The organism is Streptomyces sp. NPDC005878 (assembly GCF_040629815.1).
Lineage (GTDB): Bacteria > Actinomycetota > Actinomycetes > Streptomycetales > Streptomycetaceae > Streptomyces.
The window spans coordinates 1-55,005 of the sequence record NZ_JBEXWK010000033.1; the positions used below are offsets into that span (position 1 = coordinate 1).

Here is a 55,005-nt window from a genome sequence, read left to right on the forward strand (position 1 = left end):
GTTCCCGTTTCCGGGCCCTCCGGGCGCTTCCTTCGTTTCCGACTCTATCAGACTCTTTCGTGTCCGATTTCCCTGTCGGCGGGATTCGCTTTCCGGTTTTCGCTTTCGCGTTTCCCTTTCGGCGTGGTCACTACTTTAGCTGATTTCCCGGGCGGCTCATAATCGGGCCGCATCGAGCCGATGAATCCGAATTCCGGCATGCCGAAACAGGGACCCGTCGGGGTCAGTCGTAGGTAGTGGATGGCCGCTTCGGGTTGCTGAACAGCAGGACCCGTCTCAAGCGGCTCGGGCTACGTTAGGCGTCCGGTCGGGCCGAGTCAAGTTGCGCGGCGGCGTGGCTGATGCGCCCGGTACGGGCTGACTGTCGGGTCGTCAGCGATCCAGAACCGCCAAGGGTGCGGGGCGCCTTCGCCGCCCACACCGGTGCGGGGTCCGCTGCGTACCAGGTCGGCGGCGGGCGGGGTCCCCGTCAGTACGGAGAGCGGGGCGTCCGGGCCGGTGCAGACGTCGGCGCCGTCCAGGGCGCGGTCGACGTCCAGGGCCGTGGCCAGGCGGGCAGGCCCTTTGGCCAGTTCCCTGTCGTTTTTGGCCGAGATGCGACGTTTACGCGCGAGCTCCGCGCCCACCTGGATCTCTCCTGCCCGCAGCAGGACCCCGCTCGCCCTGCCCTCGGGTCCGCAGACCAGGTTCAGGCAGTGCCACATCCCGTAGGTGAAGTAGACGTACGCGTGACCGGGCGGGCCGAACATCACGCCGTTGCGGGCCGTGCGCCCCCGGAAGGCGTGGGACCCCGGGTCGTTGGCGCCGTCGTACGCCTCCACCTCCGTCAGTCTCAGCTCGACCGGGCCCTCGGTCGTGCGGCGCACCAGGGTGCGGCCGAGGAGGTCGGTGGCGACCTCCAGGACGGGGCGGTCGAAGAAACCGCGAGGCAGTGGCGTACGTTCGGGGGCCGCGATCATGGCGTCCGAGGGTACCCGGTGAAAGCGCGGAACCGGAGGCCGTCGTGGTGCGTTCAAGTGGGTGCAGGATCTATGGAGGGAACAGCATGGGGTTCAAGCGTCTGCTTGCGAGTCTGGGTGCCGGTGGCGCTTCGGTGGAGACCGAGCTGACCGAGGCGAACGTGGTGCCGGGCGGTGTCGTCCAGGGCGAGGTCCGGATCCAGGGCGGGTCGGTGGACCAGCGGATCGAGGGGCTCTCGGTCGGTCTTCAGGCGCGCGTCGAGATCGAGGGCGGTGACCACGAGACCAAGCAGGACATCGAGTTCACCAAGCTGCGGCTCGGCGGCGCGTTCGAGGTGAAGGCGGGCGCGGTGCACGTGGTGCCGTTCGGCCTGGAGATCCCGTGGGAGACGCCGGTCACGACGGTCGCCGGTCAGCCGCTGCGCGGGATGCACATCGGTGTGACGACGGAGCTGGAGATCGCGCGCGCCCTGGACTCGGGCGACCTGGACCCGATCAACGTGCATCCGCTGCCGGCGCAGCAGGCGATCCTCGACGCCTTCATCCAGCTGGGCTTCCGCTTCAAGAGCGCGGACATGGAGCGCGGCCACATCCGGGGCACCCGCCAGCGGCTGCCGTTCTACCAGGAGATCGAGTTCTACGCGCCGTCGGAGTACCGGGGTCTGAACCAGGTGGAGCTGACCTTCGTCGCGGACGACCGCGCGATGGACGTGGTGCTGGAGATGGACAAGAAGCCGGGCCTGTTCAGCGAGGGCAGCGACTCGTACCGCTCGTTCCAGGTGGGGCTCGACGACTACCGGGGGACTGACTGGGCGGCCTATCTCCACCAGTGGCTGGCGGAGGTCGGCGGTCGGCGGAACTGGTTCTAGGCTCGGTTCCGTCACTGGTTACCGATCAGGAGGTGCCCGCGTGAGCGAGCTCAAGAGGCCGCCGCTCCCCCATGACTTCCACCCCGAGGTGCCCTCGTTCACCGTGGTGAGCGAGGACGTCCAGGAGGGTGCGCCGCTGAAGGACGCCCAGGTGTACGCGGAAGGGAACACCTCTCCCCACCTCCGGTGGGAGGGGTTCCCGGCCGGGACCGAGAGCTTCGCGGTGACGTGCTTCGACCCGGACGCCCCGACGGGCAGCGGGTTCTGGCACTGGGTGGTGTTCGACATCCCGAAGTCCGTGACCGAGCTGCCGGCCGGCGCGGGCACGGGTGAGTTCAAGGGTCTGCCGGCCGGGGTGGTCCAGGTCCGCAACGACTACGGGTCGAAGGACTTCGGTGGCGCGGCCCCGCCGGCCGGTGAGTCGCACCGCTATGTCTTCACCGTCTACGCGGTGGATTCCGCGAAGCTGGGACCGGACGCGGAGGCGTCGCCCGCGGTCGTCGGATTCAATCTGCGGTTCCACACCCTGGCACGCGCCCAGCTGATCGGTACGTACACGGGTCCCTCGAACAGCTGATTCCGGGTAGCTGATCGTTCCTTCATTGTTTGCCCTGCTCTGGTCTTGGAGAGATCAGAGCAGGGCATTTTTAATGCCTTGTCCGTCGTGGCCGGCCCGGCCAGAGTTGATCCAAGCCCGCCAGGGGGTGGGCCGGCACTACGCGGAGGTGGGCACAATGCGGGACACGCTGGTACTGAACGCGAGCTTCGAGCCGCTGTCGACGGTCACTCTGAACCGTGCGGTCGTGCTGGTCCTCCAGGACAAGGCCGTCGTCGAGCAGGAGCATCCCGAGCTGAGGATGCGTGCCGCCGCGGTCGAGATACCGGTGCCCCGGGTGATCAGGCTCTGCCGGTACGTACGGGTGCCGTTCCGAAGACAGGCTCCGTGGTCGAGACGGGGGGTGCTGGTCCGGGACCAGCACCGGTGCGCGTACTGCGGCAGGCGCGCGACGACGGTGGACCATGTGGTGCCGCGCGCCCAGGGTGGCCGTGACAGCTGGCTCAACACGGTGGCGTCCTGCGCGGAGGACAACCACCGCAAGGCGGACCGGACGCCGGAGGAGGCGGGGATGCCGTTGCTGCGTGAGCCCTTCGTGCCTTCGCCCGCCGACGCGATGCTGCTCGCGATGGCCGCCGGGGACCGGTCGGCCCTGCCGGAGTGGCTGGCCCGGGGAGCGGCGTAGAGGGAAGGACAGGTCGGCCCGCCGCTTTCGGCCGCGGGCCGGCCCTTGGTGTGTCAGCGCAGTACCAGTTGGACGATCGCCACGACGCCGACCGCGATGATCACCCCTCGGAGCACCGAGGGCCTGAGACGGCGGCCCACCTTGGCGCCGAGCTGGCCGCCTATCGTCGAGCCGACGGCGATGAGCAGGACCGCCGTCCAGTCGAAGTCGGCGACGAAGAGGAAGAAGACCGCGGCGACGCCGTTGACCAGCGCCGCGAGGATGTTCTTGACGGCGTTGACGCGCTGGAGGCTCTCGGGGAGCAGCAGGCCCATGAGGGACAGGTAGAGGACGCCCTGCGCCGCGCCGAAGTAACCCCCGTACACGCTGGCGAGGAAGAGGCCGACGAGCAGCACGGGGCCGCCGTTGGGGTGGGCCTTGGTGCCGGTGGCCTCGCGGTGGCGTGTGACGGCGGCGGCGATGCGCGGCTGGAAGAGGACGAGCAGCAGCGCGAGGCCGACCAGGACGGGGACGATCGCGTCGAACGCGTTGGACGGCAGGGCGAGCAGCAGGACCGCGCCGAGCAGACCGCCGAGCAGGCTGGTGGACGCGAGGCGCAGGATGCGGCGGCTCTGGCCGCGCAGTTCGCGGCGGTAGCCGATGGCTCCGCTGATGGAGCCGGAGACCAGGCCGAGGGTGTTGGACACGTTCGCCGTGATGGGCGGCAGCCCGGTGGCCAGCAGCACGGGGAAGGTGATCAGGGTGCCGGAGCCGACGATCGTGTTGATGGTGCCGGCGCCGATGCCGGCCGCGAGGACCGCTAGTGCTTCCCAGATGGACAACGCCATCTCCTTACACAATCAGTGAGACGCCTCCCCGCCATGGAGGTCGGGGGGCCGCACCGATCATGCACGGATGTTGTACGACACAGTCAACTGTGGTCAGTCGACGGGCGGTTCCTCGCGGCGCTCGGAGCCCGTGTTGAAGCCGGGCATCCCGCCGCCGAGGTTGCCGAACGCGCCGGAGAGGCCCTTGAGCGCGTCGCCGATCTCGCTGGGCACGATCCAGAGCTTGTTGGCGTCTCCCTCGGCGATCTTCGGGAGCATCTGGAGGTACTGGTAGGAGAGGAGCTTCTGGTCGGGGTCGCCCGCGTGGATGGACTCGAAGACCGTACGGATCGCCTGGGCCTCGCCCTCGGCGCGCAGCGCGGCGGCCTTGGCCTCACCCTCGGCGCGCAGGATCGCGGACTGCTTCTCGCCCTCGGCGCGCAGGATCTCGGACTGCCGGACACCTTCGGCCTGGAGGATCGCGGCGCGCTTGTCACGGTCGGCGCGCATCTGCTTCTCCATCGAGTCCTGGATGGAGGTGGGCGGCTCGATCGCCTTGAGCTCGACGCGGTTGACGCGGATGCCCCACTTGCCGGTGGCCTCGTCGAGGACGCCGCGCAGGGCCGCGTTGATCTCCTCGCGGGAGGTGAGGGTGCGCTCCAGGTCCATGCCGCCGATGATGTTGCGCAGCGTGGTGACGGTGAGCTGTTCGATCGCCTGGATGTAGCTGGCGACCTCGTACGTGGCGGCGCGGGCGTCGGTCACCTGGTAGTAGATGACGGTGTCGATGTTGACGACCAGGTTGTCCTGGGTGATCACCGGCTGCGGCGGGAACGGCACGACCTGCTCGCGCAGGTCGATGCGGTTGCGGATCGAGTCGATGAACGGGACGACGATGTTCAGGCCCGCGTTGAGCGTCCTCGTATAACGGCCGAAGCGTTCCACGATGGCGGCGCTGGCCTGCGGGATCACCTGGATGGTCTTGATCAGGGCGATGAAGACCAGCACCACCAGGATGATCAGGACGATGATGATCGCTGACATCGCGTTCCCCGTGCCTTTCTTGCCTCTAGGAAGTGCCCGGCAGCTGTGCGGCTGCCGGCCCGGATGATCCTGGCATGGTTCACATGACGATGGCAGTCGCTCCGTCGATCTCGACCACATCGACCTGCTGCCCGGGTTCGAACGACTGGCCGTCGTCGAGGGTGCGGGCCGACCACACCTCGCCCGCGAGCTTGATCCTGCCGCCGCTGCCGTCGACTCTCTCCAGGACGACGGCCTGACGGCCCTTCAGTGCGTCGATGCCGGTGGCGAGGTGGGGCCGCTCGGCGCTGTGCCGGGCCGCGATGGGCCGCACCACGGCGATCAGGGCGACCGAGACCACGACGAAGACGAGGACCTGCGCGACCGTGCCGAGGCCCAGACCCGCGCCGACGGCCGCGGCGACCGCGCCGACGGCCAGCATGCCGAATTCCGGCATGGCGGTCAGCACCAGGGGAATGCCGAGACCAGCCGCCGCGATCAGCCAACCCACCCATGCGTTCACGAGGTCATGGTAGGTCCGGGCACCCCGTCACGGACAGTGCACCTGTCGATCCGCCGGAGCGCGGCCGGCGTCAGGAGAGCGGCAGGCCGGTGGCGGAGTAGCGGTCGCCGCGGTGCTCGACGACGAGCGGGAGCCCGAAGCAGAGGGAGAGGTTGCGGGAGGTGAGCTCGGTCTCCATGGGGCCGGCGGCGAGCACCTTGCCCTGGCGGATCATGAGGACGTGGGTGAAGCCGGGGGCGATCTCCTCGACATGGTGCGTGACCATGACCATCGAGGGCGCGTACGGGTCGCGGGCGAGGCGGCCGAGGCGGCGGACCAGGTCCTCGCGGCCGCCGAGGTCGAGACCGGCGGCCGGCTCGTCGAGGAGCAGCAGTTCGGGGTCGGTCATCATCGCGCGGGCGATCAGGGTGCGCTTGCGCTCGCCCTCGGAGAGCGTGCCGAACTTGCGGTCCAGGTAGTCGGTCATGCCGAGCCGGTCGAGGAAGGCGCGGGCGCGCTCCTCGTCGACGGCGTCGTACTGCTCCTGCCAGGTGGCGGTCATGCCGTACGCGGCGGTGAGGACCGTCTGGAGCACGGTCTGGCGCTTGGGGAGCTTGTCGGCCATCGCGACGCCTGCCATGCCGATGCGCGGGCGCAGGTCGAAGACGTCGACCTTGCCGAGACGGTCGCCGAGGATCTTCGCCGTGCCGGTGGACGGGAAGAGGTAGCTGGAGGCGATGTTGAGGAGGGTGGTCTTGCCGGCGCCGTTGGGCCCGAGGATCACCCAGCGCTCGCCCTCCTTGACCGACCAGGAGACCTCGTCCACCAGAGCGCGTCCGTCGCGGACCACGGATACGTCCACCAGCTCCAGTACATCGCTCATGAGCGCGTTGTCTCCCCATGCAATCGTCTTGAGGTCCGGGCTGTGCCTGTGGGCAGGGTCCCGGGGAAATCTCCCAGACAAAACCTACGCCACTGAGGGAGTGGACCTGCCGCGAGGGCCAGTACCTAGGCTGGGTCCATGTTCTCGGAACCACGTTCAGGTCGGCTGGCCGCATGGGGAAATGCCCTGTTGGCCGGGAAAGTTTCGCCGGACGACGCCGCTTCGGCGATCGTCGGCGACGACACGGTGCACCGGGTGGCGGGGCTGCCGGGCGAGGCCGCCCCGGTGGGGCTCACGCTGGCGCTCGGCCGGCTGCGGGGGCTCGGGGTGACGGGCTTCCGGGTCGCGCTGCCCGCGCCGGGGCATCCGCTGGGGCTCAGCGGGCCGCCGGAGTTCAATGCGCGGGCGCTGGAGGCGGAGGAGGCGGTGGTCGGGTTCGGGGCGCCGCACGGGCTGGTGCCGCGGGTGAGCGAGGTGGGGCCCGAGGGGGATGTGCGGGTGGAGGTGCTGTGGCAGTGCCTGGCGGTACGGGAGGCTCCCCCGGCCGACGTGCCCTCGCTCGGGGAGGCGGAGCGGGAGCTGGCGGAGGGGTTGCGGGAGGCGACGTCGGTGCTGACCCGGCTCGACGTGGCCGGGTCGGGGCCGGCGGCCCGGGCGGCGATCGACGCGTACCGGGCGCGGGCGGAGGGGCCGGACGAGCCGGTCCTGGCTCCCGGGTATCCGCCGCGGGCGGTACGGGTGCTGGAGCTGGCCCGGCGGGTGGGGGTGCTGGTGGAGGTGGCGCGCGGTGCGGAGGATGTCGGCGGGGCGGTGAGCGCGTCGGAGCTGTGGGCTCGGGCGGAGGCGTTGCGGCCGGTGGAGCGGGTGGCTCGGCGGGCTCGGGTGGCGGCGTACAACGCGTATGTGGAGGGGGTTGCTCGGGGGTAGGCCCTCCGGGGGGCGGTGGGGTGCGGGCGGGGGGTAGGTGGCTCTTCCGGGGCCGCGCCCCCGGGCCCCGCAGCGGGCCTGCGGCCCGCGCACCCCGCTTGGGCTCCGCCCTGGGACCCGCCCCGGCCTGCGGCTGGCCTGCGGCCTGGGGCTCGGCTGGGCTCCGCCCTGGGGTCCGGCTGCGCTGCGGCCTGCGGCTGTCCTTTGGCTCCGCCCGGGCCGTTTGTTTTCGTCTGCGGGTTGTGTGTGGCTGGTCGCGCAGTTCCCCGCGCCCCTGGGTACTCCGGAACCTGCGGCCCGCTTCTGTAGCTGCACCCGGGGTGTTTTTCGTCTGCGGGACGTCTGTGGCTGGTCGCGCAGTTCCCCGCGCCCCTGGGTACTCCGGAACCTGCGGCCTGCTTCTTTAGCCGCGCCCCGGCCCGTTTGTTATTCGTCTGCGGGTTGTGTGTCGCTGATCGCGCAGTTCCCCGCGCCCCTGAGCATCTGGGGGCGCGGGGAGCTGCGCGGGCAAGCCGGCACGGTCCGCAGACAGAGCCCCGGCTTGCACGGCGCTGCCCCCGACTACCCGCACGCGGGACCCTGGCCCACAAGGGGCGCGGGGAACTGCGCGACCAGCCCACCACCTACCCGCAGACAAACCCCCGGCGGCACAGGGGCGCGGGGAACTGCGCGAGCAACCCACCACCCGCCCGCAGACAAACCCCCGGCCGCTCAGGGGCGCGGGGAACTGCGCGGGCAACCCGCCACCGGCCCGCAGACAGACCGCCGACCAAGAGGGGCGCAGGGGATCGCCGCGTGCTCGGAGGGGAATCCCGGGTGCAGAAAGGGGCGCGGGGAAACGGGCGCCGGGTGGCGGCCGTCCCGCGCCCCACTCGGCTCACACGTTCGAGGACTCGTTGCCGAACGCCGGGTTCAGGAGGCCGATCACGTTGACCGAGTTGCCCGTGGCGTTGACCGGGACGTGGACCGGGGCCTGGACCAGGTTGCCGGAGAGCACGCCCGGGGAGTTCTGGGCCTTGCCGTCCGCCAGCGCGCCGCCGTGCGCGGACGCGGCGCCCGCGCCCGCCGCGACGATTCCTCCGGCGATCATGGCAACGGCGGCGGCCTTCTTCAGGTTCTTCACTTCAGGTTCCTCCTGGTCTCGCCGCGGCGGTCCGCCGCAGCACGCCCTGGAGAACGCCCACCGGCCGCCGAGGATGCGCCGTGTGGGTGACATCCACCCGACGGTATGAATCTCTCACCGGACCATGACGATCCGTATTTACTTATGGGCGTCCATCAGCCTGTCGGATCGGTCGGGCGGGTCAGTCGGTCAGGCCGTGGCGGACTGCCCAGAGGGCCGCCTGGGTGCGGTCCGCCAGGTCCAGCTTCATGAGGATGTTGGAGACGTGCGTCTTGACCGTCTTCTCGGAGAGGACCAGCGCCCGGGCGATCTCCCGGTTGGAGCGGCCGTCCGCGATGAGGCCGAGGACCTCCCGCTCGCGCTCGGTGAGCGAGGTGCCCCGGCCCTGGCCGCCACCCGCGTCGTCCTGGGAGAGCAGCGCGCCCGCGACCTCCGGCTGGAGCAGCACATGCCCGGCGTGCACCGAGCGGATCGCGCCGGCCAGCGCCTCCGGGTCGACGTCCTTGTACACATAGCCCGCCGCCCCCGCCCGCAGCGCGGGCACCACCGTGCGCTGCTCGGTGAAGCTGGTGACGATGAGCACCCTCGCCGGGTTGGCCAGCGCCCGCAGCTTGCGCAGCGCCTCGATGCCGCCCATGCCGGGCATCTTCACGTCCATCAGGACGATGTCCGGCTTCAGTTCCTCGGCGCGGGCGACCCCCTCGGCGCCGTCGGCGGCCTCGCCGACGACCTCTATGTCGTCCTGGATCTCCAGGAACGTCCGCAGGCCGCGGCGGACCACCTGGTGGTCGTCGACCAGCAGGACTCTGATGCTGTCAGCCACCTGGCACCTCCATCTCGATCGTGGCGCCCTGGCCGGGCGCCGATTTCACGAAGAGCCGGCCCCCGACGCCGCCGGCCCGGTGCCGCATCGACACCAGGCCCAGGTGCCGTCCGGCGCGGCGGACCGCCCTGGGTTCGAAGCCGCGGCCGTCGTCGGTGATCCGCAGGGCGGCGCCCTGGCCGCGCCGCAGGAGGACGACCGAGACGTGCTCGGCGCCCGAGTGGCGCAGGGCGTTGTGCAGGGCCTCCTGGGCGACGCGCAGCAGCGCCTCCTCCTGGGCGGGCGGCAGGGCCCGGACCCCGCAGTTCTCGAAGGTGACCTCGGCGCTGTGGGCGCGGTCGAGGACCTGGATCTGGGTGCGGAGGGTGTTGACCAGGCCGTCCTCCTCCAGGGCGGCCGGGCGCAGCTCGACGACGGCCGCGCGCAGCTCGTCGGCGGCCTCGGCGGCGAGCGCGGCGACCTGCTGGAGCTCGTCCTTGGCGCGCGCGGGGTCGCGGTCGACCAGGGCGGCCGCGGCCTGGGCGGTGAGCCGGAGCGAGAAGAGCTTCTGGCTGACCGCGTCGTGCAGCTCGTGGGCGAGGCGGGTGCGCTCCTCGGTGATGGTGAGCTCGCGGCTGCGTTCGTAGAGCCGGGCGTTGGTCAGGGCGATCGCCGCGTGCTGGGCGAGGATGCCGAGGAGTTCGGCGTCGTCCTCGGTGAAGCCGCAGCCGCCCTCCGGCTTGGGGCAGCGCTTGTTGGCGAGGAAGAGGGTGCCCAGCGTCTCCTCGCCGTCGCGGATCGGCACGCCCAGGAAGTCGGACATGTCGGGGTGGGCGGCGGGCCAGCCGCCGAAGCGGGGGTCCTTGCGGACGTCGGCGATCCGCTCCGGCTTCTCGTCCCTGAGCATCGCCGCGAGGATGCCGTGCTGGCGCGGCAGGGGGCCGATCGCCTTCCACTGCTCGTCGCTGACGCCGTCGACGACGAACTGGGCGAAGCCGCCGTGGTCGTCGGGGACCCCGAGAGCCGCGTACTCCGCGTCGAGCAGGTCGCGGGCCGAGGCGACGATCGTCTTGAGGACGTCGCGCACCTCCAGATGCCTGCTCATCGCGAGGAGTGCGGTGCTCACGGCGGCGAGGCCGGAGCTCGGTCGGTGGCTCATGGGATCACCGTACCCGCGGGGTGTGACGGTCCGTATCCGCCTGTGGACGGCGTCCGGCCGGGCCCTGGGGACTAGGTCGAAGTGCCTCGGGCGGCTGGGGCGTACGGCTGAGGCGCGGGGGGCGTACGGGGAGTGACGCTGGGGCTGTCGGCGGACCCGGGCCCGTGACGGCCGGCGCGTACCGCCGACGGACGACAGCGGACAGCGGACAGCGGACAGCGGACAGCGAGGGGATGGACGATCATGCCGGTAGCGATCATCACGGGGGCGTCGAAGGGCCTCGGGCGGGCGCTCGCGCGGGCGCTGGCCGCACGCGGCTGGGACCTCGTCCTGGACGCGAGGACCGCGTCCGTACTGAAGGAGACGGCCGGGGAGCTGGCGGGGCCCGGGACGAGAGTGGTGGCGCTCGCCGGGGACGTGCGGGACGCCGGGCACCGGCGGGAGCTGGTGGCGGCCGCCGGTGAGCTGGGCGGGCTCGATCTGCTGGTGCACAACGCGAGCGCGCTGGGCGCCGAGCCGCTGGTGCCGCTGGAGCGGCAGAGCCTGGAGGGTTTCCGGGCGGCCCTGGAGACCAATGTGGTGGCGGCGCTGGGGCTGGTGCAGGAGTCGCTCGGTCCGCTGCGGCGCTCGTCGGCGGGGGCGGTGCTGGTGGTCAGTTCGGACGCGGCGGCCGAGGCGTACGCGACCTGGGGCGGGTACGGGGCGTCCAAGGCGGCGCTCGACCAGCTGGCGGCCGTGCTCGCGGTGGAGGAGCCGGAGTTGCGGGTGTGGGCGGTGGACCCGGGCGACATGCGCACCGATCTGTACCGGGCGGCCGTGCCCGGTGACGAGGAGGGGCGGCCGGAGCCGGAGACGGTGGTGCCGGGCTTCCTGAACCTGATCGAGCGGCGGCCGGCCAGCGGGCGGTACGCGGCTCCCGCGCTGGTGGAGGTGGCCCGGTGAGCCCGGTGAGCCGGCCCGCCCGGGGAACGCGCGGCTCCGCCCGGCGGGCGCGGTGACGGCGGGCCTCGCGATCCGGGTGCCGCCGGAGCTGATGGCGTCGGTGCCCGCCGAGGTGCGCGGCTCGGGGCGGGACGACGTGCGGCTGCTGGTGTCGCGCGGCACCGAGGTCTCCCATCACGCGTTCCGGGAGCTGGCCGGGCAGCTGCGCGCCGGGGACGTCCTGGTCGTGAACACCTCGGCGACGATGGCGTCGGCCGTGGACGGCACGGCGGGCGGTGAGCGGGTGGTGGTGCACTTCTCGACGCTGGGCCCGGACGGGCGCTGGGCGGTCGAGCCGCGCACCCCGGAGCCCTCGGGCAGCACCCGGCGGCGTACCGGTACGCGCGCGTGGACGACGGTGGCGCTGCCGGGCGGGCGGCGCCTGGTCCTGGAGGAGCCGCTGGGCGGGGCCGGGGACCGGCTGTGGTGGGCCCGGGCGGAGGGCGGGGACGTGCCGGGGCTGCTGGCGCGGTACGGGCGGCCGATCCGGTACGCGTACACCGCGGGCGACCAGCCGCTCTCGGCCTACCAGACGGTCTTCGCGGTGGCCTGGCCGGACGGGGTGGGCTCGGCGGAGATGCCGAGCGCGGCGCGGCCCTTCACGGTGGACCTGGTCGCGGAGCTGGTGCGGCGCGGGGTGCAGTTCGCGCCGGTCACCCTGCATACGGGGGTGGCCTCGGCCCAGGCGCACGAGCCGCCGTATCCGGAGCGGTTCGAGGTGCCGGTGTCCACGGCCCGGCTGGTGAACGCCGCGCGCGCGGGAGGCGGCCGCGTCGTGGCGGTGGGGACGACGGCCGTACGGGCGCTGGAGTCGGCCGCCGGGGTGGACGGGATCGTCCGGGCGGCGTCGGGGTGGACGGATCTGGTGGTGACGCCCGCGCGCGGGGTACGCGTGGTGGACGGGCTGCTGACCGGGCTGCACGAGCCGGAGGCCTCGCATCTGCTGATGCTGGAGGCGGTCGCGGGGCGGGCGGCGCTCGGCGTCGCGTACACCGAGGCGCTGAGCGGGCTCTACCTCTGGCACGAGTTCGGCGACGTGCACCTCATCCTTCCGGAGGAGCACCATTACACGCTGAATTGCTCGTGCAACTCACGGTGAAAGTGTTACCGGGCCGATGTGAGCCCGCGCATAGGACGCACATCACTTACGAAGCGGCTTAGTGGAGAGATAAAGGCCCTTTGAGCGGGGTGAGCAGGGGCGGGAGGCGCTTTTTCCCCGCCCCTGATCCACTATGCCGCTTCGTACGTCACACCTTTGCCACATGATTTTGCGGCCGCTAAGAATGGCTCCCGTCGCACAGCGCTGCGGCTCACCGCCGCGGCGCTTTCGTGTGCCGTCCCCGTCGTTCGGAAGAGGTCCCACCACCATGCCCGAGTCCCGCAACCCTGGTCACAGTCGTCTGAACAAGACGCACAAGATCTCGATTGCCGGTGTCGCCGCCCTCGGCGCCGCCGCGCTCGCCCTCTCGGTCCTGCCGGGCAGTGGCGAGTCGGGTACCGCCGTGGCCGCCGAGCCCGTCGCCTTCTCCGTGACCGCCGCCGGTACCAACGCGAAGGCCGTCGAGGCGAGCATCGCCAAGCAGCACGTCACCGCCGTCAAGCAGGCCAAGGTGCAGGCCAAGGCGAAGGCCGAGGCCGACGCGAAGGCCAAGGCCGAGGCCGCGGCGAAGAAGCGCGCGGCCGAGGCGGCCGCGAGCCGCGCCGCCGCCCGCAAGCCGGTGTACGCCAACAACCTGGACGGCTGGATCCGCCAGTCCCTGGACATCATGAAGGCCAAGGGCATCCCGGGTTCGTACAACGGTCTGTACCGCAACATCATGCGTGAGTCGACCGGCAACCCGAACGCCATCAACGGCTGGGACATCAACGCGATCAACGGCGTCCCGTCGAAGGGTCTGCTCCAGGTCATCCAGCCGACCTTCAACGCCTACCACGTGGCCGGCACGTCGTGGAACATCTACGACCCGGTCGCCAACATCACGGCCGCCGCCAACTACGCGGCCGACAAGTACGGCTCGATGGACAACGTCAACGGCGCCTACTGACGGACGCCACCGGCGCCGACGGCACACGAAAGGGCGGCACCCCGCGGGGGTGCCGCCCTTCGGCGTGTCCGGGGTCCGCTACTTGCGCATGACCTCCGGCTCGTGGCGGCGCAGCAGGCGCGCGACCGCGAAGCCGCACAGGACGCCGAGGGCGATCAGCACGGTGATGTTGATGCCCCACTGGCTCGCCGAGTGCTCCCACAGCGGGTCCAGGTCGTTGGGCTTGTTCTGGTCCCACGGCGGCATCAGGTGCCCGAGGTCGAGCGTGGAGCCGGCGCCCGCGATGGCCCAGCGCGAGGGCATCAGCCAGGCGAACTGCTCCAGACCGATGGAGCCGTAGACCTTGAAGAGGATGCCGGTGAAGACGACCTGCACGATCGCGAACATGACCAGCAGCGGCATGGTCTTCTCGGCGGTCTTCACCAGCGAGGAGATGACCAGGCCGAACATCATCGAGGTGAAGCCGAGGGCGATGACCACCAGGCAGATCTCGGCGGCCGGCGGCATGATCAGGCCCTCCTTCGGGAGGTCCCGGGTGGAGAAGCCGATGCCGCAGATGATGACGCCCTGGATCGCGGTGATCACGCCGAGGACGATCACCTTGGACATCAGATAGGCCGAGCGGGAGAGGCCGGTGGCCCGTTCCCGTTCGTAGATGACCCGTTCCTTGATCAGTTCTCGTACGGAGTTGGCCGCGCCCGAGAAGCACATGCCGACCGCGAGGATCAGCATGATCGTGCCGGCGTCGCCGTTGAACTTGCTGGAGCTGTCGGGCGGGGCCAGACCGAACTTCGCCGGGATGACCACGCTGACCGCGCCGAGGACGGCCGGCAGGATCACCATCAGGCCCAGGAAGCCCTTGTCGGAGGCGATGACCGAGGAGTACCGCCGGATCAGCGTCCACAGCTGGGCGCCCCAGCTCTGCGGCTTGGGCGGGCGCATCTGGTTCGGCGCCGGCATCTGGACCGACTGGGCGGCCACGGCGTCGATGTCCGCGGCGTACATCTGGTAGTGCTGCGAGCCCTTCCAGCGGCCCGCCCAGTCGTAGTCCCGGTAGTTCTCGAAGGCGGAGAAGACGTCGGCCCAGGTGCCGTAGCCGAAGAAGTTCAGGGCCTCCTCGGGCGGACCGAAGTACGCCACCGAGCCGCCCGGCGCCATCACCAGGAGCTTGTCGCAGATCGCCAGCTCGGCCACCGAGTGGGTGACGACGAGGACCGTGCGGCCGTCGTCGGCGAGCCCGCGCAGCAGCTGCATGACGTCGCGGTCCATGCCCGGGTCGAGGCCGGAGGTCGGCTCGTCCAGGAAGATCAGCGACGGCTTGGTCAGCAGCTCCAGGGCGACCGAGACGCGCTTGCGCTGGCCGCCGGAGAGGGAGGTGACCTTCTTCTCCTTGTGGATGTCCAGCTTGAGCTCGCGCAGCACCTCGTCGATGCGCTGCTCGCGCTCGGACTCGGTGGTGTCGGCGGGGAAGCGCAGCTTGGCCGCGTACTTCAGCGCCTTCTTGACGGTCAGCTCCTTGTGCAGGATGTCGTCCTGCGGGACCAGACCGATGCGCTGGCGCAGCTCGGCGAACTGCTTGTACAGGTTCCGGTTGTCGTAGAGGACGTCGCCCTGGTTGGCGGGCCGGTAGCCGGTGAGCGCCTTGAGCAGGGTGGACTTGCCGGAGCCGGAGGGGCCGATGACGGCGATCAGGGACTTCTCCGGGACGCCGAAGGAGACGTCCTTGAGGATCTGCTTGCCGCCGTCGACCGTCACCGTGAGGTGGCGGGCCGAGAAGGAGACGTCACCGGTGTCGACGAACTCCTCGAGGCGGTCGCCGACGATCCGGAAGGTGGAGTGGCCGACGCCCACGATGTCGTTCGGGCCGAGCAGCGCGGAGCCGCCCTTGGCGATCGGCTGACCGTTGACGTACGTGCCGTTGTGCGAGCCGAGGTCGCGGATCTCCATGCGCCCGTCGGGCGTCGAGTGGAACTCGGCGTGGTTGCGCGAGACCTGGAGGTCGGAGACGACCAGCTCGTTCTCCAGCGCACGGCCGATGCGCATCACCCGGCCGAGGGAGAACTGGTGGAACGTGGTGGGGCTGCGGTCGCCGTAGGCCGCCTGCGCGCCCGCCGCCTGGCCGGGACCCTGCGGCGGGACCTGGGCGTGCGGGGGCTGGCCGTGCGGCGCCTGGGCGTGCGGCGCCTGCTGCTGCCAGGCCTGCTGGGGCGCCTGCTGCGGGGCCTGCTGGTGCGGGACCGGCTGCTGGGGCTGCTGCGGGGCCCAGCCGGCGCCGCCGTGCTGGGGCTGCTGCGGCGGAGCCTGTTGCGGGGCCTGCTGGGCGGCGGCCGGCGCGCTGTACGCGGCGGCTCCGGCCGGGGCCGCGGCGGCAGCGGCGGCCCCGGCGGTGAGATTCAGCCGCGGGCCGTCCGTCGCGTTGCCCAGGTGCACCGAGGAGCCCGGGCCGATCTCCATCTGATGGATCCGCTGACCCTGCACATAGGTGCCGTTGGTGCTGCCGTGGTCCTCGATGACCCAACTACGGCCGCCCCAGCTGATCGTGGCGTGCCGCCAGGAGACCCTGGCGTCGTCGATCACCATGTCTCCCTGCGGATCACGTCCGAGGGTGTACGACCGGGACGCGTCGAGCGTCCAGGTCCTGCCATTCAATTCCAGTACGAGTTCCGGCACTCCATGCCCCACTTGTTGTCCCCCGAGCAATCCCCCGATACAGGGAGTCTAGGGATGGCGAACATCGTGGGGAACTATTTCAGGCCCGGGCTCGTATCCGAAACCCGCCCCTTGTGAATAACGTGCACAGACCTGTCCCAGTCCGGCAACAGCCGTGTCCGCGTGCGCCGTTGACTCAGGTGAAACGCGCCCGGAAAGTAGTAAGCACCCATGACTGCGTACGGATCATGCGCGAATGGGACAACCCAGACAGGTTGGACGGATCCCCGGGGGGCCTGGTGACCATGGGCGGCAGCGGTGGGAAAAGGGTCCCCGGGGGGCTCGGGGCTCCGGGTGCCGTCGAGGCGCGAGGAGCGTCCCGGGGCGTCCCCTGGGGCGATGTCCTGCTGGCCTCCGTCGCCTCGGTCAGCTGGGCGCTGGTCGGGATGGCCGGGGTCGCGGCCCTCGGGCTGCATCTGCTCGGCGCCGACGCGGCCGGGGCGCTCGGGCCGATGACGGCCGCCGTGGTGGTGCTCGGGGCGGGCGGCTCCGTGACGCCGTCGGGCGACGTCTCGGCGTTCGGCCTGACGGGAGCGCAGGCGACGACGGCCGTCGAGATCACGCCACTGGGAGTCTCGCTGGCGGGCGCGCTGCTCCTCGCCTTCTTCTTCCTGCGCTCGCTGCGGTCGGCCGGCGCGGTGCTGCCCGGGGCGGAGCTCGCGGCGCGGGCGGGCGGGGTCGTGGTGCTGTTCGTCGGAGTGGTGGCGGGGCTCGCCTGGGCGGGCCACGACCTGGTGACCATCGACGGGAGCTCGCTCGGCCTCGGCGCGGGCAAGTCACCGGGCTCCGGCAAGGTGTCGATCCCCGGGCTCGGCGATCTCGGGGACATCGGGGACATCGGGGACATCGGAGGCATCGGGGGGCTGCTGCCGGACCGGCTGGGCCGGCTCGCCGACGCCAAGGCGCAGGTCGGGTTCACCGTGAACAGGACGGACTCCCTGGTGGGCGCGGTGTTCTGGGCGCTCGGGGTGGTGCTGGTCGCCCTGCTCGCCTCGCGGCGCTCACCGCTGCCGCGCGGCTGGGAGTGGCTGCACCGGGCGGTACGGCCCGCCGCGTCGGCGCTGGTCGCGGTGGCCCTGCTGGCGGTGGTGGCGGGGCTCGCGGCGGCGGCGTACGCGATGGCGGGAGACGGCCACCCCGGGCGCGTCGCGGGCGCCGCGCTGCTGGGCGCGCCGAACGGGGTGTGGCTGGCGTTCCCGCTCGGCCTGCTCGTCCCGTGGAACGGGCATGCCACCGGGGCGCTGGCGAAGGTGCTGCCGGACCCGCTGGACAAGCTGCTCGCCTTCAAGGACGACCAGCGCGTGAGCGTGGGGCGGCTGGCCGAACTGGACGGGCGCGTCTGGCTGCTGGCGGTCGCCATGGGGGTGGTGATGGTGTACGCGGGGGTGCTCGCGGCGGCGCGTACCCCGGTGCGGGGGCGGTCGGCGGGGGTGTTCGCGGGGTGGTGCGCGCTGTCCCTGGGCGCGGTGACGGCGGTGGCGCTGCCGCTGATGGTGTGGCTGACGGGGGTGTCGGCGGACGCGTCGCTGTCGGTGCTGGGGTTCGACGCGTTCGGGGCGGGGGTGGAGCTGCACGGCAGCGCGGGGCTCGCGGTGGTGCTGGGGACGGGGTGGGGGGCGCTGGCGGGGGCTTTGGGGGGGCTGGTGGCGTACGGGGTGGGGGCTGCGGGGCGGCGGGTGTCGGGGGTGGCGGGGTGGGGTGGGGTGGGGTCCGGGGGTGGTGGGCCGTCGGCGGAGGAGGTGTATGGGCGGGCGGGGCCTTATGCGCCGTCGCCCGTGTATCGGCAGGGGGAGGGGAATCCTTATTTGCGGGATGAGTGAGGGTGGGGTGGGGTGAGCGTGGGGGTTTGCCCCTCCCCGCCCCTTCCCGATGCTCCGGACTGAGCGTTCTGGAGTGATCGGGTCATGGCGGTATCTACGCTGGTCAAGCAGTCGCAGAACTCTTCCCTCCCTACACAGGGGATGGAGAACAACAACCACGGCATAGGATCAGCGCCCGCCGAGACCCTGCGTGGGGTGCGGTGCGTGCGACTGTCGGTCCGCACGGACGAGACCACCAGCCCCGAGCGTCAGCGTGAAGCCGACGACATCGCGGCGGCAGCCCTCGGCATCAACTTCGGCGAAGGTGACGCGTTGCGCGAAGCGGTCGACCTGGACGTGTCCGCGTCCAAGGTCGGCCCCTTCGACCGCCCGCAGCTCGGCAAGTGGCTGAAGCGGCCGGACACCTTTGACGCCCTTGTCTTCTGGCGGTTCGACCGCGCCATCCGGTCGATGCAAGACATGCACGAGCTTGCGAAGTGGGCCCGCGCGCATCGCAAGATGATCGTTTTCGCCGAGGGCCTGGGCGGGACGGGTCGGCTCGTCTTCGACTTCCGCAACCCCATGGACCCCATGAGCGAACTCATGATGATGATGTTCGCGTTCGCGGCACAGGTCGAAACCCAATCCACCAGCGACCGCGTGACCGGCGCGCAAGCGGCCATGCGCAAGATGCCGCTTCGGTGGCGCGGTGGCGGACAGCCCGCATACGGCTACCTTCCTGCCCCCACGCCCGCAGAACACGGCGGAGTCGGCTGGACCCTCGCACCGGACCCCGAAGCAATCGAGGTCATTGAGCGGATCATTGCCGCACTGCTCGCCGGCCTCGCCCCCCTCGCCATCGCACGCATGCTGAACGCTGACCGCGTGCTGTCCCCGTCCGCGCACTGGGCCGCCTACCGGGCCCGTACGAAGAACGGCGGCGCGGAGCCCGAGGAGAGCGCCACTGCGAAGCGGAAGCCCGCACAGTGGCGGGACAAGACCATCGTCAAGATGCTCACGTCCCCCGCGATTATGGGTTGGAAGATGCACCGCGGAAACCCGGTCCGTGACGATCAGGGCGCCCCGGTCTTGGCTGCCGAAAAGCCGATCCTGACCCGCGAGGAGTTCGACCAGGTGGGTGCGCTCCTCGCCCCCAAGCCCGTCGCCGAGCGCCCGCCCGTCCGCAAGGACTCCGGGGCGCTGCTGCTGCGCGTCATTCACTGCGACGGATGCGGCTCACGCATGTACCTGAACAAGGGCTACTACAAGTGCTCGTCATACAAATACGGGGCCAACTGCGAGGCCGCATCATGCCTGCGGGGCGACTGGGCCGACGAGTACGTAAGCGCCGAGTTCCTGCGCCTGGTCGGCCCGGTGCAGATCACCCGCACCATAGAGATACCCGGCTACGATCCTCAGCCCGAGATTGACGCCACCCTCGCCGAGTTCGAGGAGCACCAGCGCCAGAAGGGGCGTCAGAAGTCCAAGACCGCGCAAGCGGCATGGCAGCGCCACGCAGACAGCCTTGACGCGCGCCTCGCCGAACTGGAGACACGGGAGAAGACCGAGCCCCGGCGCGACGTAATCGGCACGGGACGCACCTACGCCGACGACTGGAACGGCGCGGACAACGTGGCACGGCGCACGATGCTCGTGGAAGCGGGCGCACGGCTCATGGTGAAGCGCGGCACCCGGGGCGGATGGCGGAAGCTCGACCTACGCCGCGTGGACTTCACCATCAACGGTGACCTTGACCCCGCCATCGAGGAGAACGCGACAATGGCCGCCGAGCTTGCCGCCGAGAACAACCCGGAGCACGCTCCCGGCCGAGAAGCCAAGGCGCACCGCAACCTGCAAAGCACACTCACGCCCGCCGCCTAACAGCTTTCTACAGGCCCGAGCACGCCCCGGTTGGCCGCTGGTCCGCCGGGGGTTCGGCATGTCCCCCAGGCGGCCTATAGGCTCGCTGCATCCCGCGCCGGAATGGGTGCGCGGGCTAGGGCTGGTGCTCTTACAGGTTCGGCCTGGGATGCAGTACGACCAGCCCGCCCCTGCCCCGGTAGTCCTCGGACCGCCGGGGCTTTCCCATGCCCGCAGACAGGCGCACAGCGGGCCGCACCGCGCTCCCACGGCTCGTCGGCGAGGGCCACCAGCGGGGCAAGCGTGACGCTGTGACGCTGGAAGGGCTGTTTTCACTTTTTCTATAGAACGTAAAGGAAAAACAGAAACGACCCTCACAGCGTCACAGCGTCACGCGAGGAGCCGCGGGAATCTGTCCCTCCCTACTACTTGTGGAAGCGGGGAGACGGACGGCCCGGCAGCTCGGCAAGAGCGCGGGAATTCGTCCCTCCCTACTACATACAGGAGAGAGCGGGACTACCGCGCACCCACCCCAAGGGGGACACCCGGCGGACTGAGTGCCCGGCTCTCACCAGCGTTGCCCGTGCACCACACACCCCGCGTTACCGGGGTGGTCGCAGGGGTCGTGAGGCAACGCGCGGGGACTGCACCGCCCACTAGTAACCCGCCCACCAGGGCGCGCCGAAAGGGGTCGAAGCGCGTGCAGTCCCCTCGTCGTCCCGCCTTACGGCGAGGACGACACCAGCCCGCCTAGCCCAACGGCACGAGGCGTCGCGCTTAGACCGCGAAGGTTCCCGGTTCGAGTCCGGGGGCGGGCACTCGACAACAACGAGCACCAGGCGGTGAATCATGACCCCATGCATTGAGTGCAGTGAGACGGCAACGCGTCGTGGACGCTGCGACGTTCACGACAGAGCCCACCAGGACCGGCCCCCGATGCGGGCTCGCCGAGCACGGAGCCGACGACGAGCGAAGCGGTTTGATGCTGCGGCACGGCTCCGCCGGCGAGTGCAGGAACGAGGCTCGGCATGGTGTGACTGGTGCTTGGGCGACTTCCCGGCGGACGGGGTGGATGTGGACCATGTGCGCCCGCTGTCTCTCGGTGGCGAGGATGTGGACAGCAACGTTCAGGTGCTGTGTCACGGGTGCCACCAGCTCAAGACCCGTACCGAGTTCAGGGCAGCCAGCGGGTCGTGACCGAACCGTTATCCATGCCGCCCGCGACAGTGTGCACCGTCCCTGATCAGCGAATACGTGCACGGTAAATTGCTTAATCCCATGATTCGCCGCATTGCTAAACTTTGTCAAGTTTTATGGAAGGTTTTTTGGTGCTAGCGTCCCCCTATGACCTTCACTCAAACGCCTATTGCGGTAGGGATATCGGCGGTGTCCGCACTGACCTGCGTGGTGACGCTAGCCGCTATAGCGCACCCTGACTCCGAAATACGTAATCGCGCCTTACAAGTTCTTCGGATCATGTTCTCGCGACAACGGTAACTACTCCTGCCTACCCTGCCCCGGTGTAATAAGCCGGGGCTTTTCTATGCCCACACCGGCTTAGGAGATGCCCCTCATGCCTCGTAAGCCCCGCCCCCCGTGCTCTGTCCCGGGGTGTCCCGAGCTGACCACTGGTGGCCGCCGGGAGCGGCATGAGCGTGAGGCGAACCGTATGAGGGTCACGCCTGGTGGCAGTTCGTACGGGCGTCGTTGGCCACGTATCCGGGCTGCCTATCTGTACGCCAACCCGTGGTGCGTGCTGTGTGGCCGCACAGCTAACGTTGTGGACCATTTCCCTTTGAGTCGACGTGAGTTGCTGGCTCGGGGCGTTGCGAACCCGGATGCGTTCGAGCGTCTACGTCCGCTGTGCACGACATGCCACAGCCGCGAGACAGCGAAGCATCAACCAGGCGGTTGGGCAGCCGAAAAGGCGTTGAAAAAGCCTCCACTTTAACGGGTACCCCAGGCACCCACTCCCCTCTCCGCCCCTTCCGGCGCGGCAGGGAGGCAAAAGACTCTGGCCGCAACTGCCGCCCTTTGCGCGGGTGCCGCCAACCGACTGCGGCACTTTTCTTGTTCACCCATTGAGAAGTAAGGAATTAACGATGTCTTTGACCCTTGCTGAATCCGCAAAGCTCTCCCATGACCAGCTTCAGCGCGGCGTAATCGAAACGTTCGTACAGGAATCCCCCATCCTGGACCGGCTTCCGCTGATCCAGGTGCAGGGCAACGCGTACCGATACAACGAGGAATCAACCCTCCCCGGAGTCTCCTTCCGTGGCGTGAACGAGGCTTACCCGGAGAGTACCGGCACGCTGAATCAGAAGATCGAAACACTTGCCATCCTCGGTGGAGATTCCGATGTGGACAAGTTCATCGCGCAGACCCGTGGCAACATCAATGATCAGCGGGCCATTCAGGAAACGCTCAAGATCAAGGCCGCGTCCGTTCATTTCGCGGACCAGTTCTTCAACGGTGACGTGGAGGTGAATCCCAAGGGATTTGACGGTCTGCGTAAGCGCCTGTTCGGTGGTCAGGTCCTGGACGCGAAGGGCGTGGGTCCGGTCGCCAACGGTCATGACTTTTTTGACGCGATGGACGCTCTTGTAGCCCAGGTGCGCGGCATCGACGGTTCGAACGGCGCGCTCTACATGAATGCCGCACTCCGTGCGAAGGTCGAGTCCGGGTTCCGGCGGCTCGGCGGTGCCCAGCTCCTCTCAGCCGAGATCGCTGGAAAGAACACGGTCACGTGGAAGGGCATCCCGCTGCTCGACGCCGGGCAGAAGCTGGACGGCACGGACGTGCTCCCGCTGACGGCTGGCACGGGCGGTAAGCAGACTGGCGACGTTTACGCCGTACGCTTCGGACGCACCGAGGCCGACGCCGGAGTGAGCGGCCTGACCAACGGCGGCGTGCAGGCCACCGACCTTGGGGAATCTCACGACAAGCCCGTCTACCGCACCCGCATCGACTTCTACTGTGGCCTCGCCCTGTTTGGCGGGAAGGCCGCCGCACGGCTGACCAACGTTCTCGTCGGCTGATCTGCACCCCCAAGCCCCCGTACTCGTCACCCTGTAGAGGTGACGAGTACGGGGGCTTTCTGTGTTCCGGCGGTCCTCTTGCGTTGCTCAGCCACAAGGGCGAGGCTCGTGCACGCTGGTGCAACCCACTCGACAGCGGGAGTGAGCATGGCCCTACGGTTCCTTGGGATCATCCCGAACACCCCTGACACAGACTCCCCGACCATCTGGCTGGACGAAGAGACCGGGGATCTGCTGATCCAGTCTTATAAGGCCACCGAGGAGGAGGTGAAGGCCTGCCAGAAAGTCGGGTCAATCCCCGGTCACAGCACGGATGTTCCGGATCACGAGACGATCGTCCGGCTTCCGAAGGTCATGCGTCAGTTCATTCCCCGTCCCGACAGCGAGTAGCGATGACGAACCCCGTGCTTGAGGGTCTGGCCAAGGCCCAGCATTCCGCTGTGCATCTGGAGATGCGCGACGCCTACCAGCCCAGCGACCCCGAGTTCATCGCGTGGCAGCAGGGCAAGCGCCTTGACCCTGCCGCTGACCGCTCAACGTGGTGGCGTCCGTTCTTGGACGTGGTGGCCGACGTGACGGCCCGCGGCGTGGGCATGCGGCGGGCACGGATCGTCTCTGAGCCGGTGACGGACTACATCCGGTACGAGCACGACGTGACGTTTCCGAACGTCGTAGCAGGTGAACTCGTCCGATGGCTTCCCCGGCGCAGAGCTGCCGATATTCCTCTGCCCGGCACCGATCTGTGGATGTTCGACAACGAGTCAGTGCTGTTCACCTACTTCTCCGGGATCGGGGAGGTAGTTGACCGCGAGTGGTGCACCAAACCGGACGTCGTCGAACTGGTCAGCACAGCATTCGAAGCGGTCTGGGAACGGGCGACTCCGCACGAGGAGTACCGGCCGCACTGACGGTCACGCACCATGGCTGTTTCCCCGTATTCCAGCGCTCAGCAGGCCCGGCAAGCTCTAGCGGATCGTTTGGCAGAGCTGTGCCGGGATGCTGGGCTGACTGGTACCGAGATCGCTGAACGCTGCGGATGGAGTCGTTCCAAGTCATCGCGGATCATGAATGCCCGTACGCCTCCATCCACTGACGACATCCGAGCGTGGTGCCAGGCAACCGACGCGCAGGACCAGGCAGAGGACCTAATTGCTTCCTTGCGGACCGCCGAAGGCATGTGGATCGGCTGGCGACGCATGGAGCGGGCAGGGCTCAAGCATGCCCAGGACGCTCGCTTGCCCCTGTACGAGCGAACACGCTGGTTCCGCTCATACTCGCCCGGACTCGTGCCGGGACTGATCCAGACCCGCGATTACACCGAGGCTGTCCTGCGCTCCGTTCAGAGACGGCGAGTCGAGGTGGACGATGTGACCGAAGCGGTGGCCGCCCGCATGGCTCGCCAGCGGGTGTTGCGCGAGGGAGATCGACGGTTCGCGTTCCTCGTGGAAGAGGCCTCGTTGCACAACGCGCTGTGTGGACCAGTCGTCCTGAAGGATCAGCTTGCCCACCTGCTCACAGTCGGCTCGCTGGCCAACGTCAGCGTGGGAGTCGTACCGAAGCGACCTGATCGTTCGCGAATGCCAGTAGAGGGGTTCTGGATCTTCGACAGGACACAGGTCAACGTCGAATTGGTCTCGGGCTATCTCACACTGACGCAACCCAGCGAGATCGCGGCGTACGCCGACACGTTCGCGGAGTTGGCGGGACTCGCTGTTTACGGCGAGCCAGCCCGGACGCTGATCACGATGGCTATGGAAGCGCTCCATTAATCGCCGTGCAACAACGTGCACGCCGCTGGGTGTTGGGATTCGGTGGTCCCTAGCGTCGTCCCCATCGGACCACGCGAGGGGATGGCGATGCAGCAATGACGGAGCGACGGACCTACCCGGAGCCGGCGGTTGAACTCGCCGGGTTTGTCGAGGACTACCTGTACGGCTGTTCGCCCGTGGCCGGGTGCGGAGTCTGTACGGCACTGGCGGCGGAGCTGGCCACGGCACGCGAAGCCAAGGATCACGGGAAGGCGTACGAGGCTGCGGCGGAGATCAGGAACCACCCTCACCCCGTGAAGAGGAAGCCGTGAGCGCCCCCCTAACGACCCCCGGACGGTGCAAGACAGGCTCGCGCACCCTGAAGGCGGCCACGCTCCTGGAAGACCCGGACGGCCCGTACGCGGACTCTCCCAAGGGCTGGTGGACCGAGTGCGGCGGGGCGCTCGACGTGCGCTCGGGGGTGGTCTACATCCCGCGCAATCCACAGGCCCGCAATCTGCCCCGGCGTGAGTACCCCGAGGACGCCGAGTCGTCGTGAAGCGGGAGAGCAACACAGCCGCCCCGGTCGGCGCGTTCCCGGTGTGCTGGTCGGGGTTACTAGTTGCCCTGGTGCTCGTCCTCGGTGCTGCGGTTGCGCACGTACGTACCCCGGTTCGGCACGGTGTAGACGAGTCCGTTCTCCCGCAGAACTGCAATCGCCGACCGGACCGTATTCCGAGCAACGCCGTACCGGTCCGTGAGCACCTTCTCGGAAGGGATCGGCCGGTCAGCAAGGAGTTCGCCCCTCTTGATCTGGCCCGTCAAGTCGGCAGCGATCTGCCGGTATGGGGGCTCCGGTGCCTGGTGGTCGATTTCAAGCGCTGCCATGCCGCGAAGCGTAGACAATCCACCCAACCTGTACCGGACTGGACCGACCTAGACGGAGCTATACCGGTTGCTCTAACGTCAGACATGAAAACGCCCCGACAGACCGATTAGGCCCGGTCTATCGGGGCTCGCCGAAGCAGCTTTCGAGGAGCTGAACGACGTATGCGCGACTCTATCGCCCGCGCCCTTCTGTGGGTGCTCCGCTTGTTACTGCCCGCCCGAGGGCGTCACAGCGCGGCGCCTGCCTCCAGCCTGGAGCCCCTGCCCGAACCCGCCCGCATCGATCCGTGGGCCGTACCGTGGCGCAGCCCGAGCAAGGAAGAAGTCCAAGCGCTGTTCCAGCGCCAAGCCGAGGACACGTTGGAACTCCGGTTGAAGCGCGAGCGCCGCAGGACCCTCTACTACGCCACCCAGGGAATCGACTTCCCCTATACGTATCCCGGAGCACCGTTCCCCGCGTCAGCGTTCACGGCCGGGGTGTCGGCATGACCCGCGACGCGCTCACACGCGAGACCCCCGCCGTACAGACCCCCGTCACCGTGTGTGGGCACCCCACGTGCGCCCCGGTCACCATCAGGCAGATTCACCGCACCAGCGGCGCGGGGTTAACCCTCTACGCCTGCCCGGACTGCGCCCCGCGCTACATCCCCGGCCCACAGTGGGACGAGCTTCCCGCGATGCGCCAATGACGGGCCGAAAACTGGGGTCTACCGCTAGTGACCTGCGTGATAGGCAAGTGATCGATCTTGTGTACGACCAGGGGAGGGGACCCATCATGGAGCGGAAGAAACGGAACTGGTTCATCGCGGGGGCTGCCGTGCTCGCGTTCGGCGGGCTGCTGTCGCTGTTCCAGGACGACGACGACAAGGCCGAGGCCGACACCAAGCCCACACGGTCCGCATCGGCACCCGCTAAGCCCACGGAGAAGCCCGCGGCGACTCCGGGCGCGGCAGCCAAGCCCGCTGCGGTGCCGTCGCCGGATGCCGTACAGCGCGCGGTTTTGATACGGGCACTGCGGACCATCGAACCCGGGTTGGTAGCCAAGGAAGACCGCGCCATCGACCGGGCCCGGAACGTGTGCTCGGACATCAAGGGTGGCAAGGATGCGGGGACGGTCCAGAAGAACGCCAAGAGCCGCTATGAGGGCGGCACGGTGCCGAGCCTCACGGACGACCAGGCCGCGAACATCGTGACCGCCGTGAAGTCGTCGTTCTGCTCGTAGATCAGTCCCAGACAGGGAACAGCCCCGTTCGGCCAGAGTGCCGGGCGGGGCTTCCTCATGCTCGGTAAGTGATCACGTGGGGCGGGGAGGTATGAGGGACATGACTGTGTACGTGTGCATCCTGAAAAAGGACGGTCAAGAGGTTGCCAGGGAGTACCTCAACTACACCAGCGTGCCCCATGGCCAGGCACTACAGCGCAACCCCAATCCACCGCACGAGATCAAACGGGTCGGGCAGGGGGGTGGTGCGGCTCCGGGATGGGAGCTGTACCGCTACGTGGGAAGGTACGCAACGAAGGTCCCACAATTGATCTTCATGTTCACAAGCACGTAATCATCAGCGAAGCCCCGTCCAAGACTCTCGGGCAGGGCTTCCGCATGCTCTGACCGGCCGATATCCTCAGAACCCCTACTTACGAGCATCGGGGCTTCCCTAAACCCTCCGGGGGTGGGTGGGGGTGAAGGTGCTTTTTTCCGGGGCTGCGCCCCTGGGCCCCGAGGACTGCGTCCCGGGGGCGGGGACTGCGTCCCGGGGGCGGGGACTGCGTCCCGGGGGCGGGGACTGCGTCCCGGGGGCGGGGACTGCGTCCCGGGGGCGGGATTTGTCTGCGGGTGGGCGGTGGCTGGGCGCGCAGTTCCCCGCGCCCCTGAGAGGCGGGCTTCGCCCTGCCATCGGCCCGGCGGGTGGTGCTGTACGTCTCCGCCTCGCCGGATGGGGTGCGGCCGCTGAGTTGGTTGTCGGCTGCGGGGCGGTGGGGGTTGAGCGCGCAGTTCCCCGCGCCCCCAGGGGGCGGGCTCGCCCGGTCCGTCTGGTTACGCGGTGTCGTGTGCAGCAGCCCGCGACCCCCAAGGGGCGCGGGGAACTGCGCCAGCACCCAGCCACGGTCCGCAGACACAAACCCGGCCCCCAGCCCCAAGGGGCGCGGGGAACTGCGCGAGCACCCAGCCACGGTCCGCAGACGTAGATCCGGCCCCCACCCCCAAGGGGCGCGGGGAACTGCGCCAGCACCCAGCCACGGTCCGCAGACACAGACCCGGCCCCCTGCCCCGAGGGGCGCGGGGAACTGCGCGAGCAGCCACCTACCACCCGCAGACGTAGATCCGGCTCCCAGAAGACCTTCTCCTTACCCCTGAGTGACCAGCGCGTTTCGCTCCGCTGTCAGGCGAGGGCCAAGCCGTCCGCTGGGCGGGACGCCGCGTCGGTGGGGGCGTCGGGCCCTATACGGTGGAAGCACCATGAGCGCTTCTCAGCCCCCTCGCCCCGCTGGTCAGAACCCGGACGCCGGACTTCCGGGAGCGGACACCCCGACCCTGCTCGTCAAGATCTTCGGGAAGGACCGGCCGGGCATCACCGCCGGGCTCTTCGACACCCTGGCCGCCTACTCCGTCGACGTCGTCGACATCGAGCAGGTCGTCACCCGTGGCCGTATCGTCCTGTGCGCGCTCGTCACCGAGCCGAGCGTGAGCACGGAGGGCGAGCTGCGGGCCACCGTGCACAGCTGGGCCGAGTCGCTGCGGCTCCAGGCCGAGATCATCTCCGGTACCGGCGACAACCGGCCGCGCGGCAGCGGGCGTTCGCACGTCACCGTGCTCGGGCACCCGCTCACCGCCGAGTCCACGGCGGCCATAGCGGCCCGGATCACCTCCACCGGCGGCAACATCGACCGTATCTTCCGGCTCGCCAAGTACCCCGTCACCGCCGTCGAGTTCGCCGTCTCCGGCACCGAGACCGGGCCCCTGCGCACCGCGCTGGCCACCGAGGCCGCCGCGCTCGGCGTGGACGTCGCCGTCGTCTCGGCGGGGCTGCACCGGCGCGCCCGGCGGCTGGTCGTCATGGACGTGGACTCCACGCTCATCCAGGACGAGGTCATCGAGCTCTTCGCCGCGCACGCCGGCTGCGAGGACCAGGTCGCCGAGGTCACCGCGCAGGCGATGCGGGGCGAGCTCGACTTCGAGCAGTCGCTGCACGCGCGCGTGGCGCTGCTCGCGGGGCTGGACGCGTCCGTCGTGGACAAGGTCCGCGCCGAGGTGCGGCTCACTCCGGGTGCCCGCACCCTGATCCGTACGCTCAAGCGGCTCGGCTACCAAGTCGGCGTCGTCTCCGGCGGGTTCACGCAGGTCACCGATGATCTGCGGGAGCGCCTCGGACTCGACTTCGCCTCCGCCAACACCCTGGAGATTGTCGACGGCAAGCTCACGGGACGCGTCACGGGCGCCGTGGTGGACCGGGCCGGCAAGGCGCGGCTGCTGCGGGAGTTCGCCGAGCAGGCGGGCGTCCCGCTCGACCAGACCGTGGCGATCGGCGACGGCGCCAACGATCTGGACATGCTGAACGCTGCCGGTCTGGGCGTCGCCTTCAACGCCAAGCCGGTGGTCCGCCGGGCCGCCCACACCGCGGTGAACGTGCCGTTCCTGGACGCCGTGCTCTACCTCCTCGGTATCACCCGTGAAGAGGTCGAGGCCGCCGACGGCCTGGTTGACGAGCCCCACTGATCCCGTAGCGGCGGGAAGAAGCCGAGCAGTCGGGAAGGGCCCCGGTGCGGTCGTCCGCCGCCGGGGCCCTTCGCGTACACCTACGTCCGGGTACACCTCACGCGTGCGGCGCCCAGAAGTCCGTCAGCGTGCCCACGCCGTGCTCGACCGTCTTCCACGAGCCGGTGAACTCCACCACCGCGAACGCGGCGGTCGGGAAGCCGCTGCGGTTCATCCGCACCAGGACGTCCCCCTCGGCCTCCCCCGCCAGGGCGTCGGCCAGCGCGTGCATCCCCGGGTTGTGGCCGACCAGGAGGAGGTTGCCGACGTCGTCCGGCGTCTCGTTCAGGAGGGCGAGCAGCTCACCCGGCGACGCCTCGTACAGCCGCTCCTCGTACACGGTCCTGGGGCGGTGCGGCAGCTCCTGCACGGCCAGCTTCCAGGTCTCGCGGGTACGGACCGCGGTGGAGCAGAGAGTCAGGTCGAGGGCGATTCCGGTCTCGGCGAGCCTGCGCCCGGCCACCGGGGCGTCCGTGCGGCCGCGGTCGGCGAGCGGCCGGTCGTGGTCGGACACCTGGGGCCAGTCGGCTTTCGCGTGCCGGAGGAGGACGATCCTGCGGGGTGTGTCGACGCTCATGCCCACCAGCTTCGCACGGATCACGCCCTCGGGCGCAGGGTCCCGGTGCGCTCTCGCGCCAGGGTTGACAAGGGTGTTCAGCGGGACAGCGTGTGCTGGACACGGTCCATGAGGCGGCTGATGGCGGGGTCGCCCGCGGCGGCCTGGGCGTCGTGCGAGCCCGTGATGAGCACGAGCAGGACGACGAAGGCGACGGTGGGCAGGACGACGCCCCACCAGGGGAGCCGGAAGTCGGCGCGGCCGTCGGCCGGCTGGGTGGACCGGGTGTGCGTACGGGCCGACATGGCCGCCTCCGTAAATCCGTAAAGGTGAAGTACGTGGTCTCGCTGACGTACATCGAACCTACGGAAGGAGGCGCCCGGGGCCCATCGGGTGACCCACCCACTTACCCCGGGGCTTTTCCCCCTAGGGGTTAGGGGGGCCAGCACCACCATGGGGGTCGTCGGCGCAGGTCAGGGAGAGGCGATCGTCGCGATGACGGCGATGACCACCGTGATCGCCAGCATCGCGCCGAGCACGACGAGGAGCTTCTTCTGACCGTTCTGGGGGTTCGGGTCGAGGACAGGCATGCGCTCAGTCTCGCATCCCCGCCTCGTCCTCCACCGTCCGGTCCCGACCGGCGAGCGAACCCACCACGATCTGCGGCACCATCAGGCCCGCCATCAGCGCGATCGGCAGGCCCCAGCCGCCGCTGCTGTCGTAGAGGGCGCCGACCAGGGTGGGGCCGGGGATGGAGATGAGGTAGCCGGTGGACTGGGCGAAGGCGGAGAGGCGGACCACGCCGGTGCCGGTCCGGGTGCGCATGCCGATCATGGTGAGGGCGAGCGGGAAGGCGCAGTTGGAGATGCCGAGGAGCAGCGCCCAGGCCCAGGCCCCGGCCGCCGGGGCGAAGTAGAGGCCCGCGTAGCCGGCGAGTCCGCAGGCGCCGAGGACGGCGACGATCGGGCCCTGGGTGCGCATCCGGGTGGCGACGCGCGGGATGACGAACGCGAGCGGTACGCCCATCACCATGGTCACCGCGAGCAGGACGCCCGCGGTGCCGGCGGAGACCCCGGCGTCGCGGAATATCTGCGGCATCCAGCCCATCGTGATGTAGGCGGCGGTGGCCTGGAGGCCGAAGAAGCAGGCGAGCGCCCAGGCGGTACGGCTGCGGGTGATCTTGAAGGCGGGCGCTTCGGCGTCCTCGTGGGCGGCCGGGGAGCCTCCGGAGGGCCGGTCGGCGGAGCGTCCGGAGGGCCGCTGCCCGGAGGGCTTGTCGGAGCCGTCGCGTACGAGCAGCAGCCACGGCAGTACGGCGACGGCGGCGAGCAGCGCCCAGACGCTCAGGCCGGCGCGCCAGCTGCCGCCGAGGCCGTCGGTGACCGGGACGGTGGCGGCGGCCGCCAGGGCGGTGCCGAGCGCCAGGGCCATCGAGTACAGGCCGGTCATGGAGCCGACGCGGTCCGGGAAGTACCGCTTGACGATCACCGGCATCAGGACGTTGCTGACGGCTATGCCCATCAGGGCGAGGGCGCTGGCCGCGAGGAAGCCCGGGGTGCCGCCCGCGAACGGGCGCAGCAGCAGACCGGCGGCGATCGCGGCCATGCCCGCGCAGACGATCACGGCGGGGCCGAAGCGGCGGGCCAGGCGCGGCGCGGTGATGCCGAAGACGGCGAAGCAGAGCGGGGGTACGGAGGTGAGGACACCGGCGACGCTGCCGCTCATGTGCAGTCCGTCGCGCACCTCCTCGAAGAGCGCGCCGAGGCTGGTGATGGCGGGGCGCAGGTTGAGCGCGGCGAGGACGAGGCCGACAAGGACGAGCCGGGTGGTCCAGGCCGGGCCGCCCGTACGGGTGACGGTGGGGGTTTCGAGGGAGGCGGGGGGTGTGGTGCCCGGCGCGGGGCTCAGGGTGCGGGTCTCGTCGTCGGCCATGGCCCCATCATAGAATCATGGGATGATTGGTTGTCCACTCGCGCGTGCGGCCGCGAGATGATGGCCGCACGACGGCCCGCGTACGGGCCGACCACCACGGCCAGGGCCACGGCCCCGAACCCCGAAATCAAGGAGCGGCATGGCGCTGAGCTCTCCCCGGCGGTCCGCCCTCGCCGACCAGGTGATCGCGCAACTGCGCAACCAGATCACCTCGGGCGAGTGGCCGGTGGGGGCGCGCATCCCCACCGAGCCCGAACTGGTCGAGCAGTTGGGGGTGGCGCGCAACACGGTCCGCGAGGCGGTCCGGGCGCTCGCGCACAACGGACTGCTCGACATCCGCCAGGGCTCCGGGACGTATGTGGTCGCCACGAGCGAGCTGGCGGGCGTGATGCACCGGCGCTTCGCGGACGCCGACCCCCGCCATGTGGCCGAACTGCGCTCCACCCTGGAGTCGTCGGCGGCGCGGCTGGCGGCCGAACGGCGTACGCCACGTGATCTGGCCCAGTTGGACGCGCTCCTCGCCCGGCGCGAGGAGGCGTGGGAGTCGGGTGTCGCGGAGGCGTTCGTGGCCGCCGACTCCACGCTGCACCTGGCGATCGTCGCGGCCTCGCACAACGACGTCCTCACCGAGCTCTACGCCGACCTCGGCGACCTCCTGCGCGACTGGCTCCGTGACGACGTGGGCCGCGAGCTGCGCCCGGAGAACCACATGGATCACGCCCGCCTGGTCGAGGCGATCCGGTCGGGCGACGCGGAGACGGCGGCCGCGGAGGCCGCGGGCCACGCCTTCTTCTGCCTGAGCGAACGGCTCTAGGGCAGGGCTGGCTCTAGGGCAGGGCTGGCTCTAGGGCAGGGCTCCGGCACCGCCGAGCCGGGAGGCCCCGGGGGGCGTGTCCGGGGACGGGGACGCCGCGTCCGGGGACGGGGACGGGGAGGCGCCCGGCTTCTCATGGGTGACCCACACCGCCCGCACCTCCTTCCAGCACCGGTCGGTGAGCCGTACGGTCTGGGCCGGGCCCACCTCCACCGGGGCCGCGTCGGCGTCGATGTCCCACCAGCGCGCGCACTCGGTGTGCAGCCGCACCCGGTCGGTGTCGGGGTACGGGTTGTGGCAGTACGCGATCACATGCGAGCCCCGCACCAGGGTGTAGCAGTCGGCCCCGAAGGGCTCGATGGGGGCGGGCGGGGCGGGCTCGTCCGAGGTGGCGGCCCGTACGACCGAAGGGGCCGCGAGGGCGGCGAGGGCCGTGAGCAGCAGCGCCGCGAGGGCGACGGCTCGGCGCTGGGCCGTGCGCAAGGGCCGCAACCGCCCCACCTCCTCCCCACCCGACTGCCCGACATGTCCGCTTCGATCAGTCTGCGGGGAGTCGGCCCGGCACGCACGACGGCCGTCCCCCGTCCGCGCGGGGCGGACGGGGGACGGCCGTGGTGAAGGGGAGGCTCAGGCACCCATCATGTGCACGCCACCATCGACGTGGACGATCTCACCCGTCGGCCCCTCTTGGACGCCCCGCTCGCACTGCTCGGCCCGGGGGCCTCACAGGCTTCGCGGGGCTGCACCGGACTCCGTCCGGTGGACCGGGGGGCCATCGGCGCTCCCGTCGAGAGCGACGCGCCCCGTCCCGGCCCTGACGCCGTCAGGCGTCCTACGCACCCATCATGTGCACGCCACCATCGACGTGGACGATCTCACCCGTGGTCTTCGGGAACCAGTCCGAGAGCAGGGCCACGATGGCGCGGCCGGCCGGCTCGGGGTCGGCCATGTTCCACTCCAGGGGGGAGCGGGTGTTCCACACGTCCGCCAGGTCCGAGAAGCCCGGGATGGACTTCGCGGCCATGGAGCCGATCGGGCCCGCCGAGACCAGATTGCAGCGGATGCCCTCCTTGCCCAGGTCGCGGGCGAGGTAGCGGGAGGTCGCCTCCAGGGCGGCCTTCGCCGGGCCCATCCAGTCGTACTGCGGCCAGGCGAACTGCGCGTCGAAGGTGAGACCGACGACCGCGGCGCCGGAGCTCATCAGCGGGCGGCAGGCCATGGTCAGCGACTTCAGCGAGAACGCCGAGACGTGCATCGCCGTCGAGACCGACTCGAAGGGGGTGTTGAGGAAGTTGCCGCCGAGGGCGTCCTGCGGGGCGAAGCCGATGGAGTGGAGCACGCCGTCCAGGCTGCCGAGCTCGTCCTTGACCAGGCCCGCGAGCCGGTCGAGGTGCTCCTGGTTGGTCACGTCGAGCTCGATGACCTTGGCGGGCTTCGGGAGCTTCTTGGCGATGCGCTCGGTCAGGGTGGGGCGCGGGAAGGCGGTCAGGATGACCTCGGCGCCCTGCTCCTGGGCCAGCTTCGCGGCGTGGAAGGCGATGGAGGACTCCATCAGCACACCCGTGATGAGGATGCGCTTGCCGTCGAGAATTCCGCTCATGTGATCAGTGACCCATGCCCAATCCGCCGTCAACCGGGATGACGGCACCAGTGATGTACGAGGCGTCGTCCGAGGCGAGGAAGCGGACCGCGGCGGCGATCTCCTCGGGCTGCGCGTAGCGGCCCAGCGGCACTCCCGAAAGGATCGAGGTGCGCTGCTCGTCGGTGAGCACCTTGGTCATGTCGGTGTCGACAAAACCGGGTGCGACGACGTTGAACGTGATGTTGCGGGAGCCCAGCTCGCGCGCGAGGGAGCGGGCGAACCCGACGAGTCCGGCCTTGGAGGCCGCGTAGTTGGCCTGGCCGGGCGAGCCCATCAGGCCGACGACGGACGAGATCAGGACGACACGGCCCTTCTTGGCGCGCAGCATGCCGCGGTTGGCGCGCTTGACGACCCGGAAGGTGCCGGTGAGGTTGGTGTCCAGGACCGAGGTGAAGTCCTCCTCGGACATCCGCATCAGCAGCTGGTCCTTGGTGACCCCGGCGTTGGCGACGAGCACCTCGACGGGCCCGTGGGCCTCCTCGATCTGCTTGTAGGCCTGCTCCACCTGCTCGGCGTCGGTGATGTCGCACTTGACGGCGAGGAACCCCTCCTCCTGGAGGGCGTCCGGCTCTCCGGAGCGGTAGGTGATCGCGACCTTGTCGCCCGTGGAGGCGAAAGCGCGGGCGATGGCGAGGCCGATGCCCCGGTTTCCTCCGGTGACGAGAACCGAGCGGCTCAACGGATCACCCTTTCGATAGCGGTTTCGTACTTCCGCAAACTATCGGTACCGGCAGGTGTACGGGGAATCGACCTGTGACAGTGGCGTACGGAAAGCGCTGTGGGGTCCCTACAGAAAGGGATAGGCAGACGGCCCCGAACCGCGACATGATCGGGCGACCGGTCTCATACGACAGGAGACGACTGTGCCCTCAGGGACCCATTCCCTCGACGAAGCCTTCACGGCGCTGCCGCTGCGGGCCCTCGCCGACGCCGCGCTGGCGCGGGCCCGCGCGCTCGGCGCCGACCATGCCGACTTCCGCCTGGAGCGGGTGCGCAGCGCCGCCTGGCGGCTGCGGGACGCCCGGCCCGCCGGGTCGTCCGACACCACGGACCTCGGTTACGCGGTGCGGGTGGTGCACGGCGGCGCCTGGGGCTTCGCCTCCGGGGTCGACCTCACCATGGACGCCGCCGCCAAGGTCGCCTCGCAGGCGGTGGCGATGGCGAAACTGTCCGCGCGGGTGATCGCCGCCGCGGGGTCCGACGAGCGCGTGGAGCTGGCGGACGAGCCGGTGCACTCCGAGAAGACCTGGATCTCGGCGTACGACATCGACCCCTTCTCCGTACCGGACGAGGAGAAGAGCGCGCTGCTCGCCGACTGGAGCGAGCGGCTGCTGCGGGCGGACGGGGTGGCGCACGTGGACGCCTCGCTGCTCACCGTCCACGAGAACAAGTTCTACGCGGACACCGCGGGCACGGTCACCACGCAGCAGCGGGTCCGGCTGCATCCGCAGCTCACCGCCGTCGCGGTGGACGACAAGAGCGGCGAGTTCGACTCGATGCGCACGCTCGCGCCGCCGGCCGGGCGCGGCTGGGAGTACCTGACGGGCACCGGCTGGGACTGGGACTCCGAACTGGAGCAGATCCCGGCGCTGCTCGCCGAGAAGATGCGGGCGCCGAGCGTGGAGGCGGGCAGCTACGACCTGGTGGTGGACCCGTCGAACCTGTGGCTGACCATCCACGAGTCCATCGGCCACGCCACGGAGCTGGACCGGGCGCTGGGCTACGAGGCGGCGTACGCGGGCACCTCCTTCGCCACCTTCGACCAGCTGGGCAAGCTGGCGTACGGCTCCTCGGTGATGAACGTGACCGGTGACCGCACCGCCGAGCACGGGCTCGCGACCGTCGGGTACGACGACGAGGGCGTCCAGGCGCAGTCCTGGGACCTGGTGAAGGACGGCACGCTCGTCGGCTACCAGCTGGACCGCCGCATCGCGAAGCTGACGGGCCTGGGCCGCTCCAACGGCTGCGCCTTCGCGGACTCCCCCGGCCATGTGCCGGTCCAGCGCATGGCCAACGTCTCGCTCCAGCCGGACCCGGGCGGGCTCTCCACGGAGGACCTGATCGGGGGCGTGGAGCGCGGCATCTACGTGGTCGGCGACCGGTCCTGGTCGATCGACATGCAGCGCTACAACTTCCAGTTCACCGGGCAGCGGTTCTTCCGCATCGAGAACGGCAGGCTGGCGGGCCAGCTGCGGGATGTCGCCTACCAGGCGACGACCACGGACTTCTGGGGCTCGATGGAGAAGGTGGGCGGCCCGCAGACGTACGTCCTGGGCGGCGCCTTCAACTGCGGCAAGGCCCAGCCGGGCCAGGTGGCGGCGGTCTCCCACGGCTGCCCGTCGGCCCTGTTCCGCGGCGTCAACATCCTCAATACGACTCAGGAGGCCGGGCGATGACTCTGCGGACGCACCGAAGGGCCTCCGGCTGGGGGTCCGGGGGTTACTCCCCGGGAAGGCACAGTCTCAATACGACTCAGGAGGCCGGGCGATGACTCTTCGGACGCACCGAAGGGCCTCCGGCTGGGGGTCCGGGGGTCACTCCCCGGGAAGGCACAGTCTCAATACGACTCAGGAGGCCGGGCGATGAGTTCCCGTACGACCGTCAAGCCGCACGAGATCGTCGAGCGGGCGCTCGCGCTCTCGAACGCCGACGGGTGCGTCGTCATCGCCGACGAGCACTCCTCCGCCAATCTGCGCTGGGCCGGCAACGCGCTCACCACCAACGGCGTCACCCGCGGGCGCACCCTCACCGTCATCGCGACCGTCGACGGCGCCGAGGGCACGGCCTCGGGCGTGGTGTCGCGGTCCGCGGTGACCGCCGACGACCTGGAGCCGCTGGTGCGGGCGGCGGAGGCGGCGGCGCGCGGCGCCGGGCCCGCCGAGGACGCCCGGCCGCTGGTCGAGGGCGTGCCGGTGGCCGCCGACTTCACCGACGCGCCCGCCGAGACCTCCTCGGCCGTCTTCACGGACTTCGCCCCCGCCCTCGGCGAGGCCTTCGCGCGGGCCCGCTCGGGCGGGCGCGAGCTGTACGGCTTCGCCCACCACGAGATGACCTCCTCGTACCTGGGCACCTCCACGGGCCTGCGGCTGCGCCACGACCAGCCCACCGGCACCCTGGAGCTCAACGCCAAGTCGCCGGACCGGGCGCGTTCCGCCTGGGCCGGGCGCTCCACGCGGGACTTCAAGGACGTCGACCCGGGCGCCCTCGACGAGGAGCTCGCGGTCCGGCTCGGCTGGGCCGAGCGCCGGATCGACCTGCCGGCGGGCCGGTACGAGACGCTGCTGCCCCCCACCGCCGTGGCCGACCTGCTGATCTACCAGCTGTGGTCGTCCAACGCGCGGGACGCCACCGAGGGCCGGACCGTGTTCTCCAAGCCCGGCGGCGGCACCCGGCTCGGCGAGAAGTTGGCCCGGCTGCCGCTGACGCTGCGCAGCGACCCGAACGAGCCGGGCCTGGAGTCCGCCCCGTTCCAGCTGGCGCACTCCTCGGGCGACGACGCCTCCGTCTTCGACAACGGCCTGCCCCTCTCCCCCACGGACTGGATGCGGGACGGACGGCTGGAGCGGCTGATCACCACCCGGCACAGCGCGGCCCTCACCGGGCTGCCCGTCACGCCCACGGTCGGGAACCTGGTCCTGGACGGCGGCGGCGAGCGCTCGCTGGAGGACATGGTCGCCGCCACGGAACGGGGCCTGCTGCTGACCTGCCTCTGGTACATCCGCGAGGTGGACCCGGCGACGCTGCTGCTCACCGGGCTGACCCGGGACGGGGTGTACCTCGTCGAGAACGGCGAGGTGGTCGGGGAGGTCAACAACTTCCGGTTCAACGAGTCCCCGGTGGACCTGCTGTCGCGGGCGACCGAGGCCGGGCGCACCGAGAAGACCCTGCCGAGGGAGTGGAGCGACTGGTTCACCCGGGCCGCGATGCCGCCCCTGCGGGTGCCGGACTTCAACATGAGCTCGGTCAGCCGGGGCGTCTGACCCCCATACACTGGCTGCTGCACATCCGTACACAGACCTAGGAGACGTACGACCGTGACGGACATCGTCGATGAGCTGCAGTGGCGTGGGCTGATCGCCCTCTCCACTGACGAGGACGCACTGCGCAAGGCGTTCGCGGACGGTCCCGTCACGTTCTATTGCGGCTTCGACCCGACCGCCCCCAGCCTGCACCTGGGCAACCTGGTGCAGATCCTGACCATGCGCCGGATCCAGCAGGCGGGCAACCGCCCGCTGGGTCTGGTCGGCGGGGCGACCGGTCTGATCGGTGACCCCAAGCCGAACTCGGAGCGCACGCTGAACGCCCCCGAGGTCGTCGCGGGCTGGGTGGAGCGGCTGCGCGGGCAGATCGAGCGGTTCCTCGACTTCGAGGGCCCGTACGCCGCGACCATGGTCAACAACCTGGACTGGACGTCGGGTCTGTCGGCCATCGACTTCCTGCGGGACGTCGGCAAGTACTTCCGGGTCAACAAGATGATCGCCAAGGAGGCGGTATCCCGCCGGCTGAACTCCGACGCGGGCATCAGCTACACCGAGTTCAGCTACCAGATCCTCCAGGGCATGGACTTCCTGGAGCTGTACCGGCGCCACGGCTGTGTCCTGCAGACCGGCGGCAGCGACCAGTGGGGCAACCTCACCGCGGGTACCGACCTGATCCACCGGGTCGCCCCGGAGGCCGAGGTGCACGCGCTGGCCACCCCGCTGATCACCAAGGCGGACGGCACCAAGTTCGGCAAGACGGAGTCCGGCACGGTATGGCTGGACCCGGAGCGCACCACGCCGTACGCGTTCTACCAGTTCTGGCTGAACGCGGACGACCGCGACGTCTCCAAGTTCCTGCGCATCTTCAGCTTCCGGTCCCGCGAGGAGATCGAGGAGCTGGAGCGGCTCACCGAGGAGCGCCCGCAGGCGCGGGCCGCGCAGCGCGCGCTCGCCGAGGAGCTGACGACGCTGGTGCACGGCGCCGACCAGTGCGCGGCGGTCGTCGCCGCGTCGAAGGCGCTGTTCGGCCAGGGCGACCTCGCGGAGCTGGACGCCTCGACGCTGGCCGCCGCCCTGTCCGAGCTGCCGCACGCCGAGGTGGCCGAGCTCGGCCCGGTGGTGGACCTGTTCGCCGAGGTGGAGCTGGTGGCGAGCAAGTCGGCGGCCCGGCGCACGGTGAAGGAGGGCGGCGCCTACGTGAACAACGCGAAGGTGACGTCCGAGGACGCGGTGGTCACCGCCGACGATCTGCTGCACGGCCGCTGGCTGGTGCTGCGCCGGGGCAAGAAGAACCTGGCCGCGATCGAGGTCAAGGGCGCCTGACCTGCGCGTATGGCCTGCGCGAAGGGATCGTGCGCAGAGGGATCGTGCTAACAAGGATCGTGCGCAAAGGGTCCGGGGACGTACGCGGGGGGCGGTTCCGTCATGGGACCGCCCCCCGCGCCGTACCTGCCGTGGGGGCCGCCGCGCCCGTCAGGCCCGCTGCCTGTTGCCCCGCATCGCCATGTAGAGCATGTCGCCCAGGGCGACGATGACGACCGCCGCGGCGATCTGGAGGCCGTGCCGGCCCCAGTCGATGCCCTTCGTCTCCGCGATGCCGATCGCCCGCGCGATCGAGTTGCCGACCACACCGCCGATGATGCCGAAGATGGTGGTCAGCCAGAGGGGACTGTGCTGCTTGCCGGGGAGGATCGCCTTCGCGATCAGACCCAGTACGAATCCGACGATGATCGCCCACAACCAGCCCATCGCTGCCTCCTCTTTCCGCTCGGCGCGAGCACTCAGCCGAGCACTCCGCCCTACATGAGCAGTCGCAGCCAGTGTTGACCCATCCGCCATACGGCGCATGTCGGACTCGTCCGTACGCAGTACGGATCGGCCGCATCACTCAGGCCGGACCGCCCCCGGTCTCGAACCCGGCGGATCCCGGGCGTACCGTGTGAACTGTCCGGGCCGGGGAGAGCCCGGCGTGGAGTCGGGTGGTGGAGCAGATGCGGAAGCGGAACGGAGCCGAGGTCTTCCGGATCACCGGGGCCCGGCAGGGTCTGGCGGAGGACGTGCGCGGGCGGCAGCGCCGCTATGTGATCTCGATGTCCGTCCGTACGGTGTCGGTGGTGCTGACGGCGGTGCTGTGGAACATCGAACGCCCTGTCGCGATCGTGACCCTGGTACTGGGAGCCCTGCTCCCTTATGTGGCTGTGGTGATCGCCAACGCGGGGCGGGAGAACGCGCCTTCACTGCCCTCGACGTTCGTGCCCGCGCCCGCGCGGCCGATGCTCGGAGCGGCCCCGGTCGGCGGTCCGGCGGAACCCGCGGCGGGTCCCGGCAGCCCTGACCACGAACCGTGGTCACGCGAGCAGACCTGATCCGTCACCGTCCGCAAAGCTCAAGAAAAGCTCAGATCAATCATGAAGTTCCGGTGCACCACAGCGGGTCCCCCGTGACATACTGCGTAGGCGCTCCGCATCCCCCGTCGGAGCGACGGACCGACGCCGGGCAGCTCCCCCCGTGGCTGCTCGGCGTCGCCATGTCACCCCCGGTTCATGGCGCAGAATGTATCCGTGAGTGACGAGATCGCCGACGAGGCGCCCGTGTGTTCCGCCAAGGGCTGCCGCACCGCGGCACGGTGGGTCCTGGCCTGGAACAACCCGAAGATCCATACGCCGGAGCGGCGCAAGACCTGGCTCGCGTGCGACGAACACCGCGAGCACCTCTCCCAGTTCCTGGGCGTACGGGGGTTCCTCAAGGACGTGGTGGCCCTGAGCGAGTGGGAGTCAGCCGCCGATCGCTGACATCGGGCGGTCGGGCTGGAGGAACTCCGGGTCGTCCAGCCCGGATCCGGCCTTCTTCCCCCACATCGCCAGCCGCCACAGCCGGGCGATCTCCTCGTCGGGCGCCCCCGAGCGCAGCGCGCCCCGCAGATCCGACTCCTCGCGCGCGAAGAGGCAGGTGCGGACCTGGCCGTCGGCGGTGAGCCGGGTCCGGTCGCAGGCCGCGCAGAACGGGCGGGTGACGGAGGCGATGACGCCGACCCGGTGCGGTCCGCCGTCCACCACCCAGCGCTCGGCGGGCGCGGAGCCGCGCGCGTCGTCGCCCTCGGGGGTGAGCGTGAACCTCGTACGCAGCGAGGCGAGGATGTCACCGGCGGTGATCATGCCGTCGCGCTTCCAGCCGTGCTGGGCGTCGAGCGGCATCTGCTCGATGAACCGCAGCTCGTAGTCGTGCGCCACGGCCCAGGCCAGCAGGTCGGGGGCCTCGTCGTCGTTGAGCCCGGGCATCAGGACCGCGTTGACCTTGACCGGGGTGAGCCCGGCGGCGCGGGCGGCCTCCATGCCGTCGATGACGTCCTTGTGCCGGTCGCGGCGGGTGAGGGTCTTGAAGACCTCGGGGCGCAGGGTGTCGAGGGAGACGTTGACCCGGTCCAGGCCCGCCGCCTTCAGGGCGGCGGCGGTGCGCTTCAGGCCGATGCCGTTGGTGGTGATCGACATCCTGGGGCGGGGCTCCAGGGCCGCGCAGCGCTCCACGATGCCGACCAGGCCCGGCCGCAGCAGCGGCTCGCCGCCGGTGAAGCGGACCTCGGTGACACCGAGGTCGGTCACGGCGATGCGGATGAGGCGGACGATCTCGTCGTCGGTGAGCAGGTCCGGCTTGGCCAGCCACTGCAGGCCCTCTTCGGGCATGCAGTACGTACACCGCAGATTGCAGCGGTCGGTGAGCGAGACACGCAGGTCAGTGGCCACACGGCCGTATGTGTCGATGAGCACTGTGGGCCCCCTCCCCCGGTTACCGGTTGATGTATACAGCCGAGCCTACGTGAGAGGGCCGACAACGGCGGGGGCCGTTTGACACGAGGTGCGGCGCGGCCGCGTCGTAGGACCCTACGACGCGGCCGCGGCCCGTACCCGTCCGTCCGCCCTAGTGGGCGCCGACTCCGCTGAGGGACTTGACCTCCAGCTCGGCGTACTTGCCGGCGTCCGGCTCCTCCTTGGACAGGAGTGATCCGATCAGGCCGAGCAGGAAGCCGACGGGGATCGAGATCAGGCCCGGGTTCTCCAGCGGGAACCAGTGGAAGTCCACGCCCTTGAACATGGACGTCTTCGGGTTGCCGGAGACGACCGGCGAGAACAGGACGAGCACGACCGCCGTGGTGAGGCCGCCGTAGATCGACCACAGCGCGCCCTGGGTGGTGAAGCGCTTCCAGAAGAGGCTGTAGAGGATGGTCGGCAGGTTGGCGGAGGCGGCGACCGCGAAGGCGAGTGCGACCAGGCCGGCGACGTTCAGGTCGCGGGCGAAGGCGCCCAGCACGATGGCGACGGCCCCGATGAAGACGGTGGCCCAGCGCGCGGCCCTGACCTCCTCCTTCTCGGTCGCCTTCCCCTTGCGGATGACGTTGGCGTAGATGTCGTGCGCGAAGGAGGACGAGGAGGCGAGGGTGAGGCCCGCGACGACCGCGAGGATCGTGGCGAAGGCGACCGCCGAGATCACGGCGAGCAGGATCGCGCCCCCGTTGGAGCCGCTGCCGCCGCCGATCTCCAGGGCCGCGAGCGGCGCGGCGGTGTTGCCCGCCGGGTTGGAGGCGATGATGTCGCCCGGCTTGAGCAGGGCCGCCGCGCCGAAGCCGAGCACGATCGTCATCAGGTAGAAGGCGCCGATGATGCCGATCGCCCAGTTCACCGACTTACGGGCGGCCTTGGCGGTGGGGACGGTGTAGAAGCGGATCAGGATGTGCGGCAGTCCGGCCGTGCCGAGGACCAGGGCGAGGCCGAGCGAGATGAAGTCGAGCTTGGAGGTGCCGGTCTTGCCGTACTTCAGGCCGGGCTCCAGGAAGGCGCTGCCCTTGCCGCTGTTCTCGGCGGCCCTGCCGAGCAGGTCGGAGAGGTTGAAGTCGAACTTCAGCAGGATCAGGAAGGTGATCAGGATGGTGCCCGCGATGAGCAGGACCGCCTTGACCATCTGGACCCAGGTGGTGCCCTTCATCCCGCCGATCGTCACGTACACGATCATGAGGACGCCGACCAGGGCGACGATGAGGATCTTGCCCGCGTCGCTGGTGATGCCCAGCAGCAGCGAGACCAGCACACCCGCGCCGGCCATCTGCGCCAGCAGGTAGAAGATCGAGACGACGATGGTGGAGGTGCCGGCCGCCGTCCGTACGGGCCGCTGGCGCATCCGGTACGCGAGCACGTCGCCCATCGTGTAGCGCCCGGAGTTGCGCAGCGGCTCGGCGACCAGGAGCAGCGCCACCAGCCAGGCGACCAGGAACCCGATGGAGTACAGGAAGCCGTCGTAGCCGAAGAGCGCGATGGCGCCGGCGATGCCGAGGAAGGACGCGGCGGACATGTAGTCGCCGGAGACCGCGAGGCCGTTCTGGAAGGCGGTGAACTGCCGGCCGCCCGCGTAGAAGTCGGCCGCGCTCTTGGTCTGGCGGCCCGCCCAGACCGTGATGACCAGGGTCGCGACGACGAACACCGCGAACAGGGTGATGATCAGTGGCCGGTGTTCGCTGGTGGCGGTCGCCGCGAGCGGGAGGTGGTCGTGCGGGGCGCTCATGCGTCGGCCTCCATGCGGGACTTGATCGCCTCGGCGCGGGGGTCGAGCTTGGCGGCGGCGTAGCGCGCGTAGAACCAGGCGATGAGGAAGGTGGTGAGGAACTGGGCGAGGCCGAAGACCAGGGCCACGTTGATGTTGCCGAACAGCCGGTGGCCCATGAAGCCGCCCGCGTAGTTGGACAGCAGGACGTACAGCAGGTACCAGGCGATGAAGGCGACGGTGAGCGGGAACGCGAACCGGCGGTGGGTGCGGCGCAGTTCGGCGAACTCCTCGCTCGCCTGCACCTCGACGAACTTGTGGGTGGGGGGCTGGGCGGGGCGCGTGTCGATTCCGCCGTCGGGCGGTGGCACGTCGGTGGCCACGGACTCTCCTCGTGATGCGGGTGCGGTGGGGATGGACGACAAGGGGGACCCTCACGGTCGGGGACGGATGAGGGCGGTCCCCCTGACAACGGCACGGAGGGCGTCGCGTCTCGGTTCAGACCGGCCGTTTTTCCGCGCGGCCGCCGCACGGACGGGTGCTCTGGCCGTGCGCGGCGGCCCCGGGTGCGATGTTCTCGGAGCAACCCGCCCGAATTCATTGATGGGCCCGTGTGATCAGCGATAGCTTCGCTGGTCATGTACCCGTCCACTCGTGACCCGCGGGTGGACGGCTCTCACGGATGATGTGGAGAACCCATGGCTCATCTGGGATCCGGACGGCGGCGGGCCCTCGCGCTCCCCGCCGGTCTGGCGCTCACGGCCTCGCTCGGCTTCCTTCCGGCGGCCACGGCCTCGGCCGCGCCGGCCCCGGCCGCCGACGGCCCGAACCTGTCGTACGTCGTCAACACCACGGGCGGGCACGGCACTTCGGCCCGGGTGCGCGACGCGATAGCCAAGGCGGGCGGCACGGTCGTCGTCAGTTACGACCGGATAGGCGTGGTCGTCGCGCACTCCACGAACCCCGCGTTCGCGCGGGAGATACGCCGGGCCAGGGGCGTCTCCTCGGCCGGCGCGACCCGCACCACGCCGCTGACGGCGCAGGCCACCACGGAGGAGGGCACCACCCAGGCCCTCACCCCGGCCGAGGCCGCGAAGGCGAAGGCGGCCGCCGCGCCCGGCCAGGAGCCGCTGGAGGCCAACCAGTGGGACCTGCGGGCCATCGGCGCCGACAAGGCCGCCAAGATCTACCCCGGCAGCCGCCGGGTCACCGTCGGCGTGATCGACACCGGCGTCGACGACACCCACCCGGACCTCGCCCCGAACTTCTCCGCCGCCCAGTCGGCCAACTGCGTGGGCGGCGTCGCCGACACCTCGCCGGGCGCCTGGCGGCCGTACGCGGGCGGCAGCGACCACGGCACGCACGTCGCGGGCGAGATCGCCGCGGCCCGCAACGGCATCGGGGTCGCGGGCGTGGCGCCCGGGGTGAAGGTCGCCGGGATCAAGGTCGCCGAGCAGGGCAGCGGGCTGTTCTTCACCGAGGCGGTGGTCTGCGGGTTCGTCTTCGCCGCCGAGCACCACATCGACATCACCAACAACAGCTATTACGTGGACCCCTGGTACTTCAACTGCAAGAGCGACCCGGACCAGAAGGCCCTGCTCGACGCGGTGACCCGGGCCAGCAGGTACGCCGAGCACAAGGGCGTCCTGAACGTGGCGGCGGCCGGCAACGAGAACTACGACCTCTCCAAGCACGCCCTCACCGACACCAGCAGCCCGGACGACCAGCCCGCGCCGCACCCGACGGTGACCGTGGACCCGGCCAAGTGCCCGGACATCCCGGCCCAGCTGCCGGGCGTGGTCACGGTCTCGGCGACCGGCGTGCAGAACATCAAGTCGTACTACTCCAGCTACGGCCTCGGCCAGGTCGACGTGGCCGCGCCGGGCGGGGACAAGTACCAGATCCCGGACACCCCGGACAGGAACGGGCGCATCCTGGCGACGCTGCCGGGTGGCCAGTACGGCTACAAGCAGGGCACGTCGATGGCCACCCCGCACGTCGTGGGCGTCGCCGCACTGCTGAAGTCCAAGCACCGCTGGGCGTCCCCGGCGGACCTGCGGGACATGCTCAGGGAGCAGGCCGACAACCCCGGCTGCCCGACCGGTCTGTACGACCCGGACGGCAACGGCGTCCAGGACTCCACCTGTGAGGGCGGCAAGCGCGTCAACGGCTTCTACGGCCACGGCGTCGTCAACGCGCTGAGCGCGGTCACCGAGTAGCACGGCGACCGGCGGGCGCGGCCCCCCGTGGTCGCGCCCGCCGCGGAGCTCCTTCCCGTACGTACCGAGACATCCGTCAGTCACATGGAGAACCCATGACGTCGCACTTCTCCCGTACGCACCGCGCCCTCGCCGTCTCCGCCGTGATGGCGACCGCCGCCGCGCTGGCGGTCCTGCCGGGCACGGCGTCGGCCGTGTCCGGCGGCGGCGCCGCGCAGGCCGCCCCCGCCACCGACGCCTCCTCGCTCAGCTACGTCGTCAACCTCCGCAAGGGATACGGGCACGCCGACAAGGTCAGACGGGCCATCACGGCCGCCGGCGGCACGGTCGTCCAGTCCTACGACCGGATCGGCGTGATCGTCGCCCACTCCGCCGCCCCCGGCTTCGCGCAGGCGATGCGGGCGGTACGGGGCGTGGAGTCGGCCGGGGCGACCCGGACGGCGCCGCTGCCGGCGCAGACCACCACCGACGTCGGCACGCCCAGGACGCTCACCGCCGAGGAGGTCCGGGCCGCGGGCGCCGGGGCCGCGGCGGGCGAGGACCCGCTGGAGCCGCTCCAGTGGGACCTGAAGGCCATCAAGGCCGACAAGGCGCACGAGAAGACCCTGGGCAGCTCGCGGGTGACCGTGGGCGTCATCGACACGGGCGTGGACGACACCCACCCCGACATCGCGCCCAACTTCGACCGCTCCAAGTCGGTGAGCTGCATCGGCGGCAAGCCGGACACCACCGACGGCGCCTGGCGGCCGTTCACCACCGGCGGCTCCCCGCACGGCACCCATGTGGCGGGTGAGATAGCCGCGGCGAAGAACGGCGTCGGCGTCACCGGGGTGGCGCCGGGGGTGAAGGTCGCCGCGATCAAGGTGTCCACCCAGGGCGGCAGCTTCTTCTACACGGAGGCCGTCGTCTGCGGCTTCATGTGGGCCGCCGACCACGGCGTCGACGTCACCAACAACAGCTATTACACCGACCCCTGGTACTTCAACTGCAAGAGCGACCCGGACCAGAAGGCGCTGGTCGAGGCGATCACCCGGGCGAGCCGGTACGCCGAGTCCCGGGGCACGGTGAACGTCGCGGCGGCCGGCAACGAGAGCTACGACCTCGCCGCCGACTCGATCACCGACCCGGCCAGCCCCAACGACTCCACCCCGGGCGACCGGACGGTCGACCCGAGCACCTGCCTCGACATCCCCACCCAGCTGCCGGGGGTCGTCACGGTCTCCGCGACCGGGGCCAAGGGCCTGAAGTCGTCGTTCTCCAACTACGGCCGTGGCGTGATCGACGTGGCGGCGCCGGGCGGCGACTCGACGGCCTACCAGCCGCCGCAGGCCCCGGCCACCAGCGGGCTGATCCTCGGCCCGGTGCCCGGCGGCAAGTGGGCCTACATGGCGGGCACCTCGATGGCCACCCCGCACGTGGTGGGCGTGGCCGCGCTGCTGAAGTCCGCGCACCCGCACGCGCCCGCCTGGAAGATCAAGGAGCTCCTGAAGGAGGGCGCGGACCCGACGGCCTGCCCCGTCCCGTACGACATCGACGGCGACGGCAAGGCGGACGCGGTCTGCGAGGGCGGCAGGCACCGCAGCGGCTTCTACGGGGCGGGGATCGTCAACGCCCTGCACGCGGTGCGCTAGGGCGTGTCGCGCCAGGTCCGGGCGGCTCCCCCGCCCGGACCCGGCACCTCGCGCTACGGCTTGATCAGCACCTTCAGGGCGGTGCGCTCGTCCATCGCCTTGTAGCCGCCGGGGACGCCGTCGATGCCGACCGTCAGGTCGAAGACCGGGGAGGGGTCGACGGCGCCGGACAGGACGTCCGGGAGCAGCTCGGGGATGTAGGCGCGGACCGGGGCGACGCCGCCGCGCAGCGCGATGTTGCGGTCGAACATGACGCTCAGGTCGAGGCCGGTGCCGCTGCCGTGCGGGACGCCCACGTAGCCGATGGCGCCGCCGTCGCGGGTGATCTCCACGGCCGTGCGCATCGACTGCTCGGTGCCGACCGCCTCGATCACCGCGTGCGCGCCCTGACCCCGGGTCAGCTCGCGCACGGCGTCGACGGCGGCCTCGCCGCGCTCGGCGACGACGTCCGTGGCGCCGAAGGCCCGCGCGATGTCGGTACGTACCCGGTGGCGCCCGAGCGCGATGATCCGCTCGGCGCCGAGCCGCCTGGCGGCGAGGACTCCGCAGAGGCCGACGGCCCCGTCCCCGACGACGGCGACCGTGGAGCCGCGCCCCACCCCGGCGCCGACGGCCGCGTGGTGGCCGGTGCCGAGCACGTCGGAGAGCGCCAGCAGGGCGGTGAGCAGGCGCTCGTCGGAGGCCGCGGCGGCGGGCAGCTTCACCAGCGTGCCGTCGGCGAACGGCACCCTGACCGCCTCGCCCTGGCCGCCGTCGGAGCCCACCGAGCCCCAGAAGCCGCCCTGCGGGCAGGACGTCTGGAGCCCCTCGGCGCAGTAGTCGCACGTGCCGTCGGACCACACGAAGGGCGCGACCACCAGGTCCCCGGCCCGGAAGCCGGTCACCTCGGAGCCCGCCTCCTCGACCACCCCGAGGAACTCGTGCCCGATCCGCTGCCCCGGCTGCCGAGCGGACTCGCCCCGGTAGGCCCACAGGTCGCTGCCGCAGATACAGGCCCGCAGCACCCGGACGACCGCGTCGGTGGGGAGCTGGACCACGGAGTCGGGCACGTCCTCCACCCGGATGTCGTGGGGGGCGTGGATGACGGTGGCGCGCATGGGGCAGATCCTTGCTGGTCAGTCGAGTGGCGTACGGAGAAAGCCGTACGGGGAGTCCGTCTCTCACCGTACGCCTGTGCCGCCGTCGGCCGCCCGCCGAGACGGCCGCGCACCGCCCGGCGGCCGGACCCGCCACCGGCGTAGGATTCCCTCCTCCGGGCCCTGGGGAGGTCAACTGCCGTGACAGGCATGGAAGTCGCGTTCTTACGGCTGGCCGGGGCGGTGGCCTCCACCGTCGCCAAGTCGCTCCTGAGCCCGAGACCCGGTGCGGGCCTGGTGGCCGCCCCCGTCCGCCCGGCCATGCGCCCACTGCCGAAGCCCGCGTCGCCGGAGCGGCTGGCGAAGGTCCTCGGGCGGCGCCTCGCCGACACGTACGGCTCACTGCCGGAGCACGAGCGGACGGCGGCGGCCGAGGCCGTGGCGGACGCCTTCGCGGCGGCGGGCGAGATCACTCCCGCGTACCTGTTCTCCCTGGACCTGGACCCCGAGCGGCTGCGGGCCGGGCTCCGCCGCCCGCACCCGGGGCCCGGCGAGGCGCTGTACGAGGAGCTGCTGGGGCTCTGCTGCGCCCATGTGGTCGAGCAGCTGACCGCGCACCCCGCGTTCGCCGCCCGCGCGGCGGTGGAGCAGGCGCGCGCGGCGGGGCGGACACACGCGCTGATGACGGACGTACGCGACCGGCTCGGCCCGCGACCACAGGCGGCGGCCCTGAGCTTCGAGGAGCGGTACGCGGCCTATGTGACCGAGACGCACGGGCGGCTGGAGCTGTTCGGGCTGACCCTGGGGCGCTCGCGCGGCGAGTGGGCGCTGGACACGGCCTACATCAGCCTCGCGGTGAGCGGGGAGCGCGCGGACTTCGGCCCGGCCCGGGGCGAGCAGGTCGCGGTCAAGGCCGAGCAGGCGCTCGCCGGGGCCGACCGGCTGGTGCTGCGCGGCCCCGCGGGCTCCGGGAAGAGCACGCTGGTGCAGTGGCTGGCCCTCAACGCGGCCCGGCGCAGCTTCACCGGCGAGCTGGCGGACTGGAACCGGTGCGTCCCCTTCGTGCTGCGGCTGCGCGCCTTCACCCAGGCGGACGCGCTGCCGCTCCCCGACGCGTTCCTGCGGGCGGCCGGGGTGCCGCTGCACGGGGCGGCGCCCGCCGGATGGGTGGAGCAGGTGCTGGCGGGAGGCCGCGGGCTGGTGCTGGTGGACGGGGTGGACGAGGTCCCCGTCCGGCTGCGCCACCGCACCGAGGCCTGGCTGAAGTCGCTGATCGCGGCCTTCCCCAACGCCCGGTACGTCGTCACCACGCGCCCCTCCGCGGTGCCCGTGGACTGGCTCTCCCGGCAGGGCTTCGCGGCCCACTCACTGCTGCCGATGGACCGCGACGACATCCGCGCCTTCGTCGGCCACTGGCACGACGCCGCACGCGGCGAGTGCCTGGGCGAGGTGGAGCGCGCACGGCTGGCGACGTACGAGACCTCGCTGCGGCAGGCCGTCGGCAGCCGCCGCGACCTGGGCCGGCTGGCCACCAACCCGCTGATGTGCGCCCTGCTGTGCGCGCTCAACCGGGACCGCCGGATGCAGCTGCCGCGCGCCAGGAAGGAGCTGTACGACGCGGCCCTGGACATGCTGCTCGTACGGCGGGACACCGAACGCGAGATCGCGGGCGTGGAGGGCGTCGAACTCACCCGCGAGGAGCAGACCGCGCTCCTCCAGCGCCTGGCGTACTGGCTGATCCGCAACGCCCAGGTCGAGGCCGAGCAGGGCGAGGCCAGGGAGATGATCGCCGACTGGCTCACGGCGATGCCGCAGGTACGGGGCACCGCGGAGCAGGTCTTCGCGCATCTGCTGATCCGCAGCGGCCTGCTGCGCGAACCGGCGCCGGGGACGGTCGGCTTCGTGCACCGCACCTTCCAGGACTACCTGGGCGCGAAGGCGGCGGTGGAGTCCCGCGACTTCGGCGTGCTCGCGGCCAACGCGCACGACGACACCTGGGACGACGTGGTGCAGATGGCGGTCGGGCACGCGCGGGCGGACGAGCGGGCGCGGCTGCTCAAGCAGTTGCTCCGCCGCGCCGACCGCGCCCCCAAGCTGCGCCACCGGCTGGTACTGCTGGCGGCGGCGTGCCTGGAGCACGCACCCGAACTGGACCCGGCGATCCGGGAGTCGGTCGAGGCGGGGACGCGGGAGCTGCTGCCGCCTCGGAGCCTGGACGACGCGGAGAAACTGGCGAAGGTGGGCGAGCTGGTGCTGGGGCTGCTCCCCGGGCCGGAGGGGCTCGATGAGTACGAGGCGGGGGCGGTGGTGCGGACGGCGGCGGCGATCCGGGGGGACGCGGCCTTTGAGGTGATCTCGCGGTTTCGGGGGGATGGGAGGTGGCGGGTCGCCGAGCAGGTATCCAGTGCCTGGGGGGCCTTCGACACCGAGGAGTACGCGCGCGAGGTGCTGGCGGCGGGGGCCTGGCACCAGGCTCCGCTGACCGCGACGACCCGGGAGCAGATGCTCGCGCTGCGGCTGGTGCCTGGCGCTCAGCGCATCCATGTGACGGGCAACCATGCCGATCTCAGCCCCCTGACGGAGGTGCGGGGAGTGGAAGAGGTTTTCGTCTACGGCAGCATGGACCTCACGGATCTCGCTCCGCTGGCCTCGCTCCCCCGGCTCAAGGAGCTGGGCCTGAGCCGATGTTCGGCACTGCGGGACCTGACCCCGATCGCCCGGCCCGGCCTTGAGCACATCTCCCTCTACCTGCTCGATCCGGAACTCCCGCTGGAACCTCTGTGGGAGGCGACGAGCCTCAAGAGCGCCTTCATCGGGCATCCCGCACTCATCGAGAGCGTCGCCGAACTGCCCCTGGGACCCCAACTGACCACGCTGGTACTTGAGCGCCAGATCCGGTACGCGAGCCTCGCCGGGATCGAACGCTGGCCTCTCCTCACCGGTCTGACGCTCGCCGGACAGGCGCAACTAAGGGAACTGTGCGCGAGGCCCGCCCTGCTCGGACGGCTTGCCCAACTGGGGATGCATGAGGTCGGATCCGTGGATCTGCGCCTGCTCAGGGGCGCCACCGGACTCAGCAGTCTTTCCTTGATCGACTGCGGACTCCCGGCCGGACTGGGCGCTCTGCGTGAGCTTCCCCGGTTGACCACGCTGTGGCTCTCCCGGTCGACGACAGCCGAACACCCCATCGATCTCACTCCGTTGGCGGACCTGCCCGACCTCACCATCAGGGCGCCCAGCGGCACACCCCTCATCGGGGCCGACCAGATCCCCCCGGAACGGCTGGACCTCTACCGAACCCGCCTCTGACCCCTCACACCCCCGCCGCCCCCAACGCCACCCCCGCCGCATACGTCACCCCCATAGCCACCGCACCCCCACCCACGTTCCGCAGCACCGCCGCCCCCGCCGGGGCCGCGCCGAGGCGGGCGCTCCACCAGCCCGTCAGGGTCAGGGCGGCCAGGACCGAGACGACCGTCACGTACAGGCGGACCGGGGACGGGGGCAGGACGATGGCGAGGAGGGGGAGCAGCGCGCCCGCCGTGAAGGCGAGGAAGCTGGCGCCCGCCGCGTGCCAGGGGTTGGCCAGTTCGTCGGGGTCGATGCCGAGCTCCACGCGCGCGTGGGCGCGCAGGGCGTCGCGTTCGGTGAGCTGCTCCGCCGCCTCCCGCGCCAGTTCGGCGCTGAGGCCTCGGTCCTCCAGCAGACCGGTCAGCTCGTCCAGTTCCGCCTCCGGCTCCTCCCGCAGTTCGCGCCGCTCCATCGCCAGCGCGGCCTTCTCGGAGTCGCGCTGGGTGGAGACGGAGACGTACTCGCCCGCCGCCATCGACATCGAGCCCGCCAGCAGGCCCGCGAGACCCGCCGTCAGCAGGGCGGAGCGGTCGTCCGTCGCGCCGGCCACGCCGACGACGAGGCCCGCCGTGGACACGATGCCGTCGTTGGCGCCCAGGACCGCCGCCCGCAGCCAGTTCAGGCGCGTTCCGAGGCCGCCCCGGTGGGCCTCGTCGTGGCCCTCGGCCGTCTCCGCTTCCGTCATGCGGCGAAGGGTCTCACCCCCCGCCTCACCACACCCGTACCGACCCGCCCCGCGCGAACACCGGGCTCGTGGCGTCCGGCGGGACCTCCTTCAGGGGCTCGGCGATCTCCGCGACGGTCGGGCCCGCCTTCGCCGCGATCGGGTCGAGGAGCGTCAGGTCGAAGCCGTAGACGCGGGCCGCGTTGCCGCCCACCATCGCGGCCACCTCCTCGGGCGGCAGGCCCGCGTACGCGATCCGCAGGCCCTCGCGGGAGTACGGGGTGGTGCCCTCGTCGTGCGGGTAGTCGCTGCCCCACATGATCTTGTCGAGGCCGATGCGGTCGCGCAGGGGCACCTCGTGGGGACGCATGAAGCTGGCGCCGACGTAGCAGTTCTCGCGCCAGACCCGGCTGGGCCCCTTGCCCATGGACTCGGCCAAACCCGCGCCGAACTTGGACTCCGCGGTGGCCGCCCGGGTCGCCGCCGCCACCAGGCGCTGGTGGTAGTAGTCGAGCATGTCCAGCACCCCGGGGATCCAGCCGGAGCCCTGTTCGGTGAGGATCAGCTTCAGCGCCGGGTGGCGGTGGAAGGCGCCGCCGAAGATCAGATGCCAGAGGGCGCGGTGCGAGAACCAGGTCGTCTCGACCATGAAGACGGCCCGGGCGGCGGGCTCCTCCCCCAGCGGCGGCGACGCGGAGCCGCCGTGGTGGTTGACCGGTACGCCGAGGTCGGCGCAGGCCGCCCAGATCGGGTCGTACACGTCCGAGTACAGCTCGGGCACACCCGAGCCGGGCGGGGCGCCCGGGAGCAGGATGCCGCCGGTCAGGCCCGCCTCCCTCGTCCGGTGGATCTCGGCCACCGCCGCGTCGACGTCGCCCAGCAGGATCTGCGCGACGCCCGCCCTGCGGCCCGGCTCCAGGGCGCAGAAGTCGGCCAGCCAGCGGTTGTGCGCCCGCAGCCCGGCCCAGCGCCGCTCCAGCTCCTCCCTGGTCGGCGTGGGCGCCATGAGCGCGGCCGAGGGGAAGAACGGGGGGATGGTGTTGGGGAACACCACCTCCGCGACGATCCCGTCCGCCTCCAGCTCGGCCACCCGCCGCGCGGAGTTCCAGTTGCGGTCGGCGGTATCGGCCAGCAGGTCCTCGTGGGGGTTGACGTAGGTGGCGGCCCAGGCGTCGAAGTCGTCGTGGTACCGCTTCTCCAGGTACGGCTTGTAGTCGAGGAGGTCGGCGCCCGCGTGGCAGTCGGCCGAGATCACCGTGTAGCGGTCGGCGTTCACGACACCCCCAGGACGGGGAAGTCGTGGTCGGTCAGCCAGTGGCGTCCCACCTCCCGCGAGCGCGCCCAGGACGCCTCGACGGCCGACTGGTCCTCGCTCTGCCCGAGTTCGGCCGGGGCCGGGCCGATGCGGCGGGCCAGCGGGGCCAGCTTCGCGGTGTCGAAGCCGAAGACCTCCGCCGCCGCCAGGCCCAGCATCCGGCGCGTCTCGGCGACGGGGATGTCGTGGAAGGTCCTGCGCAGCCACTCCCGGGTGTGCGGCCAGGTGCCCTCGGGGTGCGGGAAGTCGGAGCCCCAGAGGATGTTGTCGACACCGATCTCGTAGCGCTGGGCGAGTTCGCGCCGCTTGGTGTTGGTGGCGCAGACGAAGACCTGGCGGTCCAGGTACTCGCTGGGCGGCCGCTTGAGCTCGGCGAAGGGCGAGAGCTTCTTGCCGCCGTGCGCGCCCAGATAGAGCCGGTCCATGAACCACAGCAGGTTCGGCAGCCACCAGCAGCCCGACTCCGCCACGCCGAAGCGCAGCCCGGGGTGGCGTTCGAAGACGCCGGACCAGAGCAGGAACCACAGCGGGCGGGCGGGCCACCAGGTGACCTCGCTGACGTAGATGCCGAGGTGGTCGCCGTACTCGTGGCGGGGTGCGGCGCCCGAGTGGGTGAGGACCGGCATCGCGGTCTCGGCGGCCGCCGCCCAGACGGGGTCGTAACGGCGGTCGTGGTAGGGGGCCTTGTCGACCCACATCGAGGGGATCATCAGAGCGCCGAGCCCGGACTCCCTGGCCCGGTGGATCTCCGCGACCACCCGGTCGACGTCGCCGGTGACCGGCAGCAGGGCGACTCCGCAGTGCCGTGCCGCGTCCTCGGGGGTGCCGCCGACGAACTCGGCGAGCCAGCGGTTGTGCGCCTGCGCGCCGGCCATGCCGAGGTCGGGGTCCTGGTCGCCGGAGAGGCCGAGGCCGACGCCGAAGGGGGCGGCGGTGCGGCTGTCGACGGCGTCCGCGTCGGGGAAGACGACCTCGGCGGCCACCCCGTCCCCGTCGAGCTCCTTGAGCCTGCGGGCGGGGTCCCAGCCGCCCTTGAGGCCTTCCTCGTTGTCGGCGAACCACCGGTCCGCGAAGGCCTCGTTGCGGACCCCGAGCCGGGTCATCTCCTCGCGGCGGCGCTCGCGCCCGTCGAGGAAGTCGTCGAAGTCCCGGTGGAAGCGGGCGTCGAGGTAGGGCCGGT

General features: G+C 70.8%; 52 protein-coding genes, 1 tRNA gene and 1 pseudogene (1 of these 54 only partly in view). 29 read left to right on the forward strand and 25 right to left on the reverse strand.

All coding sequences use genetic code 11. The features are described from left to right. Positions 1 to 317 precede the first annotated feature (317 nt). The gene (locus tag ABZ404_RS33000; RefSeq protein WP_358836883.1) at positions 318 to 959 is read right to left on the reverse strand and encodes a DNA-3-methyladenine glycosylase; all 642 of its coding nucleotides are present in this window, start codon (positions 957 to 959) and stop codon (positions 318 to 320) included. Between the two features lie 86 nt (positions 960 to 1,045). Between ABZ404_RS33000 and ABZ404_RS33005 the strand changes: the two genes are divergently transcribed. The 3 genes from ABZ404_RS33005 (at position 1,046) to ABZ404_RS33015 (ending at position 3,069) form a co-directional block, all read left to right on the forward strand. Continuing rightward, a complete protein-coding gene (locus tag ABZ404_RS33005) occupies positions 1,046 to 1,828 on the forward strand; it encodes a sporulation protein (RefSeq protein ID WP_358836884.1) in 783 nt (260 codons plus the stop codon). Between the two features lie 40 nt (positions 1,829 to 1,868). After that, entirely contained in the window at positions 1,869 to 2,405 is a 537-nt protein-coding gene (locus ABZ404_RS33010) for a YbhB/YbcL family Raf kinase inhibitor-like protein (protein ID WP_358836885.1), read from the forward strand. Positions 2,406 to 2,562: 157 nt separating this feature from the next. Further along, positions 2,563 to 3,069: an HNH endonuclease gene (locus ABZ404_RS33015; protein ID WP_266991683.1), complete on the forward strand. Its 507-nt coding sequence runs from the start codon at positions 2,563 to 2,565 to the stop codon at positions 3,067 to 3,069. Positions 3,070 to 3,122: 53 nt separating this feature from the next. Here the strand turns inward: ABZ404_RS33015 and ABZ404_RS33020 are convergent, their stop codons facing one another. From ABZ404_RS33020 to ABZ404_RS33035, 4 genes are all read right to left on the reverse strand, one after another. Further along, positions 3,123 to 3,896, reverse strand: coding sequence for a sulfite exporter TauE/SafE family protein (locus ABZ404_RS33020; protein ID WP_358836886.1), 774 nt, complete (start codon positions 3,894 to 3,896; stop codon positions 3,123 to 3,125). Positions 3,897 to 3,989: 93 nt separating this feature from the next. Continuing rightward, a complete protein-coding gene (locus tag ABZ404_RS33025; RefSeq protein ID WP_101387658.1) occupies positions 3,990 to 4,919 on the reverse strand; it encodes an SPFH domain-containing protein in 930 nt (309 codons plus the stop codon). A 79-nt stretch (positions 4,920 to 4,998) separates the two neighbouring features. Then, positions 4,999 to 5,421 carry an NfeD family protein gene (locus ABZ404_RS33030; RefSeq protein WP_358836887.1) on the reverse strand — a complete coding sequence of 141 codons (423 nt, stop codon included), beginning with the start codon at positions 5,419 to 5,421 and terminating at the stop codon, positions 4,999 to 5,001. A 70-nt stretch (positions 5,422 to 5,491) separates the two neighbouring features. Beyond that, a complete protein-coding gene (locus ABZ404_RS33035) occupies positions 5,492 to 6,283 on the reverse strand; it encodes an ABC transporter ATP-binding protein (RefSeq protein WP_358836888.1) in 792 nt (263 codons plus the stop codon). Positions 6,284 to 6,421: 138 nt separating this feature from the next. Between ABZ404_RS33035 and ABZ404_RS33040 the strand changes: the two genes are divergently transcribed. Beyond that, entirely contained in the window at positions 6,422 to 7,210 is a 789-nt protein-coding gene (locus tag ABZ404_RS33040; protein ID WP_358836889.1) for a hypothetical protein, read from the forward strand. Between the two features lie 877 nt (positions 7,211 to 8,087). Here the strand turns inward: ABZ404_RS33040 and ABZ404_RS33045 are convergent. The 3 genes from ABZ404_RS33045 to ABZ404_RS33055 all read right to left on the reverse strand — a co-directional run bounded on the left by ABZ404_RS33045 (position 8,088) and on the right by ABZ404_RS33055 (position 10,294). Next, on the reverse strand, positions 8,088 to 8,333 hold the full coding sequence (locus ABZ404_RS33045; RefSeq protein ID WP_358835366.1) for a chaplin: 246 nt from the start codon (positions 8,331 to 8,333) through the stop codon (positions 8,088 to 8,090). Between the two features lie 181 nt (positions 8,334 to 8,514). Further along, positions 8,515 to 9,156, reverse strand: a complete 642-nt coding sequence (locus ABZ404_RS33050) for a response regulator transcription factor (protein ID WP_358835365.1) — start codon at positions 9,154 to 9,156, stop codon at positions 8,515 to 8,517. After that, positions 9,149 to 10,294 carry a GAF domain-containing sensor histidine kinase gene (locus ABZ404_RS33055; protein ID WP_358835364.1) on the reverse strand — a complete coding sequence of 382 codons (1,146 nt, stop codon included), beginning with the start codon at positions 10,292 to 10,294 and terminating at the stop codon, positions 9,149 to 9,151. Before ABZ404_RS33055 ends, ABZ404_RS33050 begins: the two co-directional genes overlap by 8 nt. Positions 10,295 to 10,537: 243 nt before the next feature. Here ABZ404_RS33055 and ABZ404_RS33060 point away from each other — a divergent pair, with 243 nt between their 5' ends. The 3 genes from ABZ404_RS33060 to ABZ404_RS33070 all read left to right on the forward strand — a co-directional run bounded on the left by ABZ404_RS33060 (position 10,538) and on the right by ABZ404_RS33070 (position 13,320). Beyond that, the gene (locus ABZ404_RS33060; protein WP_358835363.1) at positions 10,538 to 11,236 is read left to right on the forward strand and encodes an SDR family NAD(P)-dependent oxidoreductase; all 699 of its coding nucleotides are present in this window, start codon (positions 10,538 to 10,540) and stop codon (positions 11,234 to 11,236) included. 52 nt (positions 11,237 to 11,288) lie between these two features. Then, complete coding sequence (locus ABZ404_RS33065; protein ID WP_358835362.1) at positions 11,289 to 12,374, forward strand: S-adenosylmethionine:tRNA ribosyltransferase-isomerase; 1,086 nt, start codon at positions 11,289 to 11,291, stop codon at positions 12,372 to 12,374. A 268-nt stretch (positions 12,375 to 12,642) separates the two neighbouring features. Beyond that, positions 12,643 to 13,320 carry a transglycosylase SLT domain-containing protein gene (locus ABZ404_RS33070; RefSeq protein ID WP_358835361.1) on the forward strand — a complete coding sequence of 226 codons (678 nt, stop codon included), beginning with the start codon at positions 12,643 to 12,645 and terminating at the stop codon, positions 13,318 to 13,320. Positions 13,321 to 13,398: 78 nt separating this feature from the next. On the opposite strand, the gene ABZ404_RS33075 is transcribed toward ABZ404_RS33070, so the two are convergent. Further along, a complete protein-coding gene (locus tag ABZ404_RS33075; protein ID WP_358991214.1) occupies positions 13,399 to 15,990 on the reverse strand; it encodes an FHA domain-containing protein in 2,592 nt (863 codons plus the stop codon). A gap of 254 nt (positions 15,991 to 16,244) precedes the next feature. Here ABZ404_RS33075 and ABZ404_RS33080 point away from each other — a divergent pair, with 254 nt between their 5' ends. From ABZ404_RS33080 to ABZ404_RS33125, 10 genes are all read left to right on the forward strand, one after another. After that, complete coding sequence (locus ABZ404_RS33080; protein ID WP_358835080.1) at positions 16,245 to 17,849, forward strand: streptophobe family protein; 1,605 nt, start codon at positions 16,245 to 16,247, stop codon at positions 17,847 to 17,849. 141 nt (positions 17,850 to 17,990) lie between these two features. Next, entirely contained in the window at positions 17,991 to 19,709 is a 1,719-nt protein-coding gene (locus tag ABZ404_RS33085) for a recombinase family protein (RefSeq protein ID WP_358835079.1), read from the forward strand. A gap of 723 nt (positions 19,710 to 20,432) precedes the next feature. Beyond that, positions 20,433 to 20,506, forward strand: a tRNA-Leu gene (locus ABZ404_RS33090). A gap of 118 nt (positions 20,507 to 20,624) precedes the next feature. Continuing rightward, complete coding sequence (locus tag ABZ404_RS33095) at positions 20,625 to 20,885, forward strand: HNH endonuclease signature motif containing protein (protein WP_358991217.1); 261 nt, start codon at positions 20,625 to 20,627, stop codon at positions 20,883 to 20,885. Positions 20,886 to 21,790: 905 nt separating this feature from the next. Continuing rightward, entirely contained in the window at positions 21,791 to 22,726 is a 936-nt protein-coding gene (locus tag ABZ404_RS33100; RefSeq protein WP_358835077.1) for a major capsid protein, read from the forward strand. A 147-nt stretch (positions 22,727 to 22,873) separates the two neighbouring features. Next, the gene (locus ABZ404_RS33105; RefSeq protein WP_358835076.1) at positions 22,874 to 23,116 is read left to right on the forward strand and encodes a hypothetical protein; all 243 of its coding nucleotides are present in this window, start codon (positions 22,874 to 22,876) and stop codon (positions 23,114 to 23,116) included. Between the two features lie 2 nt (positions 23,117 to 23,118). Continuing rightward, entirely contained in the window at positions 23,119 to 23,634 is a 516-nt protein-coding gene (locus tag ABZ404_RS33110; protein ID WP_358835075.1) for a DUF6879 family protein, read from the forward strand. 12 nt (positions 23,635 to 23,646) lie between these two features. Then, positions 23,647 to 24,495, forward strand: a complete 849-nt coding sequence (locus ABZ404_RS33115) for a helix-turn-helix transcriptional regulator (RefSeq protein ID WP_358835074.1) — start codon at positions 23,647 to 23,649, stop codon at positions 24,493 to 24,495. Positions 24,496 to 24,590: 95 nt separating this feature from the next. Beyond that, positions 24,591 to 24,806: a hypothetical protein gene (locus ABZ404_RS33120; RefSeq protein WP_358835073.1), complete on the forward strand. Its 216-nt coding sequence runs from the start codon at positions 24,591 to 24,593 to the stop codon at positions 24,804 to 24,806. Continuing rightward, positions 24,803 to 25,033 (forward strand): hypothetical protein, encoded by a 231-nt coding sequence (locus tag ABZ404_RS33125; RefSeq protein WP_358835072.1) that lies wholly within the window; start codon positions 24,803 to 24,805, stop codon positions 25,031 to 25,033. Before ABZ404_RS33120 ends, ABZ404_RS33125 begins: the two co-directional genes overlap by 4 nt. A 59-nt stretch (positions 25,034 to 25,092) precedes the next feature. Here the strand turns inward: ABZ404_RS33125 and ABZ404_RS33130 are convergent, their stop codons facing one another. Continuing rightward, positions 25,093 to 25,362 carry a winged helix-turn-helix domain-containing protein gene (locus ABZ404_RS33130; RefSeq protein WP_358835071.1) on the reverse strand — a complete coding sequence of 90 codons (270 nt, stop codon included), beginning with the start codon at positions 25,360 to 25,362 and terminating at the stop codon, positions 25,093 to 25,095. Positions 25,363 to 25,524: 162 nt separating this feature from the next. Here ABZ404_RS33130 and ABZ404_RS33135 point away from each other — a divergent pair, with 162 nt between their 5' ends. The 3 genes from ABZ404_RS33135 (at position 25,525) to serB (ending at position 29,077) form a co-directional block, all read left to right on the forward strand. Next, a complete protein-coding gene (locus ABZ404_RS33135; protein WP_358835070.1) occupies positions 25,525 to 25,851 on the forward strand; it encodes a hypothetical protein in 327 nt (108 codons plus the stop codon). 247 nt (positions 25,852 to 26,098) lie between these two features. Next, positions 26,099 to 26,584, forward strand: coding sequence for a DUF732 domain-containing protein (locus ABZ404_RS33140; RefSeq protein ID WP_358835069.1), 486 nt, complete (start codon positions 26,099 to 26,101; stop codon positions 26,582 to 26,584). A gap of 1,236 nt (positions 26,585 to 27,820) precedes the next feature. Then, a complete protein-coding gene (gene serB, locus ABZ404_RS33145) occupies positions 27,821 to 29,077 on the forward strand; it encodes a phosphoserine phosphatase SerB (protein WP_358835068.1) in 1,257 nt (418 codons plus the stop codon). 97 nt (positions 29,078 to 29,174) lie between these two features. Here the strand turns inward: serB and ABZ404_RS33150 are convergent, their stop codons facing one another. The 4 genes from ABZ404_RS33150 to ABZ404_RS33165 all read right to left on the reverse strand — a co-directional run bounded on the left by ABZ404_RS33150 (position 29,175) and on the right by ABZ404_RS33165 (position 31,604). After that, positions 29,175 to 29,693, reverse strand: coding sequence for a histidine phosphatase family protein (locus ABZ404_RS33150; RefSeq protein WP_358835067.1), 519 nt, complete (start codon positions 29,691 to 29,693; stop codon positions 29,175 to 29,177). A 77-nt stretch (positions 29,694 to 29,770) separates the two neighbouring features. After that, positions 29,771 to 29,977 (reverse strand): hypothetical protein, encoded by a 207-nt coding sequence (locus ABZ404_RS33155; RefSeq protein WP_358835066.1) that lies wholly within the window; start codon positions 29,975 to 29,977, stop codon positions 29,771 to 29,773. Between the two features lie 168 nt (positions 29,978 to 30,145). Next, positions 30,146 to 30,262, reverse strand: coding sequence for an SGM_5486 family transporter-associated protein (locus ABZ404_RS33160; RefSeq protein WP_344074382.1), 117 nt, complete (start codon positions 30,260 to 30,262; stop codon positions 30,146 to 30,148). 4 nt (positions 30,263 to 30,266) lie between these two features. After that, on the reverse strand, positions 30,267 to 31,604 hold the full coding sequence (locus ABZ404_RS33165; RefSeq protein ID WP_358835065.1) for an MFS transporter: 1,338 nt from the start codon (positions 31,602 to 31,604) through the stop codon (positions 30,267 to 30,269). A 139-nt stretch (positions 31,605 to 31,743) separates the two neighbouring features. Between ABZ404_RS33165 and ABZ404_RS33170 the strand changes: the two genes are divergently transcribed. Further along, entirely contained in the window at positions 31,744 to 32,418 is a 675-nt protein-coding gene (locus tag ABZ404_RS33170) for a FadR/GntR family transcriptional regulator (protein WP_358835064.1), read from the forward strand. Positions 32,419 to 32,553: 135 nt separating this feature from the next. Here the strand turns inward: ABZ404_RS33170 and ABZ404_RS33175 are convergent. From ABZ404_RS33175 to fabG, 3 genes and pseudogenes are all read right to left on the reverse strand, one after another. Beyond that, a pseudogene (locus ABZ404_RS33175) lies at positions 32,554 to 32,901 on the reverse strand (hypothetical protein); the annotation flags it as partial. Between the two features lie 349 nt (positions 32,902 to 33,250). Beyond that, positions 33,251 to 34,018 (reverse strand): enoyl-ACP reductase FabI, encoded by a 768-nt coding sequence (fabI, locus tag ABZ404_RS33180; RefSeq protein WP_358837820.1) that lies wholly within the window; start codon positions 34,016 to 34,018, stop codon positions 33,251 to 33,253. Between the two features lie 4 nt (positions 34,019 to 34,022). Then, complete coding sequence (fabG, locus tag ABZ404_RS33185; RefSeq protein ID WP_329397658.1) at positions 34,023 to 34,739, reverse strand: 3-oxoacyl-[acyl-carrier-protein] reductase; 717 nt, start codon at positions 34,737 to 34,739, stop codon at positions 34,023 to 34,025. Between the two features lie 184 nt (positions 34,740 to 34,923). Here fabG and ABZ404_RS33190 point away from each other — a divergent pair, with 184 nt between their 5' ends. From ABZ404_RS33190 to tyrS, 3 genes are all read left to right on the forward strand, one after another. Then, positions 34,924 to 36,456, forward strand: a complete 1,533-nt coding sequence (locus tag ABZ404_RS33190) for a TldD/PmbA family protein (RefSeq protein ID WP_358991220.1) — start codon at positions 34,924 to 34,926, stop codon at positions 36,454 to 36,456. A 186-nt stretch (positions 36,457 to 36,642) separates the two neighbouring features. After that, positions 36,643 to 38,040 (forward strand): metallopeptidase TldD-related protein, encoded by a 1,398-nt coding sequence (locus ABZ404_RS33195; protein ID WP_358831958.1) that lies wholly within the window; start codon positions 36,643 to 36,645, stop codon positions 38,038 to 38,040. Positions 38,041 to 38,094: 54 nt separating this feature from the next. Continuing rightward, complete coding sequence (gene tyrS, locus ABZ404_RS33200; RefSeq protein WP_358831959.1) at positions 38,095 to 39,363, forward strand: tyrosine--tRNA ligase; 1,269 nt, start codon at positions 38,095 to 38,097, stop codon at positions 39,361 to 39,363. A 150-nt stretch (positions 39,364 to 39,513) separates the two neighbouring features. Here tyrS and ABZ404_RS33205 read toward each other — a convergent pair whose 3' ends face one another. Continuing rightward, positions 39,514 to 39,789: a GlsB/YeaQ/YmgE family stress response membrane protein gene (locus ABZ404_RS33205; protein ID WP_358831960.1), complete on the reverse strand. Its 276-nt coding sequence runs from the start codon at positions 39,787 to 39,789 to the stop codon at positions 39,514 to 39,516. A 242-nt stretch (positions 39,790 to 40,031) separates the two neighbouring features. Here ABZ404_RS33205 and ABZ404_RS33210 point away from each other — a divergent pair, with 242 nt between their 5' ends. Next, positions 40,032 to 40,406 (forward strand): DUF3099 domain-containing protein, encoded by a 375-nt coding sequence (locus ABZ404_RS33210; protein ID WP_358831961.1) that lies wholly within the window; start codon positions 40,032 to 40,034, stop codon positions 40,404 to 40,406. 195 nt (positions 40,407 to 40,601) lie between these two features. Next, positions 40,602 to 40,832 carry a hypothetical protein gene (locus tag ABZ404_RS33215; protein WP_358831962.1) on the forward strand — a complete coding sequence of 77 codons (231 nt, stop codon included), beginning with the start codon at positions 40,602 to 40,604 and terminating at the stop codon, positions 40,830 to 40,832. Here the strand turns inward: ABZ404_RS33215 and moaA are convergent. The 3 genes from moaA to ABZ404_RS33230 form a co-directional block, all read right to left on the reverse strand. Beyond that, positions 40,815 to 41,804 carry a GTP 3',8-cyclase MoaA gene (gene moaA, locus ABZ404_RS33220; protein ID WP_358831963.1) on the reverse strand — a complete coding sequence of 330 codons (990 nt, stop codon included), beginning with the start codon at positions 41,802 to 41,804 and terminating at the stop codon, positions 40,815 to 40,817. The two genes, ABZ404_RS33215 and moaA, sit on opposite strands and share 18 nt — an antisense overlap. Before the next feature lie 151 nt (positions 41,805 to 41,955). Continuing rightward, on the reverse strand, positions 41,956 to 43,590 hold the full coding sequence (locus ABZ404_RS33225; RefSeq protein WP_358831964.1) for a cation acetate symporter: 1,635 nt from the start codon (positions 43,588 to 43,590) through the stop codon (positions 41,956 to 41,958). Further along, on the reverse strand, positions 43,587 to 43,952 hold the full coding sequence (locus tag ABZ404_RS33230; RefSeq protein ID WP_358831965.1) for a DUF485 domain-containing protein: 366 nt from the start codon (positions 43,950 to 43,952) through the stop codon (positions 43,587 to 43,589). The genes ABZ404_RS33225 and ABZ404_RS33230 overlap by 4 nt, the downstream gene beginning before the upstream one ends. Before the next feature lie 315 nt (positions 43,953 to 44,267). On the opposite strand from ABZ404_RS33230, the gene ABZ404_RS33235 reads away from it, so the two are divergent. Together ABZ404_RS33235 and ABZ404_RS33240 are read left to right on the forward strand one after the other, a co-directional pair. Continuing rightward, positions 44,268 to 45,788 carry a S8 family serine peptidase gene (locus ABZ404_RS33235; protein ID WP_358831966.1) on the forward strand — a complete coding sequence of 507 codons (1,521 nt, stop codon included), beginning with the start codon at positions 44,268 to 44,270 and terminating at the stop codon, positions 45,786 to 45,788. 95 nt (positions 45,789 to 45,883) lie between these two features. Continuing rightward, positions 45,884 to 47,419, forward strand: a complete 1,536-nt coding sequence (locus ABZ404_RS33240) for a S8 family serine peptidase (protein WP_358831967.1) — start codon at positions 45,884 to 45,886, stop codon at positions 47,417 to 47,419. A 53-nt stretch (positions 47,420 to 47,472) separates the two neighbouring features. Here ABZ404_RS33240 and ABZ404_RS33245 read toward each other — a convergent pair whose 3' ends face one another. Continuing rightward, entirely contained in the window at positions 47,473 to 48,516 is a 1,044-nt protein-coding gene (locus tag ABZ404_RS33245) for a zinc-dependent alcohol dehydrogenase family protein (protein ID WP_358831968.1), read from the reverse strand. A 189-nt stretch (positions 48,517 to 48,705) separates the two neighbouring features. On the opposite strand from ABZ404_RS33245, the gene ABZ404_RS33250 reads away from it, so the two are divergent. Beyond that, the gene (locus tag ABZ404_RS33250; RefSeq protein WP_358831969.1) at positions 48,706 to 51,804 is read left to right on the forward strand and encodes an NACHT domain-containing protein; all 3,099 of its coding nucleotides are present in this window, start codon (positions 48,706 to 48,708) and stop codon (positions 51,802 to 51,804) included. Between the two features lie 4 nt (positions 51,805 to 51,808). Here the strand turns inward: ABZ404_RS33250 and ABZ404_RS33255 are convergent, their stop codons facing one another. The 3 genes in view from ABZ404_RS33255 to ABZ404_RS33265 are tightly spaced (at most 25 nt apart) and all read right to left on the reverse strand, a layout consistent with a single transcriptional unit that may run on beyond the window. After that, positions 51,809 to 52,531 (reverse strand): VIT family protein, encoded by a 723-nt coding sequence (locus tag ABZ404_RS33255; RefSeq protein WP_358831970.1) that lies wholly within the window; start codon positions 52,529 to 52,531, stop codon positions 51,809 to 51,811. A 25-nt stretch (positions 52,532 to 52,556) separates the two neighbouring features. Next, a complete protein-coding gene (locus ABZ404_RS33260; RefSeq protein WP_358831971.1) occupies positions 52,557 to 53,786 on the reverse strand; it encodes an amidohydrolase family protein in 1,230 nt (409 codons plus the stop codon). Next, positions 53,783 to 55,005: the 3' portion of an amidohydrolase family protein gene (locus ABZ404_RS33265; RefSeq protein WP_358831972.1), read on the reverse strand. 94 nt of this gene lie beyond the right edge of the window; the window shows 1,223 of its 1,317 coding nt (coding positions 95-1,317); its start codon lies beyond the right edge, outside the window; it ends in the stop codon at positions 53,783 to 53,785. Before ABZ404_RS33265 ends, ABZ404_RS33260 begins: the two co-directional genes overlap by 4 nt.

Excerpts from the sequence above, each read along its gene's own strand:
- ABZ404_RS33000 (WP_358836883.1), bottom strand. The coding sequence starts at position 959 with ATGATCGCGGCCCCCGAACGTACGCCACTGCCTCGCGGTTTCTTCGAC.
- ABZ404_RS33005 (WP_358836884.1), top strand. The coding sequence starts at position 1,046 with ATGGGGTTCAAGCGTCTGCTTGCGAGTCTGGGTGCCGGTGGCGCTTCG.
- ABZ404_RS33015 (WP_266991683.1), top strand. The coding sequence starts at position 2,563 with ATGCGGGACACGCTGGTACTGAACGCGAGCTTCGAGCCGCTGTCGACG.
- ABZ404_RS33020 (WP_358836886.1), bottom strand. The coding sequence starts at position 3,896 with ATGGCGTTGTCCATCTGGGAAGCACTAGCGGTCCTCGCGGCCGGCATC.
- ABZ404_RS33025 (WP_101387658.1), bottom strand. The coding sequence starts at position 4,919 with ATGTCAGCGATCATCATCGTCCTGATCATCCTGGTGGTGCTGGTCTTC.
- ABZ404_RS33035 (WP_358836888.1), bottom strand. The coding sequence starts at position 6,283 with ATGAGCGATGTACTGGAGCTGGTGGACGTATCCGTGGTCCGCGACGGA.
- ABZ404_RS33040 (WP_358836889.1), top strand. The coding sequence starts at position 6,422 with ATGTTCTCGGAACCACGTTCAGGTCGGCTGGCCGCATGGGGAAATGCC.
- ABZ404_RS33055 (WP_358835364.1), bottom strand. The coding sequence starts at position 10,294 with ATGAGCCACCGACCGAGCTCCGGCCTCGCCGCCGTGAGCACCGCACTC.
- ABZ404_RS33060 (WP_358835363.1), top strand. The coding sequence starts at position 10,538 with ATGCCGGTAGCGATCATCACGGGGGCGTCGAAGGGCCTCGGGCGGGCG.
- ABZ404_RS33070 (WP_358835361.1), top strand. The coding sequence starts at position 12,643 with ATGCCCGAGTCCCGCAACCCTGGTCACAGTCGTCTGAACAAGACGCAC.
- ABZ404_RS33085 (WP_358835079.1), top strand. The coding sequence starts at position 17,991 with ATGGAGAACAACAACCACGGCATAGGATCAGCGCCCGCCGAGACCCTG.
- ABZ404_RS33095 (WP_358991217.1), top strand. The coding sequence starts at position 20,625 with ATGCGGGCTCGCCGAGCACGGAGCCGACGACGAGCGAAGCGGTTTGAT.
- ABZ404_RS33100 (WP_358835077.1), top strand. The coding sequence starts at position 21,791 with ATGTCTTTGACCCTTGCTGAATCCGCAAAGCTCTCCCATGACCAGCTT.
- ABZ404_RS33105 (WP_358835076.1), top strand. The coding sequence starts at position 22,874 with ATGGCCCTACGGTTCCTTGGGATCATCCCGAACACCCCTGACACAGAC.
- ABZ404_RS33110 (WP_358835075.1), top strand. The coding sequence starts at position 23,119 with ATGACGAACCCCGTGCTTGAGGGTCTGGCCAAGGCCCAGCATTCCGCT.
- ABZ404_RS33115 (WP_358835074.1), top strand. The coding sequence starts at position 23,647 with ATGGCTGTTTCCCCGTATTCCAGCGCTCAGCAGGCCCGGCAAGCTCTA.
- ABZ404_RS33120 (WP_358835073.1), top strand. The coding sequence starts at position 24,591 with ATGACGGAGCGACGGACCTACCCGGAGCCGGCGGTTGAACTCGCCGGG.
- ABZ404_RS33130 (WP_358835071.1), bottom strand. The coding sequence starts at position 25,362 with ATGGCAGCGCTTGAAATCGACCACCAGGCACCGGAGCCCCCATACCGG.
- ABZ404_RS33135 (WP_358835070.1), top strand. The coding sequence starts at position 25,525 with ATGCGCGACTCTATCGCCCGCGCCCTTCTGTGGGTGCTCCGCTTGTTA.
- serB (WP_358835068.1), top strand. The coding sequence starts at position 27,821 with ATGAGCGCTTCTCAGCCCCCTCGCCCCGCTGGTCAGAACCCGGACGCC.
- ABZ404_RS33150 (WP_358835067.1), bottom strand. The coding sequence starts at position 29,693 with ATGAGCGTCGACACACCCCGCAGGATCGTCCTCCTCCGGCACGCGAAA.
- ABZ404_RS33155 (WP_358835066.1), bottom strand. The coding sequence starts at position 29,977 with ATGTCGGCCCGTACGCACACCCGGTCCACCCAGCCGGCCGACGGCCGC.
- ABZ404_RS33160 (WP_344074382.1), bottom strand. The coding sequence starts at position 30,262 with ATGCCTGTCCTCGACCCGAACCCCCAGAACGGTCAGAAGAAGCTCCTC.
- ABZ404_RS33165 (WP_358835065.1), bottom strand. The coding sequence starts at position 31,604 with ATGGCCGACGACGAGACCCGCACCCTGAGCCCCGCGCCGGGCACCACA.
- ABZ404_RS33170 (WP_358835064.1), top strand. The coding sequence starts at position 31,744 with ATGGCGCTGAGCTCTCCCCGGCGGTCCGCCCTCGCCGACCAGGTGATC.
- fabI (WP_358837820.1), bottom strand. The coding sequence starts at position 34,018 with ATGAGCGGAATTCTCGACGGCAAGCGCATCCTCATCACGGGTGTGCTG.
- ABZ404_RS33195 (WP_358831958.1), top strand. The coding sequence starts at position 36,643 with ATGAGTTCCCGTACGACCGTCAAGCCGCACGAGATCGTCGAGCGGGCG.
- ABZ404_RS33205 (WP_358831960.1), bottom strand. The coding sequence starts at position 39,789 with ATGGGCTGGTTGTGGGCGATCATCGTCGGATTCGTACTGGGTCTGATC.
- ABZ404_RS33210 (WP_358831961.1), top strand. The coding sequence starts at position 40,032 with ATGCGGAAGCGGAACGGAGCCGAGGTCTTCCGGATCACCGGGGCCCGG.
- ABZ404_RS33225 (WP_358831964.1), bottom strand. The coding sequence starts at position 43,590 with ATGAGCGCCCCGCACGACCACCTCCCGCTCGCGGCGACCGCCACCAGC.
- ABZ404_RS33235 (WP_358831966.1), top strand. The coding sequence starts at position 44,268 with ATGGCTCATCTGGGATCCGGACGGCGGCGGGCCCTCGCGCTCCCCGCC.
- ABZ404_RS33240 (WP_358831967.1), top strand. The coding sequence starts at position 45,884 with ATGACGTCGCACTTCTCCCGTACGCACCGCGCCCTCGCCGTCTCCGCC.
- ABZ404_RS33245 (WP_358831968.1), bottom strand. The coding sequence starts at position 48,516 with ATGCGCGCCACCGTCATCCACGCCCCCCACGACATCCGGGTGGAGGAC.
- ABZ404_RS33250 (WP_358831969.1), top strand. The coding sequence starts at position 48,706 with ATGGAAGTCGCGTTCTTACGGCTGGCCGGGGCGGTGGCCTCCACCGTC.
- ABZ404_RS33255 (WP_358831970.1), bottom strand. The coding sequence starts at position 52,531 with ATGACGGAAGCGGAGACGGCCGAGGGCCACGACGAGGCCCACCGGGGC.